Origin of the sequence: Rhodococcus yunnanensis NBRC 103083 (assembly GCF_001895005.1) — a bacterium.
Lineage (GTDB): Bacteria > Actinomycetota > Actinomycetes > Mycobacteriales > Mycobacteriaceae > Rhodococcoides > Rhodococcoides yunnanense.
This window is the reverse complement of record NZ_BCXH01000018.1, coordinates 1-57,312: the sequence shown is the minus strand read 5'-3', so window position 1 is coordinate 57,312 and position 57,312 is coordinate 1. Positions and strand designations below refer to the sequence as shown.

The following is a 57,312-nucleotide window of genomic DNA, read 5'->3' as shown; positions in this document are numbered from 1 at the left end:
GTGACGCACATACGCGAAAGCGGGAGAGCCCGGTCCACCGTTGAGATACTTGTAGGTACATCCGACCGCGAAATCCACTCCCCACGAATCGAGTTCGAGCGGAACCGAACCCACCGAGTGACACAGATCCAGCAGCAGAAGTCCGCCTGCCTCGTGAGTGATTCGAGCCGCCTCGGCTGCATCCAGCAGATATCCCGACCGGTACGCGACGTGGCTGAGCACGACGAGCGCGGTGTTCTCACCCACGGCATCGGCCAGCAGATCACCTGTCACTCCGCCGCGCCGATCGGTCTCGATCCACCTCAGGGTCAGATTCAGCTCTCCTGCAATGGCTTCGAGCAAGTATCGGTCGGTCGGGAAGTTGTCGCGGTCCAGTACGATCTCGGTGCGCTCCGGGTTCAGCGCAAGTGCGCCCCGCGCCAACTTGTAGAGCAACACCGTCGTGGAATCGCCGATCGTGGTCTGCCCCTCTGCCGCACCGAGCGCGGCCGCGGCCAACGCGTCGCCGATCGTGATGGGTAGGTCGAACCACTGCTCGTCCCATCCACGAATGAGCCGCCCTCCCCATGACTCGATCATGAAGGCATTGATGCGTTCGACGCTCGCCTTGGTCGGCCGACCCAACGAATTGCCGTCGAGGTAGGCGGAGACGGAGTCGTCGTCGGTACCGAGGAACAAGTCTCGACAGGACCGCAGCGGGTCTGCCGCGTCGAGTTCTGCTGACCTCTCCAGCGCGAGGGACTGCGTGTGCGTCATCATCGTCCGATCTCGGTGCGCACGGCGAGCAATTCAGGAAAGAAGGTCAACTCCAATGCCTTGTGCAAGAACCCGACACCACTCGACCCCCCTGTTCCGGCTTTCATCCCGATCGTGCGCATCACGGTACGCATGTGCCGGAATCGCCAGAGCTGAAAATTCTCCTCCAGATCGACGAACTCCTCGAAGGCTTCGTAGACGGCCCAGTGCTCGGTGTGGTTCTCGTAGACGAACTTGATCAGTGGCATCAGGTTGGCGTCGAAAGTGTATGCAGCACTGACATCGCGCTGCAGTACCGAATCGGGAACCTCGTACCCCTTTCGGGCCAGGCATCGCCAGAAAGCGTCGTACAGGCTCGGTTCGTGAAGCAGTCCCGACAGGAGCCGATGCGCCGCGGGGTCGGACTCGAAGACCGCCAACATGCCCTCGTTCTTGTTGCCGAGAACGAACTCCACCGCGCGGTACTGATAGGACTGAAAGCCCGAGGAGTTGCCCAGAAAGTCACGGAACTGCGAGTACTCGGTGGGCGTCAGGGTTGCCAGAACCGACCACTGCTCGGTCAGTGTCTTCTGAATGTGTTTGACCCGAGCCACGCACTTGAGTGCCGTCCCGATGTCGTCGGCGTCGAAAGCCCCTCGTGCCGCCAGAGTTTCGTGCAACACCAGCTTGAGCCACAGTTCTGTCGTCTGGTGCTGGATGATGAACAGCAGTTCGTCGTGATGCTCGGGGGTGCTGACGGGATTCTGCGCACTGAGCAGAGTATCCAGATCCAGGTACGACCCGTAGCTCATCCGCTTGCTGAAATCGGTGACGATGTCTTTCTCGATCGCCCGAGTATTGGATTCGACGCTCATGGATGGTCCTCGAGTCGATGGGTTGTTTCGACCAGCGTATTACAGTTTCCTGGCGGCCGCTCGGTAAGCGTAATTACGCTAGCCGCGAGGAAGGTCGACGAGCCCCTCCTGCGCAACGCTGGCCAGCAGAAGGCCGTCACGCGAATAGATCCGTCCGGTGGCAAGACCCAGACCCCCTGACGCGGCAGGCGAATCCTGGACCAGTGCGATCCAGTCGTCGACGCGGCCGTTGTTGTGCCACCACATCGCGTGGTCCAGGCTCGCCGTCATCAGACCGTCGTCGGACCACGCCACGCCGTTGTTGCGCAGCACCGGCTCGAGCAGCGTGTAATCGCACAGGTAGGCAAGGGTGGCTCGATGGATGTTCGGGTCGTCCGGCAGCCGGTCGTAGGCCTTGAGCCACACGACCTGACGCCTGGTCCGCTCTCCGTCAGCGGTGACGTACACCGGCGAGGGGCTGTGCCTGATGTCGAAGTTGCGCTCGTTTGCCCAGTAGCGTGCGTCGCGGACATCCGCATCCCCGAGCACCTCGGCAACCGTCGGAAGATCCTCGGGCTCGGGGAGATCGACGGGCATGGGCTCGTGGTGCGCCACCCCGGACGCCTCGACGTGGAACGATGCCTGACCTTGGAAGATCGACTTGCCGTTCTGTGATCCGGTCACTGCCCGCGCCGAGAAGCCGCGTCCGTCACGGACTCGGTCGACGGTCCACACCGTCTCGGTGTGCACGTCTCCCGGGCGAAGGAAATATCCGTGGAACGAGTGGATGGACCTGTCGTCCGCGACGGAGTTCATCGTTGCCACGACTGCCTGCGCGACCACTTCCCCGCCGTAGGCCCGCCCGGATGGGATCACCTGATGGCGGGCGATGAACGAGGAGTCGTCGCGGGCTCGGAGGTCGAGCGACTTCAACAGTTCGGCGCTACTGAGTGAGGTGGTCATCGGCGTGAGTACCCTTCCAGGATCGAGTCGTCGACGTCGGGGAGGTTGACGACGATGTTGTCGGGCGTGCGTGCGGTCAGCCACACCAACTCGTCGGTGGTGCTCATGTTGACCTCGACGTGCGGCATGAACGGCGGAACGAAGACGAAGTCGCCTTCGGCCATGTCGACGTAGTCGGAGTAGTTCTCGCCGAAATAGATTCGTGCGATTCCGGTCAGGACGTACCCGCCGGTCTCGGCTTCGCCGTGATGATGCGGCAGCGACCGGTATCCCGGTTCGTTGCTGACCTTCCCGAACCAGATCTTGGTGGCAGGGGTATGCGAGGCCCCGACTCCGGAGATCCGCACCGCCCCGCCCGACTGGCCGGTGTCGGCGGCCTCGCTTCCCTTCCGGGTCACAACCGGGACAACCTTGTCGGTACCGGTGGTCATGATGCATCCTTTCCAATGATGTTGATCAGCATGCCGATTCCTTCGACCGCTGTTTCCACGACGTCTCCTGCACCGAGAAATGTCGGCGGTGTCGCTGCCGCGCCGACTCCGCTCGGGGTACCGGTGAGCACGATGTCGCCGGGACGCAGCGCGGTGAACTCGCTGATGTACGAGAGCAGGTGCGCGGCGTCGAACACCAGGTCGTCGGTGGAACCACTCTGGCGCAGCACACCGTTGACCGAGCAGGTGATCCGTGCGCCCTCGGCCGGATCGAACTCGTCTGGGGTCACCATCACCGGACCCAGCGGCGTCGTCCCGTCGAATGCTTTGCCCTGCAACCACTGTGGAGTGCGGTTCTGCCAGTCCCGCGCCGATATGTCGTTCGCCACGGTGTAACCGGCGATGGCCGCGGCTGCCTCGTCGCGATCGGCATGCCGCACAGTCGATCCGACGACCACAGCGAGCTCGGCTTCCCAGTCCAGTGCGCTCACGCTCGGTGCGAGCGCTATGTCGTCGGCGGCTCCGACGAGTGTGTCGGCGAATTTTGCGAACAGTGTCGGGAATTCGGGTGCGTCTCGGCCCATCTCGGCAATGTGAGCCCGGTAGTTGTGCCCGCAGCACAGTATCTTTCGCGGCGCGATCACCACTGGGGCGAAGTCGGCTGCGCCGAGTGGCAACGATCCCGTGGGGCGCGCCAGGATCTCGTCCCGCTCAGGCGAGTTCAGCAGTGCCCCGACATCATCGGCCGCCACCAACTCCCACACGTCACCTCGCTGCACTGCCGCACTGGTGGCACCGTTTCCGGTACGCACGGTTGTCAGCTTCATCGATCGCCTCTCCTCGGTCGCCACGCGCGTCGAGCGCGCCCATCGGCTCGCCCGGTAGCTGTTTTGTAGCGTTTCGATTACGGTGGTGAATGTAGCACCATATATTCGAGATGTCAGGAAACATCGACCGAAGGGACTCCGGCGCACATGGCCATCGAGCGAATCAACCCGTCCACCCTCGGAAAGCCGTCCGGGTTCTCCCATGCGGTCCGCGCGGACAACGTCGTCTATCTGGCGGGACAGACCGCCTTGGACGCATCGGGCCACATCGTCGAGGGAGGAATTCTCACGCAGTTCCGTCAGGCGATGACCAACCTGCTCACCGCTCTCGAGGCCGCAGGCGGGTCACCGCAGAACCTCGTCGACGTCACGATCTACCTACTCGATATCCCCGATTACCAGGCGAACGGACGTGAGATCGGCAAGATCTGGCGCGAGCTCGCGGGGACGGAATATCCCGCGATGGCGGGCATCGGGGTCACGTCACTGTGGCAGCCCGAGGCATTGATCGAGATTCAGGCAGTCGCCCACCTCTGAATTCGATCGATCACCGATGAATGACCGACAGCGCATGTTCACGGGCCGGACCGCTCAATCGGCTGTTCAGGTCCGCGAACAACGCTTCGGCCGTGACCCCGGTCCACCCCTGAGGCAGCAACGTCAGCGGTAGGCCAGGATCGAGGTAGGGAAGCCGTCGCCATTCGGTCAACATCGGCACGTACTGCTCGAACGCGACCGAGGCCGTGACACCGTTGGCGTCGAGAGCCGACGACACACTGCGGTATCGCCGCACGAAATCGCCGTACAGCTCCGACAACTCGTTGAGGTTCCACCACGAGCGCACCTTGGACCGTAGGTCGCCGTATGCGAGATGTTCGGACCGAAAGATGTCGACGTACGCGGACAACGTCCGCTTGTCGAGTGTGTCGCGGGTCTCGCGCTCGAGATTCCCCGGAGCGATCCAGACGCCGGGGGCGGCCGTCCCGAATCCGAGGGTCGTCAGTGCGCTCCGAAGCGAATGCCGCTTTTCTCGCTCGGATTCGGGCACCGAGAAGACCACGAGAAGCCATCCGTCGTCGAGGGTGGCTCGGCGCCTGTCGAAGATGCGAGTGTCGCCCTCGTTCACCACATCCAGGCTTCGCTGAGACAGCGAATAGCCGGCTGCACCGTCGAATCGACTGCTGAGCAACACATCCCGACGCTTCAGCCGGGAAATCGACGATCGAACGGCCGGCCCGTCGATGTCGAGTTCTGCCATCAACTTCACCACCGACGCCACCGACAGCCAGTTGCTCTCGGCGCGCGCGTACAGACCGAAGATCGTGACGATCAGCTGACGTGGCTGGATTTCCGTCGCCACGGACGCATCCAACGGCTCCTGTTCGGTCTCACTCGACATATGCACACCGTAATCCAGCGATTCCCCTGCGGCGTATTGCAACCATCAGGTTAACTATCTATGTCGCCTAGCGTTTTGTCGTCACAGACTGTGCATACTGGTTTCACCGCACAGAACTCGAAAGGCACGGACATGCCCCTGTCACCGTCGGCGCACGTCGACACCTTCTGCCGAGACAATCTTCCCCCCGAGTCCTCGTGGCCGGAGTTCCAGTTCGAGCTGCCCTCGCTCCAGTATCCGGAACGCCTGAACTGCGCCGCCGTTCTGCTCGACGACATGGTCGCCATCGTCGGCTCCGACAAACCGTGCCTGCTCTCGCCGTCATCGGTGTGGACGTACGGCGAACTGCTGGCGCGATCGAATCAGGTCGCCCGTGTCCTTACCGAGGATCTCGGACTCGAGCCCGGCCAGCGCGTTCTGCTCCGCGGACCCAACAATCCCTGGCTCGTCGCATGTTGGTTCGCGGTAGTGAAGGCAGGCGGAGTCGTCGTCACCACCATGCCGATGCTTCGCGCACCCGAGATCACCAAGATCGTCGACATCACTTCGCCGTCGATCATGTTGTGCGATCACCGGTTCGCGGCGGAACTCACCGCGGTCGAGACCACCGCGACCACTCTCGTGTACGGCTCCGACACCGGCCAGGACCTGACGGTGCGCAGCGCGGGGAAGGCCACCGACTTCGCCAACGTCGACACCGCGGCCGACGACGTGGTGCTGCTGGCTCCGACATCCGGAACGACCGGAGTCCCCAAGGCCACCATGCACTTTCATCGCGACGTGCTCGCCAACGCCGACACGTTCTCCGAACACGTACTCAAACCGACGCGCGACGACGTCTTCACCGGCACTCCCCCACTCGCGTTCACGTTCGGCTTGGGCGGCCTCGTGGTGTTCCCGCTTCGAGTGGGGGCGACCACCTTGCTCGTCGAGCGGGCAACTCCGACCGAACTCGCCGAGCTGGTCCGCGATCATTCGGTGACGGTGTTGTTCACCGCACCCACCGCGTATCGCGCCATCATGGCTGCAGGCGCCGAATCCGACCTGGCTTCGCTGCGGCGCGGGGTCTCCGCCGGAGAGCATCTTCCGGTCGCGGTGTGGCAACAGTTCCACGAACGCACCGGACTCAAACTGATCGACGGAATCGGCGCCACCGAGATGCTGCACGTGTTCATCTCGGCCGCGGACGACGACATCAGGCCGGGCGCAACCGGACGAGCAGTCCCCGGATTCGTTGCCCGCATTCAGGACTCCGAGGGCAATCCGGTTCTGCCGGGAACGGCGGGGCTACTCGCAGTCAAGGGCCCCACCGGATGTCGTTATCTGGCCGACGAGCGGCAGGGGAAGTACGTGCGCGACGGCTGGAACATCACCGGGGACACGTTCGTCTGCGACGCCGACGGGTACTTCTGGTACCAGGCCCGCAGCGACGACATGATCGTCAGCTCGGGCTACAACATCGCCGCGCCCGAGGTCGAATTCGCGGTGGACCAGCACCCGTCCGTCGCCGAATCCGCCGTGATCGGCATCCCCGACGAAGCGCGAGGCATGATCGTACACGCCGCCATCGTTCTGAAGCCGGGCATGATCGGCGACGCCATGCTGATCGAGGACATACAGCGGTTCGTCAAATCCATTGCAGCGCCGTACAAGTACCCACGAAGTATCGAATTTCGCGACTCACTTCCGCGCACCGACAGCGGTAAGCTCCAGCGGTTCCGTCTGCACGAGAACGACCGAGCCAGCGCATGACGACCTCGATCGGCGCCACTCTCACCTCACGGGTGGAGTGGTCCGACACCGACGCCGCTGGGCACTACCATCACTCGACGGTCATCCGCTGGGTGGAGGCGGCCGAGGCGGAGCTGCTGCGCTCGATCGGACGGGCCGATCTGTTCGGGGTGATCCCACGGGTGAGCTACAGCGTCGACTATCGAGGCCGGGTGTGGTTCGGCGACGTCGTCACCGTTGTCCTCACGGTGGCTCGACTGGGAGCCAGCTCCCTGACCTACCGGTTCGTCGTCACCGGGCCGGAGGGGCCGGTCGCCGACGGAACCATGACCGTCGTACACACCAGCACATCCTCGGAAGGCGCGGCGCCGTGGCCGCCCGAGGTCCGTCGCGCACTGTCGATCGATATAGCGCAGAATTGACGTCCGTCGCATATACGCTATATTTGAACTAGAGCCACGACGTAGATCGATGCTGCCAAACCGTAAGGAACACAATGCGAATCGCAGTAGTAGGCGGCGGCCCCGGCGGGTTGTACTTCGCCGCCCTCGCCAAGCAACTCGACCCGGCACACGAGATCACCGTGTGGGAGCGCAACGCAGCCGATGACACCTTCGGCTTCGGTGTCGTCTTCAGCGACGAGACACTCGGAGCGATCGAGAACGCCGACCCCGTGATCTACGACCGCATGGCTCGCCACTTCGCGCGCTGGGACGACATCGACGTCCACTACCGCGGCACCGTCCACACCGCAGGCGGCCAGGGATTCGCCGCGATGTCGCGCGCTGTGCTGTTGCAGATCCTGCAGGAGCGTGCGGTCGAGCTGAACGTCGACGTGCACTTCAGCACGCTCGCACCCGACGTCGACGAACTACGCCGCAGCCACGACCTCGTGATCGCTGCAGACGGACTCAACTCCGCGGTGCGCACCCGCTACGCCGAGACCTTCGAACCCACACTCGATGTCCGGCGCAGCAAGTACATGTGGCTCGGCACCGACAAGATCTTCGAGGCCTTCAAGTTCTACATCGCCGAGACCCCGCACGGCGTCATGCAGATCCACGGTTACCCGTACGGCGACGACGGCAGCACGTTCATCGTCGAGATGCACGAAGATGTGTGGAAGCGTGCAGGATTCGACCGTAGCCGCGATCGAGACTTCCGACCCGGCGAGAGCGACGAGGACTCCATCGCCGTGGTGCGAGAGATGTTCGCGGACGTCCTCGGCGAGCACACGATCCTGACCAACAACTCACGGTGGATCAATTTCACCACCGTTCGAAACGAACGCTGGCACAGTGGCAACGTCGTCATCCTCGGCGACGCCGCCCACACCGCGCACTTCTCTATCGGCTCGGGCACCAAACTCGCCATGGAGGACGCACTCGCCCTGGCCGCCTGCCTGCAGGAGAACGGGAGCGTCGAGGCCGCACTCGGCGCGTACGAGTCCGAGCGCGCACCGGTCGTCGTCTCCGTGCAGCGCGCCGCGCAGGCCAGCCTCGAATGGTTCGAGAACATCGCCCAGTACGTGGACCAGGATCCGCGGCAGTTCACCTTCAACATCATGACGCGGAGTCGGCGGATCACCTACGACAACTTGAAGCTCCGCGACCCGGAGTTCGTCGCCGAGACCGACGCTTGGTTCGCCGGCACCGACGCAGTCTGCCCGCCGATGTTTCAGCCGTTTCGACTCGGTCCGCTCGAGCTGAACAACCGCATTGTCGTCTCCTCGATGGATATGTACTCCGCGGTCGACGGTGTCCCCGGTGACTTCCACCTGACCCATCTCGGCTCCAAGGCGATGGGCGGGCCCGCACTGGTCATGACCGAGATGGTCTGCGTCAGCCCGGCCGGACGCATCACTCCTGGTTGCACCGGGTTGTACACAGACGAGCAGGAGCAGTCCTGGACTCGCATCGTCGACTTCGTGCACGAGCACTCGTCGGCGAAGATCGGCGTGCAGCTCGGCCACTCGGGGCGCAAGGGCTCGACCAAGCTGATGTGGGACGGAATCGACGCACCGCTCGACGAGGACAACTGGGAGCTCGTCAGCGCGTCGCCGCTGCCCTACTCGGCACGAAACCAGACTCCGACAGCACTCGACGCCGCAGGCATGGCCGCTGTGGAAGCCGAGTTCGTCGCCGCCGCCGAAGCAGCCGCGCGGGCAGGTTTCGACATCCTCGAACTGCACTGCGCCCACGGCTATCTGCTGTCCTCGTTCCTGTCCCCACTGACCAACACCCGGGACGACGAGTACGGGGGGTCGTCCGAGAACCGGTTGCGCTTTCCGCTGCGGGTATTCGACGCGGTCCGTTCGGCGTGGCCCGCCGAACGCCCACTGTCCGTACGCATCTCCGCAACCGACTGGGCCGAGGGAGGCAACGACATCAACGACGCGGTCGCCATTGCCGCCGCATTCGCACAGCGCGGAGTCGACGTCGTCAACGTCTCCTCCGGCCAGGTCGTCAGCAGCGAGAAGCCGCAGTTCGGCCGCAGCTATCAGACACCGTTCGCCGATCGGATCCGCAACGAGGTGGGCACGAAATACGGAACCGCTGTCATCGCGGTCGGGGCGATATCCTCGCACGACGACGTCAACTCGGTCCTGCTCGCCGGAAGAGCCGATCTCGTTGCCATCGGGCGCACTCATCTGTACGACCCCCAGTGGACACTGCATGCGGCCGCCGAGCAGGGATACACCGGTCCGGGCGCCGTGTGGCCTGCTCAGTTCGCCGCGGGTAACCGTCGACCGCCGACCGGTCGCACCGACGGACCGCCTCCGCGCTTGAGTCTGGTCAGAGATGGTGAACAGGGCACCAGGCACGCGCGCTGGGCACCACGCTCGTCGGTGATCGTGTGATGCATCAAGTTACGAATATTTACACCAGCTACACATTTGTATGTCAGGGTTATACACATGCGTGAATCTCTACCCAGGTGGACGACATGGATTGGCTGATACACAACGGGACCATCGACACGTTCGACCCAGTACTCGGACGCGTCGATGCACTCGGAATCTCCGGAAACCGTGTGGTGGCAGCAAGTTCGGTCGCCGATGTCGAATCGATGGCCGGCCCGAACACCGAGCGAGTCGACCTACGCGGTCGGACAGTGTGGCCAGGGTTCATCGACACCCACATGCATCTCGAGAAGGCATCGCACGAGTTCACCATGCTGAGGCTCGAGCACGCCCGATCCGTCGCGGAGATCGTCGAGCAGGTCGCCGAACGTGCACCGAAGACCGCTCCCGGTGGTTGGATTCGGTGCTTCGCCGACAACGCGGCGTGGAACGAGAACAACCTGGCCGAGCAGAGGTTGCCGACTGCCGCGGAACTCGATGCCGTCAGCTCCGACGTACCGGTGTACCTGTATCGACGGCCCGACCGTGCGGTGATCAACTCTGCCGGTGCAGCGGCCATGTCCGACATTCTCCTCGGACTCGACGCCGACTCCTACGATCGAGTGTCCGGATACCTCCGTGGTCCCGCGGTGCGCGTGGTCAACGACGCCATCTACGTTCTCGGCATGAGCGATCAGAGATACCGTCTCGACATCCTGGCCGAGGCATGCCAGAAGCTGTTGACGATGGGCATCACCTCGGTCGCCGACCCCGGACTCGCGGGCGCCTTCGACTCCGCATGGCAGCTGTACACCGAGCTCCGAGCCGAAGGCCGTTTGCCGCAACGCATTCGCTTGATGAACCGCTTCGACTGGCGAGCTCCCTTCGCTGCCGAGATGAGCCGCGTACTGGGCAGTGCCGTGCTTCCCGGTGCCGGCGACGATCGGTTGCAGGCGTGGTCGCTGAAGATCCTGCTCGACGGCGAGTTCGTCAACGCCTGGATGCGCGAGGGCGAGGCGGAGCACGCTCATCCGCACTACAGCACCGACGAGCTCCGAGAGACACTGAAGCTGTGTGCGGATCGCGACTGGCCGATCTGCATTCACGCCATGGGCGGGGGCGCGATCGGCGCGATCATCGACGCGGTGCGCAGTCTCGGTGATCGCAGGCCACATCACATCAGCATCGCGCACGCGTTCCATCTGGACGTGCTCGACATCCAGGGGTGTGCCGAGCTCGGCATCCGGATCTCCGTCAATCCTCCGCTCGCCTTCGTCTACAGCGACGAGATGCGTTCGGCCTGGGGACCTCTCGCGGCACGAACGATGCCACTGGCGTCGATGGCCGCGCTCGGATTTCGGTTCGCCGCCGGTTCCGATACCCATCCTGCCGATCCGATGATCGGCGCACAGATAGCGGTGACCCGGCAAGCATGGGACGGTTCGAGCATCGGCGCGCACGAGGCCCTCGATCCCCGCACGGCATTCGAGATGTACACCCGCGACGCCGGCGATTATCTAGGCCTGCCCGATCTCGGGACGCTTGCCATCGATTCCATCGCCGATCTCGTCTGCTGGCCCACCGACCCGCTGTCGATCGCACCCGCCAGCTGGTCCGAGCTCTCACCCGAGTGGGTGGCCATCGACGGCCGGATCGTGCTGGACGACAACTCCGAAAACACAGTTCCCAGAGCACAAAGGACGCACTGATGACCACCGAACTACTGCTGCACAACTGCAGCGTCGTCGACGCTACCCGTACGGAGGCTCTGACCGGAGCTGCCGTGTGGATCAGCGGCAACACCATCGCCGCAGTCGGAACCGAACGCGAGGTTCGCGACGCCCTCGGGAACCGGCGTCACCGAGTCATGGATCTCGGTGGACGGTTCGTCTCCCCCGGTCTGATCAACATGCACACGCACTTGTCTCTTTCCCTCCCCGGCCCGCGCGGCGCCGAGGTCAAAGCGATGTCGGCGCCTCAGCTGGTGCTGCACATGGCCGACGGCGCAGCCCGCACCCTGCAGTGCGGGGTGACCACCATCAGGTGTGTCGGCGAGAAGGATCACGCCGATTTTCCGCTCAAGGCGTCGATCGAGTCCGGAAAGTTGCGCGGCCCTCGCATGTTCACCGCAGGCCGTCCGATCTGCTGCACCGGAGGCCACGGCCACGGTTCGTCCGGTGGTTTGGAATGCGACGGCGAAACCGGGTTCCGCCAGGGCGTGCGCCAGCAGATCCGAGCGGGCGCCGATTTCATCAAAGTCATGATTTCCGGTGGCATTTCGGGACAGCACGAGAAGATCGACACCCGGCAGGTCACACGCGGCGAACTCGAAGCGGCGATCAGCACAGCACACGAGTGGGGCCGCAAGATCACCGCACACGCCGGACCTGCGCCGGTCATCGCCGAGGCCGTCGAGCTGGGACTCGATTGTGTCGAGCACGGTTACGAGCTGACCGACGAGGTCACCGCAGCCATGGCCGAGAAGGGGTGTGCACTCGTACCCACTCTCGTCGTCACTCGGTGCAAGTCGTTCTTCGACGAACTCGGTGTGCCCGAGTGGATGCAGCAGCGATCGCTCGGTGCCGGTGAGCGTCACATGCAAAGCTTTCGGAGCGCAGTCGACGCAGGAGTGACGGTCATGCTCGGCAGCGACATGCCCCCGTTCTGGGATTTCGAGGGCACAAGCGCGGCCGTCCGCGAACTCGAGCACATGTCCGACGGAGCTCTCGGGCCCAAGGCCGCGTTGGCTGCCGCGACGATCGTTCCCGCACAGTGGCTCCGCGCGGACGACAAGCTGGGCACCGTCGAGACTGGCAAGTACGCCGATCTCATCGTGACCGAGGGCGACCCGTCGCTCGACACCGCGACGTATCGCAGCCTCTCGGTCGTGGTCAAGGACGGCGTCGTCGTGCGCGACGACCTGAGCGCGGTGTTCGAACCGCAGGACGCTCCAGCATGAACGCCGTTGCGAAAGAACAGATCCAGAGCGCGCTCGACGACATGTACGACGCGTTCCAGCATCGAGACTGGGTGCGGTTCAACGTCCATCTCGATCCGTCGGTGACCGCCTGGGAGTCGCATCTACCCGACATGATCCGCGGCACATCGGAACTGGACGCCCATCGGGCAAGCCGGGCGAGCCCGCCGTCGTTGTCGAGTTTCGGCGCAACCGATCTGGTGGTCGATGCGTGGGGCGACACGGCGTTGGCCCGCTACCTACTGGTCGGAATCGATGCGGAGACCGCGGCGGAACGCCGGTCACGTGTGACGGAGGCGTTCCGCTGGAACGGAACTCGATGGCGAATCGTCCACCGGCACTCGGAACGGCTTGCGCCCGTTCCGAGTACCTGAGGGTCGGTCGCTCAGGGGTTCGGCGGGGTGACCGACAGCAGGAATTCTGCGGGAGCACCGGAATCGTTGAAGTAACGATGCGGCAGGCGCGAGTCGAACGTGACACTCTCACCGATCACCAATTCGTATCGCACCCCGCCGATCTCTGCCGTCATCGAACCCACCACCACGACAGCGCATTCGGTCGACGGATGACACCATGGCTCGTCGGATGTGCTCTCGCCCGGCTCCATCCGTCCGTGCAGTACCTCGAGATCGGTTCGACCCGGGGTGAGCCGCTCGTAGGCGATGTCTCCGTCGGCGCCGGAAAGCTTGGGTCGCTTACCCGGACTGCTCACGTGCACGGCGGGAGGCGCACCCTCGGCGAACAGCGTCGACAGATCCGCCCCGAACACCGTCGCGAGCTTGCGAATGGTGCTGAGACTCGGGTCGGTGTTGCCACGCTCGATCTGGCTGAGCAGACCTGCGGATACGCCCGCAGCGTCCGCAAGCTGCCGGAGCGACATCCCACGCTCCTTGCGCAGCCTCCGAACTTGTTCTTGCAACACGTTTTTGCTCCTTTGATCGATGCCGGACCCAAGTTTCACCCGTGATCGTGTCGAAAAGATAGAGCGTTTACACAGATTAAACAGACATGCACTGCTACTTTACAAACGATCCGTAGATTGATGTCATCGACCTTCGACATTTCCGTCGGGTTTCCCCTTCAAGCACTTCCGCAAGGAGAGTCATGTTCGCGCATCCATCGTCCAGGCGTCGAGGCAGCGTGACGGCGTCACGTGTCGGCCGCGGCACCAAGACCGCCGTCGCCCTTGCTGCGGTGGCACTCACCGCGGCCGCAGGCTGTTCCGCCGGAGGCTCTTCGAGCGGCGCCGACGACACCCTCGTCGTCAACACATCGTTCGTGTACAAGACACTCGACCCGGCCAGGGCGTACGAGCAGACCGGGTACCTCAGCGTTCATTCGCTGTACTCGACACTGCTGACGTTCGAGGGCTCGGACATCACCACTCCCGTACCCGACCTCGCGGAGAGCTTCGAGGCCAACGAGGACAACTCCGCCTTCACGTTCACGCTGCGCGAGAACGCCGTGTTCTCCGACGGCTCTCCTGTCACATCCGAGGACGTGCTGTTCTCCTTCAACCGGATGCTGAACATCAAGGGAAGCGCATCCGGCTTCTTCGCCGGTCTCACCTTCGCAGCGCCGGACGAGCGCACCGTGACCATCACCAGCGAAATCCCCCGCCCGACGCTCGTGACCCTGCTCGCCATGCCCGCGGCATCCATCGTCAATTCCGAGGTGGCGCAGGCCAACGGCGCAAGCGATGCAGCCGACGCCTCGACCGCGGACACCGCGCAGACGTTCCTGGATCAGGAATCCGCAGGTAGCGGGCCGTACGTCGTCGACCGCAACGATCCGGGCAACGAGATCGTCCTGACCGCGAACGAGAACTACTGGGGCGACAAGCCCGAGTACACGCGAGTGGTCATCCGCAACAGCGACATTCAGAATCAGAAGCTCACGATGACACGGTCGACCTCGCCCGAGCTGTCGCTGGACCTCACCGGCAACCTCCTCGAGGGCCTTCCGGACACGCTGACCGTGTCCGAGCTCCAGGACACCATGTACTACGCGTACGCCAACACCAATCCCGCCGTGTCCGAGGTGACGAGCAACCCGGCGTTCGCCACCGCGTTCAAGGCAGCGCTCGACTACCAGGGAATCGCCGACCTGTACGGCCGAGGCGGCGACACTCTCGGTGGATTCATCGCGCCGGCATATCCCGGATCACTTCCGAAGGAAGACGGGCCGGTGCAGGATCTCGAACGTGCGTCCGCACTGGTCGAGCAGGCCGGACTGTCCGGCAAGCCTGTCGAGTACATCTATCCCGCCATCACCTACCGCGGCGTCGATCTCGGTACCGTCGCCACCAAGATCCAGGGTGATGTCGCCAAGGCCGGAATCGATCTGCAGCTCACTCCGCTCCCACTTGCCGCCTTCCTCGAACGCAACCGCGCCGGTGAAGCGCCGATGGGCATGAGCCCCCAGGCGTTGACCTACCCACGCGCCGAGAATCTGGTTCAGCTCATGAAGCCCGGCGGCGTCAACTCCGCCCGCGCCGGATGGACCGATGCCAACGCGAGTCCCGCTGCCATTGCGACCGCACAGGCCTTCCTCGACGACTACTCCGACGAGGGACGTGCCGAGAAAGTGCAGGACTGGCAGCGCGTCATGGCGACGGACTCACCGTTCATTCCGCTCGCGGTCAACTCCGGTTGCGTCGTCTCCACTTCGGCGGTCACCGGCGCCGACTACACCCCCGCTGCGTGGATCGTCGATCTCGCCTCCGTGAAAGCCGCCTGATCATGTCCACTCCACAACTGTCCGCTTCGACGGCGACGGATGCCGAAGTCTCGGCCGATGTCGCGGATCGGAAGCAACGCAAGAATCGGCCGCTTCTGCGGTATCTGCTACGACGACTGCTGACCACGATCGGGCTGTTGTGGGGTGCGACGGTGGTCGGGTTCATCCTGGTCCAAGCCGTACCAGGAGATCCGGTCTCCGCCAATCTTTCCGACGCGGCACTCGGAAACCCCGAAGCGGTCGCCGCGTTCGAGGCCAAGTGGGGCTTGGATCGGCCACTGATCGTGCAGTACTTCACCTATCTCGGAAATCTCCTGCAGGGTGACCTCGGTACCTCGCAGCAGACAGGACGGCCGGTACTGACCGATCTGCTCGACTACGTCCCCACGACCCTCGAGATCGCCATTCCGACATTGTTTCTCTCGATCCTGATCGGCGGCGCACTCGGCCTGCTGGCCGCGGTCCGGCACGGCAAGACGGCCGATCAGGCGGTCCGTGTCGTCTCGCTCCTCGGTCTGTCGACTCCGCCGTTCTGGCTCGCCATCCTCGCGCTGTATCTGTTCTTCTTCGTCCTCGGTGTATCCCCCAACGGCGGACGGCTCAGCCCTCAGTTCTCGCCGCCCGACCACGTCACGGGGATGTACACCGTCGACGCGCTGATCGGCGGCCAGTTCGACGTCGCCTGGGACGCAGCACAACACACCATCCTGCCGATCCTGGTTCTGACGTCGGTGACCGTCGCGATGCTGACCCGCTTCGTGCGGTCGGCGCTGCTCGAGGTGCTGCGCAAGGACTACATCTCCGCGGCGTACGCCAAGGGCTTGTCCACTCGGACGGTGTTGATCAAACACCTGATGCGTGCGGGCATCGTCCCGATCATCACGGTCATCGGAATCAGCTTCGCAACCTTGTTGTCGGGCACGGTACTCGTGGAGAGCATCTTCTCGTGGCCGGGACTCGGTCAATACGCGTACCAGAGCGCCTCCGCCCTCGACCGTCCCGCGATCCTCGGTGTCACCTTGTTCGTCGCGGCGGTGTACCTACTCCTCAACCTGGTTGTCGACCTGCTGTACGGGTTGGCCGATCCGAGAGTGCGACTGACATGACACTGACAGACACCAGAGCCGACGCCGGCACGCCTTCGGTGCGTATCCGCAAGGGCCGCACACCACGTCGGTGGTGGCCGAAGAAGACCGAGGCCAGCAAGATCTGGCGGCAGCCGGTGGTCGTCGCTGCGCTGGTCATCGCCGCCGGATGGGCGTTCATCGCAGCGTTCGCACCGCTGTTGGCGCCGTACGGCCCCCTCGAGCAGACCTCGAACATCTACGCGAGCCCCAGCGGGGAGCATCTCTTCGGGACCGACGAGCTCGGTCGCGACGTGCTCTCACGTGTCATCTTCGGTGCACGACTGTCCATTCCGCTCGCGTTGTCGATCGTCGCGGCCTCGCTGGTGGTCGGTGGTCTTCTGGGCATGATCGCGGGATACATCGGACGGTTCGTCGACGAGTCGATCATGCGACTCACCGATCTCGTGTTCGCCTTTCCCCAGATCATTCTGGCGATGGCAGTGACCGCGGCGTTCGGCCCGAGTACCCAGAACGCGGTGCTGGCGCTGGTCATCGTGTCGTGGCCGGTGTATGCCCGCGTCATCCGCGGCGCCGTACTGAGCACCCGAAGCGAGGATTACCTCAACGTCTCGCGCATGCTCGGCGTCGGGCCCGTCACGGCACTGCGCCGCGACGTCCTGCCCAACAGTGTCGGGCCTGCCATCGTGCTCGCCACTCTCGAGGTCGGCAACGCCATCCTGTTGCTCGCCGCGCTGTCGTTCCTGGGGCTCGGTCCGAGACCGCCAGCACCGGAGTGGGGCGCGATGATCGCTCTCGGCACGAACGACATCAGCCGGTGGTGGGTCAGCGTGTTCCCCGGCCTGGCAATTCTGACGGTCGTTCTCGCGTGCAACGTCATCGGAGACGCACTTCGTGACCGACTCGATCCGCATTCTCTCGGAGGTCGCTGACATGATCGGCTCCACATTCGCCACACCGACACCGACGGACACACCTGTTGTGCAATCACCACTGCTGACACTCGACGGACTCGGCGTGAGCCTGCCCAGCGTCGACGGTCCGTTCGACGTACTCGCCGATGTCGATCTCACCGTCGGTCGCGGTGAGATCATCGGTATCGCAGGCGAGTCCGGCTCGGGCAAGAGCATGACCGGACGCGCTCTGCTCAACCTTCTCCCCGACGGCGCATCCACCCGCGGCACCATCGAGTTCGACGGAACCACGCTGTCCTCCCTCGACCGGAAAGGGTGGCAGAAGCTGCGCGGCGGCGAGATCGCGATGGTGTTCCAGGATCCCACTGCGGCACTGCACCCGATGCTCACCGTCGGCTCGCAACTGACCGAACACATGCGCGTACATCTGGGTCTGAGCAAGTCCGCTGCGAAAGCCCGCGCGGTCGAGCTGCTCGACCAGGTACGCATCCCAGACCCGAAGAACGCGCTGAAGAACTATCCTCACCAGTTCTCCGGCGGCATGCGTCAACGTATCGCCATCGCGATCGCCCTCGCCGCGGAACCCAAACTGGTCATCGCCGACGAGCCGACCACCGCTCTGGATGTCACCGTCCAGGCCGGGATCCTGCAACTGTTCCACCGGTTGAGCAGCGAGATGGACCTCAGCGTCATGTTCATCACGCACGATCTGGGAGTGCTTGCCGCACTGGCAGAGCGGACCTACGTGTTCTATGCGGGCCGGGTGCTCGAAACGGCGCCCACCGAGGAACTGCTGCGCAACCCGCGGCATCCGTACACCAGCGCGCTGCTCAAGGCACGACCGGAAACCTCGGACGTCGACGGCGTGCGGTCGGAACTGACGCCGATCAAGGGACAACCCGTCACCGCATCGACTGCGCCCGAAGGCTGCCCGTTCGCTCCCCGGTGCGACGACGCCCAGGACGCGTGCACCGGGCTCGTCCCAGCACTCGTTCGGGTACCGATAATCGAGGACCTCGACATGCCGAGTACTCGTCATCTCGCCGCATGCGTGGTGCACAGTCCGGCCGGCGCTGTTTCGAAGGAGTCGTAAGTGACCGCATTGCAGATGAACGACGTCGCCGTCGAGTACAAGTCGAACTCGGGCACCGTCGTCCGCGCGGTCGACGGTGTCTCGTTGACCGTCGAACCCGGTCAGATCGTCGGACTCGTCGGCGAATCCGGTTGTGGCAAATCATCGTTGGCGCGAGTGGCGTCCGGGCTGATCGAGCCTGCCGCCGGGACGGTGACCCTGTCGGGAGATCGCGTCCGCCCGCTCGGGTGGCGCCGGCGGTCCGCTGCGCAGCTCGGACTGCAGATGGTGTTCCAGAATCCGTACTCCTCGCTCAACCCGCGGCGACGCGTCGGCGAGCAGTTGATGGACGGAGTGCCCGCCGACGTACGCGGCAGTGCACGCCGTGATCGTGCTGTGGCGCAACTGAACCGAGTCGGAATGCCGAGCTCGGCGGTGAGCCGCTACCCACATCAGTTCTCGGGCGGGCAACTGCAGCGAATCGCGATCGCACGGGCACTCGTCGCCGAGCCGTCGGTTCTCATCGCCGACGAGCCCGTCACCGCGCTGGATGCGTCGTCCCAGGTGCAGGTGGTCAACACGCTGACCGAGTTGGTCAAGGAACTGGGCGTCGGGATGTTGTTCATCTCGCACGACCTGTCCCTCGTTCGGCACATCGCCGATGTCACGGCCGTCATGTACCTCGGCAAAGTCGTGGAAGCTGCACCGACGGAACGGCTCTGGACCGATCCCAAGCACCCCTACACCCGGGCACTGATCGCAGCCATTCCCCGCGTCGAGGCAGGCGTCGGGCTACCGCAGACACTCGCGGGCGAGGTCCCCGACCCCAGCAATCGACCCAGCGGATGCAGTTTCGCACCGCGGTGCTCGCACGCGTTCTCCTCGTGCACCACCGAACCGAGCTTGTTGATCGACGGCCCCGGCCAGGTGGCCTGCTGGCTCACCGATCGACCCGCGCTCGCTACCACCCACTGACGTTCCGGCTACCGAATTCGAGGAATCAACGCCTATGACCACCGTGAACAACGAGCCTGGCCCCGCCTCGGAACCGGGCACGGACATGGAGCTCTACGACCTGCGCATCCATGTGGACCGGATCGAAGGACGATCGGTCTGCGGAATGATGGTCGACGACTACATCGACATCGTCCGCTCCAACGAGATGCGACTGCCCGAGGGCAAGCACTTCTGCATGTACGCCTTTGCTGCCGTCCTGCCGATGCTGTCGGCCAAACAACGTGACCTCCCCGCAGACGACTGGATGAACAAGGATTCGCTCGTCGCCTGCCCCGATCCAGAAGAACGGTTGATCATGCGTATCGAACGCACCGGCAAGTGCCAGTTGCGGTCGGAGGACCTGACATGAGTCTTCCCCCAGTCGAATTCGGCCTCGGCATCCAGGGCGACAAACCGGCCGGTGAATACGGTCGACTCGCATCCATTGCCGAACGCTACGACTTCGACGTCGTCAGCGTCTTCTCCGACCTGATGTTCTCGCCGCCCATCTTCCCGTTGCTGGAAATGGCTGCAGCGACCACACGGGTCAGGCTCGGTCCTGCGTGTTGGAACCCGTACTCCATGCACCCGTACGAAATCGCCGGTCAGCTCGCTGCGCTCGATCTCGCCTCGCACGGCCGTGCGTACTTCGGCCTCGCCCGTGGCACCTGGCTCGGCGACGTCGGATTGGCGCAGCCTGCCCCACTCGGATATCTGTCCGAGGTGGTCGAGTACGTCTACCGCCTGCTCGCCGCCGACGGCCGCGGATTCGAAGGCAAGCACTTCCGCCTCGCGCCAGGGGTCGTTCCTCGTTTCCCGATCGAACGCGCACGTCCTCCCCTGCTCATGGGCGTGTGGGGTCCGAAGGCATCGGCGTTGGCGGGCAGTATCGCCGACGAGATCAAGATCGGAGGCACGGCGAATCCGGCCATGGTGTCGGTGATGCGTGAACGCCTCGCGCCCGGTGAACTCCGAGCGGGCCGGGAACCGGGTGCCACGCGCATCGTGCTCGGTGCCGTCACCGTCGTCGATCTCGATGGACCGGCGGCACGGTCGAAGGCACGTCGCGAGGTCGCCATGTACCTGGCCGTCGTAGCCGAACTCGACCCCACCGTCGAGATTCCGACCGATCTGCTCGACCGTGTGAAAGCGCTTGTCGCCGACGGTGATCACGACGCAGCAGGCAGGTTGATCCCGGACGACCTCCTCGATCTGTTCGCCTTCTCCGGCAACCCCGAACAGGTGGCTGCACAGGCGCAGAAGCTGATCGACGCAGGCGTGCACCGCATCGACTTCGGAACTCCGCAGGGACTGACGGACGACCGTGGCATCGAGGTTCTCGGTGAACACGTCCTGCCGCTGCTTGCGCCCGCGAGACGAGCGGTAACACTGTGACGGAGCGCTCGACCCACGTCGACATCCTGGTCGGACCGAATGTGTTCGCGGACAGAACGACTGCCGACGAGCTGATCGCCGCAGCCCTGTCGGCCCGAGGCCTCACCGGCGGCATCGTCGATGCTCCGACCGGTCCCGGTGAGGTCATCGTGGTCCCCGGCACCGGAGCCGAATTCGACGCGGCCGGGTACGACGGTGTCGTCCGTGTCGACCTCGGGCAATGCCCGCCGGACCGTTCGAGCGGTATTCGCACGCACATCCGTGGCCGTGGGCTCGACGGGCTCCGATTCGCGATCGACAGCGTCTACTTCCACCGCTTTCACCCCGGCACCATCGTCGAATACGGAGAGCACCGCGAGCAGCGCGTGGAACTGCGGCTGCCCGACGGCGACGGCCCGTTCCCCGTCGCAGTTCTCGTGCACGGCGGATACTGGCGCTCGCGTTGGGAATTCGACCTGATGGACGCGATGGCCGTCGATCTCACGAAGCGCGGTTACGCAACATGGAACGTCGAGTACCGGCGCCCGGACGAGCACGGCTGGGATGTCATGACGAGCGACGTCGCCTCCGCACTCGCGGCACTGGGGACTGCGAACGCGAATCTGGATCTGGATCTGGGACGCGTCGTCGTACTCGGTCATTCCGCCGGAGGCCAGCTCGCGCTTCGACTCGCGGCCGATTCGGTCGGGAAGACCGTGTGCCCCGCCGTCGCCGTCAGCCTCGCCGGAGTTCTGAACCTCCAACTCGGCGACGAACGTTGGCTCGGCGAGGGTGCCGTATCGGCCGCGATCGGTGGCCGATATCTCGACATGCATGCCGCGTACGACGAATCCTCGCCCATCGCACGGCTTCCCATCGGCGTTCCGCACGTGGTGGCCTGCGCGGTGTCCGACGACCCCAATCTTCTCGAGATCAGCCGTGAGTACTACGCCGCTGCTTCCGGTGGACCCGATTCGGTCAGCATGGTCGAAGGACCGGGCGGGCACTTCCACGTCATCGATCCGACGTCCGAGATCTGGGGCGACATTCTCGCAGCGGTCGAGACCGCACTCGGTTGAGCTGCGGGTATCTCGCGTAGAACACACCGACGGTTGTGCCGCCTGGGCCCTATGCCGATTCTGCAGCGGTGATCGCACAGGCGGCACCGACCAAGGTGAGATGGCTGAACGCCTGCGGGAAGTTGCCGACCTGTCGCTGATGCGCGACGTCGTACTCCTCGGCGAGCAATCCGAGATCGTTGGTCAAACCGAGTAGCCGCTCGAAGAGCGTGCGTGCCTCGCCGACACGGCCGTTCAGGGCCAACGCGCTCACGAGCCAGAACGAGCACGCGAGGAACTGGCCCTCGTCGCCGGGGAGACCGTCGTCGGTGAGCGCTGTGGAGTATCGAGACACGAAGCCGTCGCGGCCCAGTTCGCGGCGAATGGCGTCGATCGTGGAGGTGACCCGGTCGTCGGACGGCGGAAGGAATCCGACGATCGGGATCAGGAGCACGCTGGAGTCCAGCTCGGCAGATCCGTAGTACTGCGTGAAAGTCCCCCTCTCCGAGTCGTATCCACGCTCGCAGACTTCACGGTGGATGAGATCACGCGTTTGCCGCCACCGCTCGACGGGAGCATCGAGATCGAACTGCTCGGCGAGCCGGATCGCCCGATCGAACACCACCCACGCCATCACTTTCGACTGCGTGAAATGTTGTCTCGGACCCCGTGTTTCCCAGATCCCGTCGTCGGGCGAGCTCCAGATGGTCTCGGTATGTTCGATGACGGCTCGCCAGCGCGGCCACAGGTGCTTGTCGATCTTCCCGACGGCTTCGGCACCCTTGTGCGCGACACCGAGAACCTCACCGTAGACGTCGAGTTGGAACTGTTCCGACGCAGCGTTACCCACACGTACCGGGCGCGATCCCTCGTAACCGGGCAGGTGTCCCAGCTCGAACTCGGTGAGCCTGCGCTCACCGCGGATGCCGTACATGATCTGCAGCTTCGCGGGATCGCCGGTGCCGACACGAAGCATGAAGTCCCGGAAGGCGATTGCCTCCTCGGTGTAGCCGCCCGCGAGCAAAGCCTCGAGTGCGAGCACCGAATCACGCAACCAACAGTAACGATAGTCCCAGTTCCGGACGCCTCCGAGCGCTTCGGGTAGCGAGGTCGTCGGCGCGGCGACGATGGCACCCGTCGTCTCGTCGGTCATCGCTTTGAGCACCGTGAGCGACGTGGTGACCTCGTCTCGAAATGCGCCCTCGTAGGTGCACCGGCCGGTCCAGTCGCGCCACCACTTGACCGTCCTGGCCAGCGCGGACTCGGCGTCCTCGACGAGCGGAGCATGCTCGAACGACGCGTGCCAGCCGAGTGTGAAATGGTGCCTGCCACCCGGCTCGGTGGTGAAGTCCGCTTCGATCGTTCCCGACTCGACATGCAGCGGGAGCATCGTGCAGAAGTGGAACGACGACGGGCCTGCAGTGGCGAGTGCGCCGTCGGGAACGATGTCGATCCACGGTGTGATCGAGGCATAGTCGGGCCGCACCGACAGGCTCGAGCGCATCGGAACGCGTCCACGCAGACCTTCGACGATCCGGACCAGACGCGGCGGGCCCGATCCGCGTCGGGGCATGAAATCGATCAGGCGAACTGAGCCGTCGGCGGTGTCGATGTCCGTCTCCAGCACCAGCGTCCCCGGTTGATACCGACGCGTGACGCCGGTGATGTCCGCGGCGGGCGCGAGCAGCCAACGGCCGTGTTCGGAGTCGCCCAGCAATGCAGCGAAGCACGACGCGGAATCGAAACTCGGCAGGCACAGCCAGTCGACCGAACCGTCGCGCCCGACCAACGCGGATGTCTGCAGATCACCGATGAAGCCGTAGTCCTCGATACGCATGGCCGCGACACCCCCGTGCATCGGTGCGGTTTTCATCGATGGTGCTCCCCATCGCCCTGAGAGGTCAAGGCCCAGGATTCGGCCCATCGAGCACACGTCCGGGAGCACAATGGTCCACAGTGCAGATGACAGGAACACTCGTCTGGGGGCGAGATGACAGACAGACCCGGCTCGTCACGGCCGGCCGCCGCGGTTCGGCGGATGCTGATTCCGCTCGCTCTAGCGCAGTTCATCTGCAGCTTCGCGGGCTCGAACATGAATGTGATGATCACCGACATCAGCATCGACCTGGATACGACAGTGCAGGGAGTCCAGACCGTCATCACCGCGTTTCTGCTGGTGATGGCCGCGCTGATGATTCCGGGAGGCAAGCTGACCGACCTGTGGGGCCGCAAGCGATGCTTCGTTCTCGGCCTGGTGATCTACGGCATCGGCACGCTGGCGAGCGCCCTCGCGCCGAATCTCGGAATTCTCCTTCTCGGCAACTCGATCCTCCAGGGTGTCGGCACCGCGTTGCTCATCCCGCCGGTGTACATCCTCACCACCATGCTGTTCAGCGACATGACTTCGCGCGCCCGCGCCTTCGGATTGATCACCGGGATGGGTGGCATCGGCGCCGCCGCAGGCCCACTGATCGGCGGGCTGATCACAACTGCGATCGATTGGCGTGCAGCCTTCGTGTTCCAGACGCTGATCGTCGCTGCCATCGTGGTGCTCAGCAGACGGATCGAGGACCCGGTGCCGGCCGATCCCTCCATCCCGTTCGACTGGGTCGGCGCGTTGTTGTCCGCCGCGGGGCTCGTCTGCTTGGTCATGGGAATTCTGCAGGCGGACAACAACATCAAGACGACTGTGGTGCTGATCATCGGTGGAGCGATGTTTCTTGCCAGCTTCTTTCTGTACGCGCGCGCACGAGAGCACGGCGGCGACGAGCCCCTTCTCTCGGTCGGATTGTTCGCCGATCGCACGTCCAATCTCGCCTTGGTCACACAGAACATCCAGTGGCTGCTGCTGATGGGTGTCGCATTCGTGGTCTCGGCTTTCCTCCAGGTCGTGCGAGGCTACAACGCGATCCAGACCGGGGTGGTCTTCACTGCCGCCACCGCAGGGATTCTGGGGGCATCTCTGATCGCCGAGCGGTTGACCGCTCGCTTCGCCCAGCGTTCGTTGATCATGGCGGGGTTCGCCACCACGTTCGCCGGCATCGTGATCCTTCTCGTCCTGGTGCCGAAGTGGACGAGCGCGTGGGCATTCGTGCCAGGGTTGCTGCTCGTCGGTGTCGGTCTCGGCGCGATGCTGACTCCGTCGGTCAACGTCGTGCAATCGGCGTTCCCGGAAGACAAGCAGGGCGAAATCTCCGGATTGTCGCGGTGCGTATCGAACCTCGGCTCGTCCCTGGGTACTGCCGTTGCAGGCACCTTGCTCGTCGCCGGGTTGGCGACACCCGACCGCTCGTACGCGTTGGCGCTCACCGTTCTTGCTGTCATCGGCTTGATCGGGCTCGTGGCGGCCCTGTTTCTCCCCGAGGGAGACACGTCGTACGCACGGTGAACGAGTCCCTCGATCGGCCTCATATTATGATCCGCAGCATAGCTTTGGCCGGATACCGCGGGGAGAGACATGACCGAATCCACGACCACGACCCACCCGTTCGACGATGCACTCGAACTCGAACGTCTGAGCGCCGGAAGCTACGTGGGCCGGACGTCCGCGGCGTACAACAACATGGTCGGCCCGTTCGGCGGACTCACTGCCGCGACGCTCGTGCGCGCCGTCCAGCTTCACCCCGAGCGCCTCGGGGATCCGATCTCGCTGACGATCAATTTCGCCGGACCGGTGGCCGAGGGTGAATTCGAGGTCGTTGCCCGCCCGGTACGGACCAACCGCTCCAACCAGCACTGGTACCTCGAACTGAGCCAGAACGGCGAGATCGTCACCACAGCAACCGCACTGTTCGGCACGCGGCGTCGGACCTGGGACGACGACGAAGCATCACCCCCGGCGGTGCCGTCGCCCACCGATCTCGACGCCGGTGGTTTCCCCGAGTTCATCGCGTGGGCGCGCAATTACGACATGCGATTCGCCTCGGGCCAACTCAGCGAGACCGAATCACCGAATTCGGCTACGGCACTGTGGATTCGAGACACGCCCCCGCGTCCCCTCGACTTCGCGTCGTTGACGTCGATGTGCGACGCGTTCTACCCGCGCGTGTTCCAACGCCGCGGCAAGTACGTGCCCGCAGGGACCGTCACCATGACGATTCACTACTTCGCCACCGCCGACGACCTCGCGACCCAGTCCGAGGATTTCCTTCTCGGCACGGCGCAGGCCCGACGCTTTCACCGTGGTTACTTCGACCAGTCGGCGGAACTGTGGGGCACCGACGGAGTCTTGTTGGCCACGAGTCACCAGGTGGTCTATTACAAGGACTGACCGGACGCATCACGCCATCTGTACTCCGGCGATCTGCTCGACACCGCCCTTGCCGTCGAAGGACAGCTGCCGGAACGCGACCTTCTCGACGAAGAATCTGTCGTGGCTCACCAGAATCACCGCTCCGGGGAACGCCATGAGTGCACGTTCGAGGACCTGGGTGCTCTGCAGGTCGAGGTGGTTGGTCGGCTCGTCGAGCACGATGACGCCTGCACCGAACAACAGGCACTGCGCCAACGCAACTCGCGCCTTCTGTCCACCGGACAGCACGCCGATCTTCGTCTTGAGGTCCAGTTCGGAGAACTGGAGCAGGGTCAGGAAGCGGTTGACTTCCTTCTTCGTCGCCGTCAACGCAAGGCTGTCCGGCATGGCATTCACCGAATGGGTGACGGTATCGTCCGGATCGAGATCGGCGAGCACCTGGTTGTAGCAGATGAAGGACGGTGCCTTCGTCTTCCATTTGATTTTCCCGCTGTCCGGCTGTTCCGAGCCGGTGAGAATGTCGACCAACGTCGTCTTGCCGCAACCGTTGGGGCCGGTGATGGCGATCCGATCACCTCGATGGACCGTGAACGATACGTCGTCGAAAAGCTGTTGACTGCCATAGGATTTGGAGAGTCCGGAGATCTCGGCCAAGTTGTCGTGCACATGCAGGCCGCCGTAGATCGCCGTGACGACGGTGTCCACGGGCCGAGGGTTCTTCGCCTTCTTGATGTTCGCGAGCCGGCGCTTGAGAACTCCGCTCGGGTTCTTGATCGCTTCGGTGCGGTCGCTGATCGCCTCCTGCTCGTACGCCAGCAGCTGCTGCTCGTTGCTGAACTCGCGTTCGAGATTCTTGAGTCGAAACTGCTTCTGCTGCACGTAATCCGAGTAGCTGCCGTCGTACGTCTGAAGGTGGTGATTCTCGATCTCGACGATGCTGGTGACGACCTGCTCGAGAAACGCGCGATCGTGGGAGACGACGAGCAGGGCGCCGCGGAAGTCTCGCAGCCACCGCTCGAGCCAGGCGATGCCGGCGACGTCGAGGAAGTTCGTCGGCTCGTCGAGCAGCAGCACATCGGGAGCTTCGAGGAGAATCTTGGCCAGCGCCGCGCGGTTACGCCAACCACCGGACAATCGGTCCACCGGTAGCTCGCGTCGTTCGTCGTTGAAACCGAGCATCGAGAGCACGGTGTCGATCTGTTGGTGGTAGGTCCACCCCCCACTGTTCTCCATCGCATCGAGCAGTTCCGCCTGCCGATCGACGAGCTTGTACATCTGCTTCTCGTCGAGATCACCGCCGAGGGCCGCCTCGACCTCGGCGAGTTCGAGCTCGATCGCATGCACTGCCCCGAACAGCGATTCCAACTCTCCCTGGATACTGCGATCGCCGTCGAGCTCGGAGAACTGCGAGAAGTAACCGATCCGTGCGCCCTCGGTGACGTCGACGGTTCCTGTGTCCGGTGCCTCGCGCCCCAGCAACAGCTGCAGCAGCGTGGTCTTGCCGGTGCCGTTCCGGCCGATGAGACCGATGCGATCGCCGTCGGCGAGCCGGAAGAACACCTCCCGCAGCATCACCTTCCCGTCGTATCCCTTGGCGACGTCGTTCAAGCGGATCCAACTCAAGGAAATACTCCTGGGATGTGGTCGGGTGTGAACGTCCACTGTATGCGGCGCGGCCGCGCAGTGAAGACCGGTGGCATCGCCGGAGAGGTTCGGTAGATTTCTTTTCGCCGGGTGTCGATCCGCGCGAGGCCCGTTCGACGAGTATGCAGAGGGACGGACCAGGAAGTCCCGAGACGGAGGGAAACCCCATGAAGTACATGCTGATCATGCGCACCACCGACGAGGCCATCGAGGCATCGAAGGATCTGAACTTCGACGACATCATCGCCGCGATGGGCCAGTACAACGAAAGCCTCATCAAGGCAGGCGTTCTTCTCGCCGGCGACGGACTTGCCGGGCCGGAGGAAGGCTTCATCGTCGACTTCGACGCCGAGACCCCGATCGTGTCCGACGGCCCGTACGGGGAGACGAAGGAGCTGTTCTCCGGCTTCTGGATCATCCAGACGAAGTCGAAGGACGAGGCCGTGGAGTGGGCCAAGCGCTGCCCGCTCGGCCCGGGCACCAAGCTGGAGGTCCGGCGCGTCACCGAGCTGGAAGACTTCGATCAGAGCAACGAGTGGATCCAGAAGGAAGCGGGCTGGCGCGAGGACGCGGGCGCGGATCGCCCGGTCACCTCGTAGATCATGTCCGAGGACGTCCGACGGGCGGTCGATCTGGTGTGGCGGATGGAGTCCGCCAAGATCATCGCGACGATTGCCCGCACCGTCGGCGATCTCGATCTGGCCGAGGATCTGGCCAGTGGGGCATTGCTCGAAGCCGTCGCGCAGTGGCCCGATTCCGGCATACCCCGAAATCCTGCCGCATGGTTGACGTCGGTGGCACGCAAGCGTGCGATCGACGGCTGGCGTCGCAGCGAACGACTCGACGAGCGGTACGCGCACATCGCTCGTGACATGGCGTCGAACCCGTCGAACTTCGAGGACGAGAGCTGGGATCCCGACCATATCGACGACGACGTCCTACGGCTGATCTTCGTCGCGTGCCATCCGGTACTGAATCGACGAAGCCAGGTGGCGTTGACCCTTCGAGTGGTCGGCGGCCTGAGCAGTGAGCAGATTGCCGCGGCGTTCCTGACTCCGGTCGCCACCGTGCAACAACGTGTGGTGCGAGCGAAGAAGTCGCTCACGGCCGCACACGTGCCGTTCGTGGTTCCCGGACGCGAGGAGTTCGCGTCCCGGCTCGGCGGAGTGCTCAGCGTGCTGTATCTCATCTTCAACGAGGGATACTCGGCGAGTTCGGGCACTGAGTGGATGCGCGCAGATCTCAGCGCCGAAGCGCTGCGGCTCGGCAGAATCCTCGCCGAACTGGTCCCGCAGGAGCCCGAGGTGCACGGCCTCGTCGCGCTGATGGAGTTGAACGCGTCGAGATTCGGGGCCCGTACCGATGCGTCGGGTACTCCCATTCTGCTGCCGGAGCAGGACCGAACGCGGTGGGATCGTGGACAGATCACGCGCGGTCTCGCGGCCCTCGACCGCGCCGACCGGATCGGCCGAGGGCGAGGTCCGTACGGCCTGCAGGCGGCCATCGCCGAATGTCATGCCAGGGCAGCGGTGTTCGCCGATACGGACTGGAAGCGAATAGTGCTGCTGTACGAGGCTTTACAGGAGCTCGCACCGTCCGATGTGGTTGCACTCAACCATGCCGCGGCGGTATCGATGGCCTATGGTCCCGCCAAGGGCCTGGAGTTCGTGGACCGTCTGGTCGCCGCCGGAACACTGTCGAACTATCATCTGCTCCCCAGCGTGCGAGGAAACCTCCTTGCACAGCTCGGCCGCGTCGACGAGGCGCGAGCGGAGCTTCTCGACGCGGCACGATTGGCAGGTAACGAACGCGAGCGGGCATTCCTCGAGGCCAAGGCTGCCGCACTGTGAGAGCGCACGTGCACGCGCAGTGACAGCTGGACGTCACTGCGCGCGGACGGGCAGGCGCACCTACCCGGTGACGCCTGTGAGCTCGTTGGGCGTCTGCGGGAGTTCAGCGGACGCAGTCACCGCCCCGGTGGACAGATCGACAGCATGAATCTCGCGGGTAGCCGGTTCCGAGACGTACGCGGTGCCGTCCTGCACGAACAACGCCGGACGCGGCTCCTGCCACTCGACCGGCTCCTCCCACGCGCCGACGACGGGGATGGTCTGCGTGACGGCCTTGGTGTCGACGTCGATGACATGAAGTGCGCCATCGGTACCGAGCACGATGGCCTCACCATCGGGTCCCCGGCCGAGCGAACGGAAGGTGTAGCTGGTGCCGAGATCGACGAGTGAAAGTTGACCGGAGACCGTGTCGGTGAGCGACACACGCGTCGGACGCTCGAGTTCGGCGTCGGGATCGACTTTGTAGTCACCGAGGAGAATCGTCGAGTTCTCGTCGCCCGCCTGATTACCGATGCGCCCGTACGCATCCGGGCTCTGTACCTTGGTGATCGTACCGCCGCGATAGAGGAGAAGACCGTCCTGGCAACCGACGACCACCGTCTCGTTCGCAGCCACCGCTTCGCCGTGCACGCCCGGGCACTCCTCGTTTCGAACGATCTCGTTGCGTTCGGCGTCGAGCACGACGATACCGGTGCGCTCGTCCTCGTTGCCGATGGTCGTCAGCAGCGATCCATCGGAGAGTTCCACTGCGACACCGTGATGTGCTTCCGGCGTCGTATAGGTCTCGGTTTCCGGTGTGCTGCCGCCTAGAAGCGCGGCCGACTCGAAGATCTGAACCAGACCTGTCCCGTCGTCGAACAACACGGTCTTACCGTCGTGGCGGACTACATGACCGGGGGTGGTGGCGTCGAAGGCGATGTTCGTCAGAGCGGGAGTCGACGTGTAGTGCTCGGCACCCTCGGTCCAGGTTCCGACATCCAATGCCGTGAATGCCCCTGTACCGCTGACGAAGACGTGCCGCCCATCCCCTGCCGGGTTGAGGCGCGTGAAGCCCTTGATGCCGGAGATGTCGTCGACGGTGTCGAGAGTGTCGGCGTCGAGAATCAGGGCACCGCCGTCGTAACTGACGGCCAAGCGTGACGTTGCGGACGGATTGGTCTGCGCAGCTGCACCTTCGGCCTCGGCCTCGGTCTCGGCGGAGCATGAGGCCAGTAGTACAACCGAAGTGCCAAGCGCGAGAGCAGCGCCGAGCCTTCTGGACGATCGAATCGATTTCATGCACAAAGAAGTACAGGTAGCGGCAAACGTCTGTCAAAGCTTGTAGTGCGTACAAATGCATGTGAGACAGCGGATTTGGCGCTGTACGGCCTGTGGATGATCACCGCACCAAGCCCGCCGCAATGGCCTTCGAGTTGAACTCCATCATGTCCAGGTACGTCGAAGCCTCGGAATTCTCGTCACCGAGCGATTCGGTGAACAGTTTCACCACGTCGATGCTCACACCCGCTTCCGACGCCATGACCTGGGCCAAGCGGTCGGGTTGCGAGGAGTCGACGAAGATCGTTCGGACCCCCGCGTCCCGGACCGTGCTCGCCAGATCCGCGAGGTCCGAGGCACTGGGCGACGCCAACGTGGTCCCGCTCGGAATCACCGCACCGACCACCTCGAAGCCATAGCGGTCGGCGAGGTAGCCGAAGACGTGATGATTGGTCACCAACTTTCGATTCTCGATCGGCGCGAACCTCTCCCGCAGGCGCCCGTCGAGCGCAACGAGCTTCGAATCGTATTCGGCTGCAGCGGCATCCACATCCATCGAATCGAGTGCATTGCGGATCATCAGGGCCGCAGTGCGCATTCGTTGCGGATCCGTCCAGATGTGCGGATCGTCCGCACCGCTCGATTGCCCGCCCTCGTACCGAATCGGATCCACCCCGGGACCTATCTCGAGAATCTCGGTTCCGTTCGACCTAGCCGCCTCGATGGTCTTGGTCACACCCTCCTCCAGCCCGAGTCCGTTGGCGATCAACAGGTCGGCGGACTCGACTCGCGCCGCCTCGGAAGCCGAGATCTCGAACGAGTGCGGGTCGGAATTCGGCGGCATCAGGACCACGACGTCCGCCTTGTCGCCGACGATGTTCGACGCGATGTCGCCGAGGATGTTCGTCGTCACCACGATCGTGGGCTTGCCCGATGCGCCGGCGTCGGCGCATCCCGCAAGAACGGCCAGTAACGGAAGTATCAGCAGGACAGTTCTTTTCATGCTCCTACCACTGCTATCGACGCCGGGGAGAAGTCGAAGTCGAAGGTACGCGCGACGCGGCCACCGTCCCGGTAGTCGATCTCGGTGACCGTCTTCGCCGCCGGGTCGCTCACGTACGCGCGGGTACCGCCGACCACTATCGCGGGCACGACGTCATTACGTCCGTCGAGCACAGGCGTCGACGACAGTTCTGCTCCCGTCGCCGCGTCGAAGGTCCGAAAGGTTCCATCGGCCTGCACCGAGAACACCGTCTTGCCATCGCGGGAGACGCCCGAGGCCAACGATTCGTCAGCGGTGTTCGCGCGCACCCACTCCCCCGACCGGCTGTCGAGGACGAGCACACCGCGCTCGGTCGACGAGGCGACGAGAGCACCCTTGGGTGCCTGCTCGAAGGCCCACGCACGTTTACCGGGCGTCGGGTACGGCCAGATGGTCGTCGAAAAATTTTGTGCAGCATCTACTTTCAACACTCCGTCGCGGCAGGCGACGAGAAAGTAGTTCGAGAACACCGCTTCACCGTGCATCTCGGGGCACTGCACGTCGAGAGCGCGAACGAGTTCTCCTGCGCCGTCACGTAGTTCGAGTCCGTCGGGCAGACCCTCCTCAGTACCACCGGTGGATACGACGAAGTGATCCGACAACGGCACTGCAATCCCGTGGTGCGGATCGGCGTCGAACGTGGTGGCAATCGCGGACTCACCCTTGCTCAGCGAATCGAAGTCGACAACATCGACGGTACCTGTGCCATCGAAGAACACGGCCACTTTCCGGTCACCTGCGATGACGTGAGCAGGCTCGTCGCCGTCGAGTGTCCCGATCGCGACAGGATCCTTGACATAGGAGTGGGAGTGGTCACCGTGGTCGATGGTCCAGGACCCAGGATCGACGACATGCGCCTGGTGGGCGCCCGTGGCTATGACGTATCGGCCGTTGATCGTCGTGATGCGCGACGCCTCGTCGAACTCGAACGATGCCAGCGTTCCCTCCGTCGCGAGATCGAGGACCTCGATGCGGCCGGAGTCTGCGTCGGCGACGACAAGCCGGGGCTCAGGCCCTTCGACCTCGGTGGATCCGTCCTCGGCAGCCAGGTCACTACCGGGCCTGGCGGTACCCGAGCCCTCGACCACCGGGCCGTCAGCGGTCTCCGCGCTGCTACACCCTGCGACCACCAGGGCAATCACACCGACCACCAGAACACTCTTGCACGCGAACACGAAACTCCACTCTCAAATGACAACGATTGTCGTTCACATTAGCCTATGGTCGAGTGGGTGTGGGTTCGCTGGGGTGGGTGGGGTGACCGAATGTCACATTCGGTCACCTTTCGCTGAGCGAATGTCACATTCAGTCACTTCACGGTGAGCGAGGGCGACATTCAGTCACTCAGAGTGAGCGAAGACGACATTCAGTCACCTTTCGCTGAGCGAAGGCGACATTCGGTCACCTTTCGCTGAGCGAATGTCACATTCAGTCACTTCACGGTGAGCGAATGTCACATTCAGTCACTTCACGGTGAGCGAATGTCACATTCAGTCACTTCACGGTGAGCGAAGGCGACATCCAGTAACTTCACGGTGAGCGAAGGCGACATTCGGTCACCTTTCGCTGAGCGAATGTCACATTCGGTCACCCCAGAGTGAGCGAAGGCGACATTCGGTCACCCCAGAGTGAGCGAAGGCGACATTCGCTCACCCCGAACACCCCGAACCCCGCGAACCCACCTGCCGCACAGGGATTTCACGCCCGCGACGACGAAGAACTGAAGGACCGCGAGCCCGGCGATGGTGGCACCGGCGGCGGTGTTTGCATGCCAGGACACGAGGAGACCGACGACGGTTGCCGACCAACCACATGCCGTGGCGATGATCATCGAGACCACGATCGATCGGCCGAACAGATAGGCCGTGGCCGATGGCGCGACGAGCAGTCCGAACACCAGCAGTGTCCCGACGATCCGGAACGACGCCACGACCGCGAGGACCACCAGGGCCAACAGCACCACGTGCGCGAGTCGCGGTCGAAAACCGAAGGTGTGGGCCTTGCGTTCGTCGAAGATCAATGCGACGAACGGACGGTACGCGAGCACCGACACCACGAGCGAGAGCACAGTCGCCACACCGAGAAACACCAGGTCCGAGTACGTCGCGGACAATACGTCTCCGAACAGAAATGCCGTCAGATCGACGGCGAACGAGCGTGCCCGTGAGACGATCACGACGCCGAGTGCGAGCATGCCGACGAACAGCAAACCGATGCCGGTGTCCTCCGACAATCGAGAGTGTCGCGATACCCAGGCCACTCCCCCGATCATGATCACCGCGCTGACGGCCGCGCCGATGAGCAGGTTGACGCTCGTCAGGTAGGCGATCGCGACTCCGGGGAGCATGCCGTGAGAGATGGCGTCGCTCAGAAATGCCATGCCGCGCAGCACCACCCATGTTCCGACGAGGGCGCACAGTATCGATACGAGCATGCCCGCCCACAGGGCGCGTTGCACGAACGATACGGCGAAGGGGTCGAGTAGCCAGTCCACAGCTGAGAACCCTATGCGATAATGATTGTCGTGAGCGAATCGGTGATCGTCAAGTCCTTGTCCGTCCGGTACGGATCGACCGTCGCACTCCACGAAGTATCGGCGCACTTCGAGCCCGGCACCGTCACAGCGCTCGTCGGGCACAACGGTTCGGGAAAATCCACACTGCTGCAAGCACTTGCAGGCGTCGTCGAACCCAGCTCGGGTGCACTCGACACGCATGCCCGACGCGTCAGTTACGTCCCGCAGCGCAGTGATGTCAATGCTCGCATGACGCTGACCGTCGGCGAGGTCGTCGCGATGGGCACCTGGCCCAGGCGCGGGATCCTCGGCCGCGCCACGCGGGAGGACCGCGGCGCCATCGCCGATGCGATCGACCGCATGCAGCTCACCGAGCTGACCTCCCGAAAACTGTCCGCACTGTCCGGTGGCCAACGTCAGCGTGCCCTATTGGCCCAAGCGCTCGTCGAGAACGGTGATCTGGTTCTGCTCGACGAGCCCACCACCGGCCTCGACGCCGAAGCGCGCGCGATCATCGGCACGGTCGTCGACGAGGAGGCAGCCCGTGGAGCCGTCGTCGTGCTCGCCACGCATGACGCCGACGACGCACGCAGGGCGCATTCGACCATCACCCTCGGGCGCGGCGAGATCATGACGGTTCACCGTGCAATGCCGCTCCCGGATCCGACCGACTGGGTACAGTCGCCGCTGTGACGTGCGGCACAGGTCGCGTCGAGATTCGAGGAGTGGGACGTTCATGAAGAGCACCATGCAGGACACCCCGTTGTCGATCGGCCAGCTCGTTCGGTTCGGGACCACGATTCACCCCACTGCCGAGGTCATCACATGGGGACAGTCCGGTCCCTCGACCGTCACTTTCGCCGACTTGGGGAGACGAGCGGCCCAACTCGCGCACGGACTTCGATCCCTCGGTATCGACGGTGATCAACGAGTTGCCACGTTCATGTGGAACAACGCCGCGCACATGGAGGCCTACATGGCAGTGCCGGCCATGGGAGCTGTGCTGCACACCCTCAACATCAGGCTGTTCCCCGAGCAACTCACCTACATCGCCGAGCATGCCGAGGATCGGGTGATCCTCGCCGACGCGAGCCTGCTGCCCCTGCTCGCACCGCTGCTTCCTGCGATGACCACGGTGCGTCACCTGGTGGTGGTCGGCGCGCATCCGTCGGACGTGCAGGCACCGGCAGGCATCGAGGTGCACGACTACGAGGAGCTGCTGGCGGGCAAGCCGCAGGAGTTCGACTGGCCCGAGCTCGACGAACGATCAGCCGCCGCAATGTGTTACACGTCCGGCACGACGGGCGACCCGAAAGGCGTCGTGTACTCGCATCGTTCGATCTGGTTGCACTCGATGCAGGCGTGCATGACGGACGCCATGGCGCTGGCTCAGTCGGACACGGTCCTCGCGATCGTTCCGATGTTCCACGCTATGTCGTGGGGTCTGCCGTATGCGGCGCTGATGGTCGGCGCGTCGCTGATCATGCCGGACAGGTATCTTCAGCCTGCACCTCTTGCCGAGATGATCGCGACGCTGCGCCCCACGGCCGCCGCGGCAGTGCCGACGATCTGGCAGGCCCTGCACGCGCATCTCGCCGAGCATCCGGTGGATCTGTCGTGTCTACGCGATGTGCTGGTCGGGGGAAGCGCCTGTCCGCCGAGTCTGATGCGCGCATTCCACAACGACTACGGCGTCCACATCTCCCAGGCGTGGGGAATGACCGAGACCTCGCCGCTGGGCACCTCGGGTCGTCCGGACGTCGGACTTTCAGCCGAGGAGGAGTTCGATCTTCGGTGCACGCAGGGCCGGTTCGTCGCCGGGGTTCGGGCCCGACTCGTCGACGACGACGGCAAGGAGTTGCCCTGGGACGGGGAGCACGTCGGTGAGGTCGAGGTTCGCGGTCCATGGATCACCGGTAGCTATTACCGCAACGATGCACCGGACAAGTTCGACGACGGGTGGCTCAGGACCGGCGATGTGGGCACCATCTCGTCCGGCGGGTATCTGCGGCTGACCGATCGCGCGAAGGACATCATCAAGTCCGGCGGCGAATGGATTTCGTCGGTGGAACTGGAGAACCACATGATGGAGCATCCTGCTGTCCGTGAGGCAGCGGTCATCGGTGTTCCCGATGCGAAGTGGGACGAACGGCCGCTGGTCGCCGTGGTCGTCCGCGACGGCGCCACGGTGTCCGCTGCTGAGCTACGCGGCTTCCTCGAGCCCCGAATCGCGCACTGGCAGCTACCCGAACGATGGACGTTCATCGACGAGGTGCCCAAGACCAGCGTCGGCAAGTACGACAAGAAACGCCTGCGCAGCTCGCATGCCGCCGGCGAATTGGACGTCGTCGAGTTGTGATGCGGCTGCGCCGCCCGCGCGCGAGCAGATACGTTCCTGTGCCACCTCGCGCGCACCGGGCGCCATCACCCGCCCTCGGTGGCAGCAGTGAGCGCGCCGTCCACCTCGCTGACGACAGCAGGTGGCCGCCCCGACATCAGGTCCAGTACCGCTTTGGGCCGGGCCAACCACTCCCGACCGAAGTTCCGCACCACGGCCAACCAGTTGCATTCGCATTCGGCGTCCACACCGTGGGCGTCGATGCCTGCGTCGCGGCACAGAGCAACCGCCCGCGACACGTGCAATCCCTGACTCACCACGAGCGCCTTGGTGACCCCGAACGTGGTCGCCGCCCGGGCGCACGTGTCGTAGGTGTCGAGTCCGTAGTCGTCGCCGACGATCCTGCTTCGGTCGATGCCTGCGTCGACCAGGTAGTCGGTCATCGCGGCAATTTCGTTGCCGGAGTTGCCGTTCGCGTCCCCGGACACCAGAATCGCATGCGCGCGACCGGATTCGATCAGTGCGATCGCGGCATCCAGCCGTCCGGAGAGAAATTTCATCGGCTTGCCCTCGCGCACCTGCGATCCGAGCACGACGACGACCGGCGCTTCGGGTGCGTCTGCGACGTCGTGTACGCGGCCGTAGGACATTGCCGCAATCCAGGCCGCAGATCCGAGCACGACTGCGAGTACGACACCGAGAAGGGCACCGACCACACGGAAGAACGTGCGACGTCGGGTGTGCTTCACGCTAGATGCCGGCGAGCCGCAGAATCACCCGTGGCTTCTTGCGCCGCGCGAGCAGCAGTTCGACGAACATGACGACTCGGAACTCGGCGCCGTACTTCTTCTTGATCACACCGGTAGCGCGGGCCGCGGAGTCGCCGGCGTCGATGCTCGCCCGAGCCGATACCACCGGTGCACCGTCGGGCACCTGCCCTCGCCTCGAGCACGGCCGGAGCTCGACGCGGCTCGAATTGCGGATGCGCTTGACCTTCCCGCTCTCGGTCGGAGTGATCACAACGAGATCCTCGCCGTCGCGCGCAATCCACACGGGTGTCGAAACCGGCTCGCCCGATCGGCGGAAAGTGGTGAGCGAGACGAAAGCCTCGTCGCCCAGCCGTTGCAGCGCTGTATCCGATCGTGTCATGCCATCAAACGTACGTCACGCGAGCAGGCGGTCACTGCGGTCGGCGTCGTCACCGAGGCCTGGGGTGTTGGTTCCGAGCCGCCGACGCAATGTCGTCGGCTGATCGGATCCGGCCTCTCGGAAGATTCCGCGGTCTCGGAGCAGCGGGATCAAGTCGTGTTGAATTCGGTCGAAGCTCGACCCACCGAGCAGGATGAAGCCGTCCGACGCTTTCTCCTCGATCCACGTCTCGATGATCCGTGCTGCCGACTCCGCGGTTCCGACGATCTGAAAATGCCCGAACGACGTCGCCTGTCGCAGCAGGAAGTCCCGAACGGTGGCGTACTCACCCGATACCACCCAGTCCCGGTAGATCAGGGCCCGGCTGATGCGTCGACCGTTCTTCTCGATCTCGGCCTGAGTCGGAAACCGTTCCGGCGGAATGAGATCGTCGAGGCCGAGATCGGACAGATCGAGATCCGGCACCTCGTAGCGGATCGCCTCGCGTGCCCGGTCGAGATCGAGATCGGTCAGTTCGCCGCGATACTGCTCGCGCGCATGCTCTTCGGTGTCACCGAGGTAGATGCGTATGCCGGGGAGCACCTTTAGATCGTCGGCGTTGCGGCCGTTGGCGACGACGGCAGCTTTGAGCTGCTGGTAGTACGCACGTCCGGCGCCGATGTCGGGTGTCGCGACGAACACGACCTCGGCCGACTCGGCGGCGAATTCGATACCGATGTCGGATGCACCCGCCTGCGCCAACACCGGGAAGGTCTGCGGCGAAGGTGGCAGGTCGAGCGCTTGGTGCACCGAGAAGAACTCACCGCGCCACTCGATGTCGACGACTTTGTCGATGTCGACGTTGATCTCCGCTTCGCGATCCTTGACGATCGCATCCGGCTTCCACGAATGCCACAGCGCCCTGGTGACATTCAGGAATTCACGCGCTCGCCGATAGCGGTCCTGCGGGGGCGGGATCCTGTCGTAGCCGTAGTTGGTCTCCCCGTTGAAGGAGGTGACGACGTTCCACCCTGCTCGCCCGTCGGACAGGCGGTCCAACGAGGTCAATTCCCTTGCCACCGTGTACGGCTCACTGAACTGCGTGGACAGCGTGATGACCAATCCGATGCGTTCGGTGTGCGCGGCCAGGAACGCGGCCTGTGTCACCGGTTCGAACGACCGAGATCCGCGGTACTTGATCTGCGTCCGATTCAACCCGGCGAAGTCGGCGATGAAGATGGCGTCGAACCCGATGTGCTCCAGCTCCCGCGCGAATGCCGCCTTGTTACTTCTCTGCTCGCCGGTGTCGGAGACGTACCCGTCCTGTTTCCATCGTGGGAAACGGTCCGCGAAGTAGAACTCGGACGAGACGAAGAAGACGGACGGATCGGGACGGGGCATTCGGTTCCTGGTTCTGTGCGCAATCGGGTGACTGCCACACGGTAGAACCATTCTCGTCCTCCGCGAAGGGTTGCGATCACGGTGATGCGAACACCTCGCGCACTACCGGTAGCGGACCGGGAATAATTCTCGTCGATCGTAAACATTGCGAGTGACCCTGATACGGATCACGATTGGCGTATGACTCTCGAACTGGACGGCAAGCGCGCGATCGTCACCGGTGGTGGCACGGGTATCGGCTACGCGATCGCACTGGAGCTCGCGCGCAACGGCGTATCCGTTGCCATCACATCGCGTCGACAGGACGTGCTCGAGGCCGCGGCCGAGCGCATCTCCGCGGACTCCGGTAGCAAGGTCCTCGCCGTCACCGCCGACACCGGGGACGACGCATCCGTGCAGTCGCTCGTCGAACGGGTGGTGGCGGAGTTCGGTGGCATCGACATTCTCGTCAACAACGCAGCCGAGCAACCGGCACAGCACGGATCCAGTTATCTCGACGCCGACGACGACTGGTTCCAGCGGCAGATCAACGTCAAGGTCATCGGATATCTACGCACCATCCGGGCGGTTGCACCGCATCTCATCGAGAACAAGTGGGGACGCATCGTCAACATCGGTGGCACCGCATCGCGTCGGACGGCATCGGTCATCGGTTCGGTACGCAATGCGTCGGTCACGGCACTGACCAAGAACATCGCCGACGAGCTCGGCCCACACGGCATCAACGTCACCGTCGTCAATCCCGGCCCGACGCGCACCGAGCGCTACATCGAGCTCGAGAAGCGCGGCGACGTCACGCCGTCGAACATCCTGGGGCGGGTCATCGAACCCGAGGAGGTGGCGTGGGTCGTCGCATTCCTGGCGTCACCTCGCAGTGTGGCGATCACCGGTGACGGGATCTTCGCAGGCGGCGGCGTGCCCGACTCGATCTACTACTGACCACTACCTTTCGCACGCGAGCCAAGGAGCTTGTCGCATGACTGCACTTCTGCCCGGCGCCGGGATCGATTCGAGCTTCGATGGCCCTGTCTCTGCTGGATCACCCGAATTGGCAGCGCTTCTCGCGCATATCGATGCCGGGGTGATCGACCGGGACGACGCACACCGGCATCCGTTTCAGGAGTTCGAGGCTGTGCGGAGCTCACGCCTCGGTGCGCTACGGCTGCCCGGCGGAAGGGGCGGTGGGGCAACCCTGACCGAGCTGTTCGAGGTAGTCATCGACATCGGGGAGGTGGATCCCAATGTCGCGCACAGTCTTCGGAACCATTTCAGCTTTGTCGAGACACTGCTGAAGCGACACATCGACGCCGACGAGCAGTGGTTTGCGCATATCGAGGCCGGGCAGCTGTTCGGATTGGCGTCGACCGAACTGAACCGCGCGTTCGCCGGTGGCCGTGACCAGCCGTACGAGACAGCGATCACCGACGGTCCCGAGGGTTTGCGTTTGAACGGAACCAAGTTCTACAGCACCGGGAATCTGTATGCGGACTTCCTACTCGTGCGAGCGCAGGGGCCCGGCAGCGGATCGGTCCGCGTCATCGTTCCCGCGGACCGCGACGGGGTGTCCATCGAGCACGACTGGGACGGCATCGGTCAACGCTTCACCGGAAGTGGCACAACCCGGTTCGACAATGTGGCGGTCGAGCTCCCGGAGTTCTTCGGCACTGGCGCCTACGGCGAGACCTCCTATGCTGCAACATTTCCGCAGCTCTACCTCACGGCCGTGATCGCCGGAATTCTGCGGCGCGTCACCCGCGATGCCGCCGAACTGGTCCGAACCAAACAGCGCACGTTCTACCACGCTGCGTCGGAATCGCCGGTGGAGGATCCGATTCTGCAACAATCGGTCGGACTGCTCGCCAGCCAGGCGTACGCGGCCGAGGCTCTGGTCCTGCATGCCGCAGATGCATTGGCCGACGCCTACGCCGCGCACGGCACCGACCGAGAGCTCGAGCTGTCGCAGCGCGCCGCGCTACGTGCGGCGAAGGCAAAGGTAGTCGTCGACGAGATCGCGTTGAAGGCGGCAAGTGATCTCTTCGACGTCGGAGGCGGTACTGCGGCCCGGCAGAGCTCTCACCTCGATCGGCACTGGCGCAACATCCGCACCCTGGCCGCACACAACCCGCGGACGTACAAGGCCAAGGCCATCGGCGCCTACGAGATCAGCGGGGAGGCACTGCCGAACGGCGCGTTCTTCTGAAGGCTCGTCCGTTCGCCGCCGAACGACCTCGGGGGCGCCTAGTTCGGCCCATTCTGTCCAATTGCCGCAGCATTCTCCTGGTCGTCGGCCACTGTCGTCTCGAAGAACTTGTCGAACACGACCTGCATCTTCCGGACCACATCGATGCGGCTCTGCAGCACGTCGACAAGGTTGTTCGGACCTCCAGCAGCTTTGGCCGAGAAAATCTCCCGAAGAGCCTTGCCGGACTCGAACTCGCCGAGGCCGTTCGCGGTAGTCAACAGTTTGGCCGCGTCCTGATGGGCGATGAGCTTGTCGATGTAGGTGTCGCAAGCACGACTGCACGCTGCGGCAGCTTCGGAGTTCAAGAACAAATGCCCTTGGTCGGCGGCCTGCGCAAGTGACTGCCAATATGTCGTCGGATTCTCGGGCTCGCTCATCGTCTCTCCTACCTCTCGGATGGTGGTAGCAGCGGCTCCAAGTCGATTGCGTGGGCCTGCGCCAACTCGCACGGATCCGAGGCGGGGTCGGTCCCTCCCACAAAATCGACGGTGAAGACAACAATGCCGCCCGTGACCTCGGTTGCAACATTGCAGTCTGTTACCGCCCGCGAGACGCTGGTTTCGTATTGATACGCATCACGCCCTCCGATCGTCGAATCGACTGCGTGCAGGTTGGAGTCGTCCTGTCGAAGCGTCGCCAGAGTGTGCACGTCCGACGACAGGACATTCAAAAAGTAGGACTGATCCTCCGGCGTCGCTCGAAATTTGCACAGAGACCAATCATCGACCACGATCCCCGACGGCCAACCAATTTGCCGGTACGTGGGATCGAGGCCCGTCGCCTCGATTGCCTCGGCACTGATGCTGCAGGGGTCCCATCGTGGTGGTGCAGGTGTTGCGACTCCGATCTCGTCGCCTGATCCGCTGCACCCTCCGAGAAGAGCGGTACCGACGATCACGACCGCCACACTCGTGCGCACACATCCCCCTCGGTAGCGTCCTTCGATGGATTGGACGCACCAGAGTACGATCCGGTTCCCCGGATCGCCTGACTATTCGTCGACCTCGACGCCGTAGCGCTCTGCCAGCTCCACCAAACCGTCGTCGTAACCTTGCCCGACCGCGCGGAAACGCCGCCCACTCCCCCTGCGGTAGATCTCCACCAGGATCACCGAACGCCCCACGGTCGCTGCGTCCAGTACAGCCGTCGCCACTGACGACTCGACGCCGCCGAGCCACAGGGCCGCAGCCCGTCCGATATCAGCGGGGAGGCACCGCCGGGACGGCGCGTTCTTCTGAAGGCTCGTCCGTTCACATCGGTGAGCTCCTGCGCGCGTGTTTGATGAACCAACGGTCCGGCGACGAACTGCTCACACGCTTGGATACAAGCAGCCGCTGCGCCAGGCTCGAAAAAAAATCAGCCCTGGTCTGCAGCAAGCGCGAGAGCCTGCCAGTAACCGATCGAGCTCTCAGAATCGGACATGAAGTGGATTCCTTACTTCTCGACCGGTGGTAACAGAAGAACCAGATCCGCTGTATGCGAGATCACGATGTCGCATGGATCCCCGGCTATCGCATCGGTTCCCATGGAGTTCACCGTGAAGACAACCACTCCCGATGCCGCACTCACGGCGACGTTGCAGTCCGTGATGGACCGAGACTTGGCGGTGTTGAACTGGTACGCATTTCGGCCGCCGACCTGCAATTCGACGGCTGCGAGATTGGATTGATTTTCGCGAGCATCCTCGATCGTATGTATATCGGAGGACTTGACGTTGAGAAAGTACGACGGTTTCGCATCGGGCCCACGGAAGATGCACAACGACCAATCGGGAACTGTGATGCCTTCACCCCAACCAATTTGCCTGTACGTGGGATCGAGGCCCGTCGCCTCGATTGCCTCGGCACTGATGCTGCAGGGGTCCCATCGTGGTGGTGCAGGTGTTGCGACTCCGATCTCGTCGCCTGATCCGCTGCACCCTCCGAGAAGAGCGGTACCGACGATCACAACCGTCACACTCGTGCGCACACATCCCCCTCGGTAGCGTCCTTCGATGGATTGGACGCACCAGAGTACGATCCGGTTCCCCAGATCGCCTGACTATTCGTCGACCTCGACGCCGTAGCGCTCTGCCAGCTCCGCCCAACCGTCGTCGTAGCCTTGCCCGACCGCACGGAAACGCCGCCCACTCCCACTGCGGTAGATCTCCACCAGGATCACCGAACGCCCCACGGTCGCTGCGTCCAGTACAGCCGTCGCCACTGACGACTCGACGCCGCCGAGCCACAGGGCCGCAGCCCGTCCGATGTCATCGGTGCGCTGACGACGGGCTGACGAGACTTCGGTAGGGACATGCGCGATGACATCCTCGGATATTCTGGGGAATTACTGGCAATACATCATTGAATGCGCATCAGCGTTCCAACGAACTGCCGTGACCTAATGACCGGAGTTCGATCCATCTCCCCTCTCGCTCTATGCGGCGGCAATCCTGACGGCACCACACGCAAGCGTTGGTCGGCCGGTGCCGCCTACGTACGATTCGCCTTGTACCGCTCGAATAATTCGAATTGGCGGCGAGATAAGCAAAGTTGTTCAAAGTCGGATACTCAACCGATCACCGAGAACAATCACGAACAGACCGAGGCGCCAGCCGGACATTTCGGGAACCTGCAAGCCGTTCTTCATTGTCGAACCGAAGCAGCCGGCTTCAGCTGATTGCCCAAAGAGCCTTGCCTGTACCGCCCTCGATGGGACGGCGTCCATGCAACTTCAGGATGTAATTGCTGCACGCGTCGCTACACTCTTGTGCGGCTGCAGGATTCAGACTGGTGCTGGCAGCGAGTCTTCTAGATCCTGGGTGTGCCGCAGAACCATTTCACACAATTCTGCGTCCGCCAGGTCATCCATATCGATCACCGAGAACACCACGACACCCGGTTCTACCTCAACGGCAATGTCGCAGGTCCGGCCCGTCTTCCCAACACGAGTCTTGTACTCGAACGCGTCGCGATCCCCGATTGTGATGTCCTGTCCATCGATCCTCGACTGATCTGCACGAGTTTCTGCGAGAGTGTGAGAAAGCGACACCTCGACACTGAGGAAGTACTTGACATCCAACCCAGGAGGTTTGAAGGAACAGCGACCCCAATCCGGTACGACGATGCCATCGCCCCACCCTTCGTCTCGGTAACCAGGGTCCAACCCGGTCGCCCCGATTGCCTCTGGCGTGATGCTGCACGGATCCCATCTGGTCGGCTCACCGACGGCATGAGGCTCCACACCGTCGCCACACCCGCTGAGCAGGGCGACCACGGCCACACATGCAGGTACCCACTTCCGCACCCGATCCCCCTCGCCGCCGTCCGTCGTCAACTTAGACGCACAGGCAACGCGGCTGGTTCCGTCTCCTGCCCTGAAATCGACAACGATCTCGCGACGTCACTGAAGGCGCCGAGAACCTAGGCCGACGAACCGCGGGACGTCCTCACCACACAACCGCGATGCAATTCAGCCCAGCGGGCACGCAGTTCACTTCGGCCCCGCGAGGCCAAGACCAGCAGCGTTCTCGCGATCCTGACCCTCGGTGTCCACGATGAGCTTCCGAAAGACGATCTTCATCTTCTCGACGACGTCGATGTGGCTCTGCAACACGTCGACCAGGTTGTTCTCACCGCCAACAGCCTTCTCGGAGAATATTCGTCGCAGATCCTTGCCGGAGTCGAACTCACCGAGGCCTGTGACGTCGGCCAAAACGTAAGCGTTCGTGCGATGCTCGATCAACTTCGAGATGTAGTCACTGCACGCATCGCTACATGCTTGTGCAGCTGCAGGATTCAGATACAGGTCACCCTGATCCACCGCGAAGGCCAGCGATTGCCAATACGTGACTGGTTCACCATCGGTACTCACCACAGACCTCCTACTTCATTGCATTTGGTAGTGAATCCTGTAGATCATGCGCATGTTGCTCGACCAGCCCGCACAGTCTGTCGTCCGTCAGACGGTCCATATCGATCACCGAGAACACCACGATTCCAGGTGGTACGTCTACCGCGATTTCACAAGACCGGCCGGTCTTCCCGACATGAAGTTTGTACTCGAACGCGCCGTGGTCACCGAGTGCAATGTCGCGTCCATCGATATTCCGTGTGTCTGCGCGAGCTTCGCCCACAGTGTGGGTCAGCGACGACTTCACAACGAGAACGTACGGGATATCGACACCAGAAATTCGGAACGAACAAATCGCCCAATCCGGTACGACGATGCCATCGCCCCACCCTTCGTCTCGGTAACCAGGGTCCAACCCGGTCGCCCCGATTGCCTCTGGCGTGATGCTGCACGGATCCCATCTGGTCGGCTCACCGACGGCATGAGGCTCCACACCGTCGCCACATCCGCTGAGCAGGGCGACCACGGCCACACATGCAGGTACCCACTTCCGCACCCGATCCCCCTCGTCGCCGTCCGTCGTCAACTTAGACGCACAGGCAACGCGGCTGGTTCCGTCTCCTGCCCTGAAATCGACAACGATCTCGCGACGTCACTGAAGGCGCCGAGAACCTAGGCCGACGAACCGCGGGACGTCCTCACCACACAACCGCGATGCAATTCAGCCCAGCGGGCACGCAGTTCACTTCGGCCCCGCGAGGCCAAGACCAGCAGCGTTCTCGCGATCCTGACCCTCGGTGTCCACGATGAGCTTCTGAAAGACGATCTTCATCTTCTCGACGACGTCGATGTGGCTCTGCAACACGTCGACCAGGTTGTTCTCACCGCCAACGGCCTTCTCGGAGAATATTCGTCGCAGGTCCTTGCCGGAGTCGAACTCACCGAGGCCTCTTACGTTGGCTAACTCCTTGGCTTTGGACCTGTGCACCTCGAGTTTTGCGAGGTAGACATCGCAAGCATTACTGCACGCACGCGCAACAGCCGAATCGAGATACAAGTTTCCCTCGTCCACTGCGAGTGCGAGCGACTGCCAGTACGTGAGCGGTTCGCCAGGGTCAGCCATCACGAGCTCCCAACTTCATCAAGGCAAAGCAGATTTGAGATCGGCGAGGTGTCCAAGCAGGAGTCCACAAGGATCGACACCATCGCCGACATCCATGTAGTTCACCGTGAAGACCGCGACGCCGTGTGGCAGGCCGACAGCGACATTGCAGTCGTCGATCGATCTCGCGATCTCGGTCTCGAACTGGAACGCGTCACGACCGTCCAAGACGAAACCACGTCCCGAAACGTTCAACGGGTCCTGACGAGCTTCTTCGATCGTATGAGTCGACGACGACTTCACAACGAGGAAGTAAGAAATATCGACGCCTGGCGACTTGAACGAACAAATCGCCCAATCCGGTACGACGATGCCATCGCCCCACCCTTCGTCTCGGTAACCAGGGTCCAACCCGGTCGCCCCGATTGCCTCTGGCGTGATGCTGCACGGATCCCATCTGGTCGGCTCACCGACGGCATGAGGCTCCACACCGTCGCCACATCCGCTGAGCAGGGCGACCACGGCCACACATGCAGGTACCCACTTCCGCACCCGATCCCCCTCGTCGCCGTCCGTCGTCAACTTAGACGCACAGGCAACGCGGCTGGTTCCGTCTCCTGCCCTGAAATCGACAACGATCTCGCGAAGTCACTGAAGGCGCCGAGAACCTAGGCCGACGAACCGCGGGACGTCCTCACCACACAACCGCGATGCAATTCAGCCCAGCGGGCACGCAGTTCACTTCGGCCCCGCGAGGCCAAGACCAACGGCGTTCTCGCGATCCTGACCCTCGGTGTCCACGATGAGCTTCTGAAAGACGATCTTCATCTTCTCGACGACGTCGATGTGGCTCTGCAACACGTCGACCAGGTTGTTCTCACCGCCAACGGCCTTCTCGGAGAATATTCGTCGCAGATCCTTGCCGGAGTCGAACTCACCAAGACCCGTGACGCGGCCCAACATTTTCGCCGCGGATTGGTGAGCGCGCAGTTTGACTAGGTACTCGTCGCATGCGGTACTGCACGCCTGCGCCACGGTCGCGTCGAGGTACAAGTCGCCATGGTCCACTGCCAACGACAAAGACTGCCAGTACGTGAGCGGTTCGCCAAAGTTGGTCACTATTATCTCCAAATCTCACTGGGGCAAGGCGAATTCGAGGTCGGCGAGGTGCCCGAGCACCAGTTCGCAAGGATCGACGCCATCGCCGACATTCATATAGTTGACCGTGAATACAGCGATGCCGCGTGCAAGACCGACTGCGATGTTACAGTCGTCGATCGACCTCGTCGCCTCTGTCTCGTACAGAAACAGATCGCGGCCGTCCAGGTCGAGATCCCGTCCATTGATATTCGACGTGTCTCGGCGGAGGTCTTCGACAGTGTGGGTGACCGATGACATCACTACGAAAAAGTAGGCAATATCGACGCCTGGCGACTTGAACGAACAAATCGCCCAATCCGGTACGACGATGCCATCGCCCCACCCTTCGTCTCGGTAACCAGGGTCCAACCCGGTCGCCCCGATTGCCTCTGGCGTGATGCTGCACGGATCCCATCTGGTCGGCTCACCGACGGCATGAGGCTCCACACCGTCGGCACACCCGCTGAGCAGGGCGATCGCGGCCACACATGCAGGTACCCACTTCCGCACCCGATCCCCCCGTCGCCGTCCGTCGTAGATTTAGACGCAACGCCGAGTCGATTGGTTCCGATCAGTCGCTGACCAGCTCTTGCCGCACTCGGCAACACGGGTTCCTTCAAACTTTTCGGACCCGCACCGCGGCCGAGTGCGATCACCAACACTGCACACCCGATGCCGGATAGAACAAGCGCTGAGCCGAACATCACCGAGTATCCGAAGAGGTCTCCGACAATCCCTGCGGTGATGCCCGCGGCACCCTGCGCAAAAACTACTGCGCACGCGAGCAACGTGTAATCTGCTCCGGCGAAACGTTTCTCGGCGGCATCCATCATCAGCGCAAACACCGCAACTGTTGCCGCGCCGCCGAGGACGTGCTCGGTCACCGTTGCCGTCACCAGTAGCGGAAAGCCGCCTATTCCGAACGAGGCCACCAAGTACAAACCGAGACTGAGGGTTTGACTGATGCCGCCGAAGAGCAGCGCTCGCATTCGGCCGAATCGGAAAGAAAGCCATGCGCCCAGTGCCGCTCCCCCGAGTGCAGAAACCGAGGACACACCGCCTTCCACCAACGCGATCTGGCTCAGAGTCAGGCCCTCGTCGGACATGAAGGGGCCGACGAGCGCTGAGCCCATCGAGTTACCGAACTTGAAACCGGCTATCAGCAGAATCAGCGTGACAATCCCGGGGCGACGCAGCCGAGACCACCAGCCGAGCGCAAGGCGCACAGGCGAATCCGGCTCGCCGCCACGTCCATCACCGCCACCTTCACCGCCGCCACGTCCATCGTCCGCGGCGTTCAACTGATCACGCATCAGCAGCACCGGAAGAGTCGTCAGCAACAGCAGGGCCGCCATCGCGACGAACAGCGCTCGCCACCCCGCGAACGTGAAGAACCACAGCAGAAGCCCGCCGCCACACACCATTCCGATTCGGTAGGCGCCGACCTGAATTCCGTTACCCGGCCCGAGCAGTCGAGGCGTCAGCAGCCGCACGGCGATGCCGTCGGTAGCGATATCCTGCGTCGCGGAGAACACATTGACGACGAAGATGCCGACGAACAACCAGCGAAGTGTCGAGGACAGATCGAGCGCGGACAATCCGAGGGCCACCGCGGCAGCCCCGCACTGCAAGCCGAGCAACCATCGCCGCCGCGTCCCGTAGCGATCGACGTAGGGCGCCCACAGAAATTTCAGAGCCCACGGGAGAAACAGAACCCCGGTTGCGCTGATCTGCACCAACGAGTATCCCGACTCACGCAGAACCACCGGCAGTGCCTGAGTGAAGAACCCGAAGGGCAGTCCTTGGGCAAAATACAATGCACCCAGCAGCGTGAGAGTCCCGGCGGTGAACGACGCTGGGCGCAGCGCGATCGTCATGCCCGACATAGTGTCAGAGAGGCGGGCTCGTCAGGGATCGTAACTCTTCGAAGATTTCGTGCGCGATGTCTCCGAACGACCGCTGTTCACCGTCTTCGATCCATTGCACGAACGCGACGCCGAACACTGTCACTGCGGTGTGTGCGGCCAGAGTCGCCTGGGGCTCGGGCACACCACGCTCACCGACCGCAACTGCGATGCTCTGTGTGAGCGACGCCAATTTGAGCAATTCGCGTTCCTGCAAACCCGGATTCGCGTCGATGACGGTTTGTCGTGTGCGTGAGCTCTGCCGTCGTTCATCGGGAAAATACGATGCAGCGGCCTGAAGTGCATTGGCGACGACGTCGACCGCCGGGGCGGGCTCCGGTGCCGCGGCCACGCCGTCCACGAAGACTTGCCGAAGTTGATCCTGGCCGCCGAAGAGGACCTCACGCTTATCGGTGAAGTGACGGAAGAACGTGCGCTCTGTCAGCCCGGCAGCCTGGGCGATGTCGGTCACCGTCGTCTGTTCGAAGCCGCGCTCGGCGTACAGCTCCAACGCTGCTGCATGCAGTCGATCTTTCGCGCCCGGCTTCCATCTGGCCATGCGGCCATCTTAGTGATGACAGTTCCTGACGTCGGGCGTACCCTGATGTCAGGAGCTGTCATCACCCGACAGCCATCGAAGAAGGGGAAATAGCATGAGCATTTTTGTCACCGGCGCCTCCGGTTGGATCGGCTCGGCCACCGTCGACACTCTGCTCGCCGCTGGGTACGAGGTCACCGGCCTCGCCAGGTCCGATGCGTCGGCGAAAGCCCTACAAGCCAAGGGTGCCACCGTTCTACGCGGAGGCCTCGACGATCTCGATAGCCTGCGCGAGGGCTCGTCCGATGCCGAGGCCGTCATCCACCTCGCGAACAAACACGACTGGAGCAACCCCGCCGAGTCCAATCGCGCCGAGCGCACTGCCGTCGAGACGATCTGTGAGGTGTTGAGCGGCTCGAACCGGCCGTTCCTGTTCGCGTCCGGCGTCGCCGGTTTGGCGCAGGGACGCCCGAGCACCGAGGACGACGCGTCGCCGTTCATCGGTCCCGACGCACCGCGCGGCGGAGCGGAGAATCTCGCCCTCGGATATGCGGACAAGGGCGTCAAGCCGATCGCGTTGCGCTTCTCGCCGACGACCCACGGCGATGGTGACCACGGCTTCATCTCCCTCATCGTTGCCGCGGCCCGCGCCAAGGGGGTCTCAGGGTACGTAGGAGACGGTTCGACAGGATGGGCCGCGGTTCACCGTTCGGACGCGGCCGAGATGATCCGGCTCGGGCTGGAAACGGCTCCGGCGGGAGCTCGGTTACACGCCGTCGGCGAGGAAAGCGTGTCGTCCAAGGAGATCGCCGAATCCATCGGGCGCGGACTCGGATTGCCTACCGCGTCCATTCCGGCGGAGGAGGCTTTCGACCACTTCGGATTCATCGGCAACTTCTTCGCAATGGATCTGTCGTCGTCCAGCACCATGACGCAGAAGCTCCTCGAATGGACGCCGACGGGACCGACCCTGGCCGACGACCTGGCCAGTGGTTCCTACTTCCGCTGAACCCGTTCGCCTGTCCGGTCGTTAACAAGACGAATGGTACTAATGGTGCATGGACGAGCATGCACCGCCGCGGTCGCACGACACGCTGATGACGGTGTTCGTCATCACCTCGATCGTTGCGGCCGGAATCGTGGTCGCCGGTCTCACCGCCACCCCGGAAGAACCCGAGCTGACAGTGCAGCCGGCGACCTCGACCGAAGCTCCTCCCCCTGCGCAGGAGGAGTACGTCGTCGTGACCCCGGAGGTCGACTATCCCAGCACCATCCCCGGGTGCGATTCCGTCGAGGAACCGATCGAAGACCGATACTTCTCCTTCATCGGAGACGGTTCGGCCAGTTACGACAATCCTGCCGCTCCGTGGTTCAGCGGTCCCAAGGCCCAGCTCATGTCGACGGCGTTGTCCGCGGCGCTCCCCTCGGACGTCGAGTTCGAGGATGGGCAGATTCCGTACTTCGACCCCATCCCCGTCTACGACGACACAGCCGGGCAGCCGTCGATCGAATCGACGAGCGCGTTGGCCACCCTCTCGCGGGAAGGGAAATCGGGATTTGTCAGCCTCGGCGTTTCCCAGCGAGACGAAGGTGTTCCCAGCTGTGTCGCCGGCACACTCGACGAGAGAACCACTCTGCCCGACGGTACCGTCGTCGACACGGACGATTCGTGGCGGGAAGTGAACGACGAACGTACCTCGACTCGAAGCGCAACGGCATACCGAACGGACGGGTCGTGGGTATCGGCGTACAGTTCCGCTCCCGGCGACGAGGATGCCCTGCCGTTGACCCTGGATGAACTCGTCCGGGTCGTCACAGATCCGGCGTTGGCGACCTCGGTGGCGCCGCCGCCGGGGACACCGGGAAACTCGGCGGAATGCGGCTCTGCATCGGCGTTCTCGAGTAGCCAGTCATCGGGAGAGACACAGCCTTTCACCGTCGCCGAGATCGAAGCTCTCGATTCTGCTTTGTTACGCGCAGATACCGGCGCGCTACTGCCCTCACCCCCGCTCGGTGCACTGCGCACGAGCACATGGGGAGGTGGCCTGTGCCAGGTGGTGAACAGCGCTGCAGGGCCGTTGACGATCGCCATCGATCGCGGTGCCGCGTCCGATCCTGGCCTGTTTGGGTCGGGCGGCTTCGCGTCCGTCGCCACTCCATCGGGTCTTGGTATCACGATCGTCACTGAAAACCCCTGGGATCCCGCCGCCTTGGAGCGTGTGGCCCTGACGCCGGGATTGGATCTGCCGTGAAAACTCAGCTCGTGATCGCAGGCGTCGTTGCCGTTGTCACGGTGTCAGCAGCTGCCGTCGTACTCGCGCAGGACCGTACGACCACGATCAAACGGATCACCGACGCGTCCCCCGGCGCCCCGGGGTTGGCCTGGGCCACTGAGGCTTCCGCGAGCGGGCTCGACGGTGCGACGTTCTCCGACCCCCGAACCGGGTCGATCTACCCGTGGGGCGTCGGCGTCATTCGCGTCGAAGACGTACTTCTGACGCTCGCCGTCGTCCCTGACGGCGACGGTCCCAACTCCGATGCAGTGATGCTCGGAATCGACTCCGATACCGGCGAAGTGAAGTGGACTTCGCCTGCGGGCGATTTCGACGCATGCTCCGAGCAAACCCTGGACGGTAACCTGGTCTGCTCGGTACCGTCGTACGGCGAGAATCCAGGGTTGGTCACGTTCGACGTCGAGACCGGTCAATCGCGCCATTTCGACACTGCGCCATACATGTTCGCCGCAACGGTTGCGAACGAGCGCCTCTACGTGGCCGAAGGCGACCTCGAAGATGCGGACGTGCAACTTCATCGCGGAACCCTGGATGATTACGACGCAGACTGGAGCACCTCGCTGCCCGTCTCGGCCGGCTGGGAAGATCAGTATGCAGATCAGCTGAAGGTCGGATCCGACGTCGGCTACTTCGACCTCGGTGGTGACTTCGCCACCTTCCACGCGCAATCGGGTGCCGAAATATGGACAACGGATATTCTCGACGACTGCCTGATCTCGCAGTATCGAACAGCCGGAGATCTCGCCGTCGGCTCCACCTTCGATTGCGATGCGAGCTCGTCCGATGTCACCGGAACCATTGCGTTCACCCGGGACGGCGACGTACTCGCCACCTCGTCGAGCCCGGCACAGCACTATCTGTCCATCGACGAACCAACCGACGTAACCGTGCCGATCGTCTTGGGCGACAAAGCATTCGACCGCACAACCGGCGACGAGCTCTGGCGCAGCGGCCTACTGGTACTCGATCAGGAGGCCGACGAGTGGAACGAAGCGCGCACGCGCGGCACTCTGGTGGCCGTGGTGGGAGACATCGGTCTGCTGCAACTCGATGAGCGCACAGTCGCGATCGATCTTCGCTCCGGCGAGCAGCGGTGGCAGGCCGACGAAGTGTGGTCGACCATCGCCCGCGATGGTGATGCGGTCCTGACCACGAGCGGCGGGAGCCTGATTGCCGTCGACGTCCGCACCGGCGAGAAACTTTGGTCGGCCGAGTACAGCAAGATGCTGCCCGAGGAGTCGTCGTCGGTGGACACCTACGTCGGCGGGGGCGATGGGACCTTCTTACTGCAGTCCGGATCGACACTCGCGCAGCTGGCGCCGCTGCCGAACTGAGAGATCCGCGCACGGCTTCGTTTTGCACTACGCCACCTATGTTGGTTAGGTTTACCTCACCATATCTACTAGGTCGGAGAAGGCAGTGCGAGTTCGTTCATGGAAATTGGGAGCACTTCTGCTCAGTGTGATGCTGGCGGCAGGGTGCTCGGGTTCGGACACAGATTCGTCGGAGGAGTCCGAATCGTCGGGCGCCTTCCCGGTCACAATCGAGCACGCGTACGGCAGCACCACGGTGTCGGCCAAGCCCGAACGCATCGTCACGCTCGGCGTGACCGATGCCGACGTCGTCCTCGCCCTCGGCCAGGTACCCGTCGGAAACACCGGATTCGCCTTCTACGAAACAGGATTGGGACCGTGGACCGAGGAGCAGGTCGGGGACGCCGATCTCACTCTCATCGAGTCGGATTCCGAACCGAATTTCGAGCAGATCGCAGGTCTTGCTCCTGATCTGATTCTCGGGGTGACCGCAGGATTCGACGTGGCGACGTACACCAAGCTCAGCGAGATCGCGCCCACCATTGCCCGGCCAGCGGGCACCGCTGCCTATGCGGTTCCTCGCGCCCAGGTGACGGAGACCATCGCCACCGCCCTCGGTGTCCCCGGCGAAGGGGACGAACTGAATACGAAGACCGATCAACTGATCGCGGACACCGTCGCGAAGTATCCGCAGTTCGCAGACAAGACGGGAGTCGCAATCCTGTCCTACAGCGGTGTCTTCGCTGGCTTCCTACCGGGAGACGGCCGCGGACAGTTCCTGACCTCGCTCGGCTTCCAGATCCCCGAGGAGATCACCAGCAGGGACACCGGCGACACCTTCTACGTCGAGGTCTCCGCGGAGAATGTGAACCTCCTCGACGCCGACGTCATGCTCGTACTCGGGCCGGACGAGAACTTCGACATCGTCGCGCTGAACCCAGCTTTCGCGAACACGACCGCCGGACGCAACGGCGCGATCATCGCAGCGAGCCTCGACCAGCGCGGCGCGATCACCTACAACTCGGTCCTCTCGATCCCCTACGCACTCGACAACCTCGCACCGAGAATCGCCGACGCACTCAACTGACGCACTCAACTAGGGGCTCGCTCCACCACCCGCCGAGCGGTTCGGGCCACGGCCTCGTCGATCAGGAACCCCTTGCTGTCGACCGCTACGCCCGAGCTCGCTCGACCCAGATCGGCCAACAGTTCCTCGGCCTCGCGCACAGCGGCGTCCGACGGCACGAACACCGCCCGTGCCGGCTCCAACTTTGCTGTCCGATAGCGTTCTCGTGATGAGCGCGCGGCCAGGCCGTTTCCTCCACGAGGTGGACATCGATCCACCGCGTCCGCGTTCCGAGGACGTGCTGGCCAGTCCCACGGCCGCACTTCATCTCGCTCGCTACGACGGATTCGACATAGCCGACATGTACGCCGGCATCCTCATCGTGGCGGCCATCGCCCTGGACTCGACCTCCCTGATTTCTTTCGCGCTCAACCGATTCGATTGGAGACGCCGCTGATGAGCAGCACCATGGACAGAGTTGTCACCGCTCCTCGCCCGAAGGTGGTCTCGTCTGAGCGAAAAAGCACTGTCCGACGGTTCGTGCCACCGTTGGTGGTTGCTGTCGTCCGATAGAGTCCTGTGTCCCTTGCTTGTTTCGACCGGCGAGGATGCTGCGGGGTGGTCATCCGCACGTCCCGTAAGGGAGAGAATCAGTATTTCTACCCAGCATCTCGGCTATTGCGTCGAGCATGACGGTTCCGTCGTAGAACGATCCGGAATCGGGTTCTGCAGCGACGGCTACCGCGGTGAACCCGTCGGCGACCTCGATGATCCCGAGTTGACGCACCAGATAACCACCATTCTCGTCGGGTCCCCATCCACCTTTGAAAGCGGAATCAGGTATGCGGCCGAGACCCCAGGACTGGTCCGAAGAAATCTGGCGCATCAGATCCACTACGGCGGAGCCGGTGTCCACACACTGCAGCTCGGAAGAAAATTGTGCTTGCTGAGCCAGTGACCACTCTGTTTGACCGAATGGTGTGTAGCCGGGGCGGATTCGCTCAGGCTGAACGTTCGTGGAAGTATCCCCGCCGTCGAGCAGAACCTGCTCGACGGCTGCCGCCGCGGCTGATGGATCACCGAGACCAGCCCACAGTTCTTCGGCTGCTCCGTTATCCGAGTTGATGATTGCCGAAGTTGCCGAGGGCAATTCGGCTGATCCGGTGGCTCTCATTGCTGCGACAGCGAGCGGCACCTTGATGGTGGACCACGCAACTCCAGTCGACCAATCGCCGAGAACCTGAACCTGCCCTCCCCCGACCGGCATGTACGCCAGACCGAGCTGTCCAGCATAGGACTCTGCCAGGGAGGCGAATCCCTCACGGACTGTATTCGCGCCGCTAGGAGGAAGAGGAGCCTCGACGCTGGGATCGACCGGAACCACAGGGGGTAGCGGTTCGAGAGTCGATTCCGTTGCGCTCTCTGCGACGGCGTTGCCGTCTTCCCTGTCGGTTGGGATTGTGCACCCAGACAGCGATATCACAACGACGGTTGCAAGAACGCCTAGCAGAGGCCGACGGCTAGTAGACATAGACGACCGCGTTGTCCCCGCCGGTGCACGTCACCAGACCTCCTACCGCAGAACAGTTCATCGCATACGACTTACCGGTGACCGGACTTGTCGCATTGACGACTCGAGCCGCACCGGCTTGTCCGCTGCCCGCGTACGCAACTCGGACTGCCTCTGCGAACGGGCAGGACGTGATCGTCGTTCCCGCCGCGGACGATACGTATTCGCCCGCCGGCCCGAACGCGGCTGGGCATGCCTGCGCGTTCGGGGGCAACGTCACGACGGCGGGCCTTGACGCCCCGGACGGTGCCGCCGCACTCGGGGTCGATTGGGCAGAAGGTTCGCGTGTCCGACTCGCCATTGTCGAAGTCTGTGTCGCCTCGTCGGACGAATTGTTCTGAAGTAGGAACCAGCCGCCGACGCCGAGAGCACCGAGCACAAGTATCACTGCGGCGACGATCGCGATGATCACTGCCGCATTCCTGCCTCCGCCTGGTGCGGGTGGACGAGGAATGTTCGAAGGTGGTCCGCTGTGTTGGTGAAATGCATTCGGCGGGTAGCCGGTATTCGCGGGGTACTGAGGACCCGGAGGAATCGGACGTCCCGGTGCAGGTGGAATATTCGGTACGACAGGCGGCCGATAGGGGTATTGGCCGTACGGTCCGGGTGCGTTCATGAAATCTCCCTACTCTCACCAGATGCGCTTCGACGAGAGCACCGGACAACGGTGCCACCCCGAAGACCCTGCCGCTATCGGTCGAACAACCGACAACACTGTCGGGCGACGCGTTTGCACTCTGTCCGAACGACTGTCCTCGCGACACCGCCATGCCACTATCGTTCGATGTTTGCAGGGGTCATACGTCGTTCGCGGCCGCCCCTCCGGCATGCCCACTTCTCCCCACGCGCGATCACGGCCACTAGCGGAAACAAGGACCGCCCCGAACT

Annotated in this window: 60 protein-coding genes and 1 pseudogene (1 of these 61 only partly in view); 28 read left to right on the top strand and 33 right to left on the bottom strand. The window is 63.5% G+C overall.

What is annotated here, in order from left to right; genetic code table 11:
- The 5 genes from kynU to RY1_RS23525 all read right to left on the bottom strand — a co-directional run.
- Positions 1-756: the 5' portion of a kynureninase gene (kynU, locus tag RY1_RS23545; RefSeq protein ID WP_139279970.1), read on the bottom strand. 477 nt of this gene lie to the left of the window's left edge; only the first 756 of its 1,233 coding nucleotides appear in the window; the start codon lies at positions 754-756; the stop codon falls past the left edge of the window.
- Positions 756-1,610, bottom strand: coding sequence for a tryptophan 2,3-dioxygenase (locus RY1_RS23540; RefSeq protein WP_072806476.1), 855 nt, complete (start codon positions 1,608-1,610; stop codon positions 756-758). The genes kynU and RY1_RS23540 overlap by 1 nt, the downstream gene beginning before the upstream one ends.
- Before the next feature lie 78 nt (positions 1,611-1,688).
- Positions 1,689-2,552 (bottom strand): acyl-CoA thioesterase, encoded by an 864-nt coding sequence (locus RY1_RS23535; RefSeq protein ID WP_072806475.1) that lies wholly within the window; start codon positions 2,550-2,552, stop codon positions 1,689-1,691.
- Positions 2,549-2,983, bottom strand: a complete 435-nt coding sequence (locus tag RY1_RS23530) for a cupin domain-containing protein (RefSeq protein WP_072806474.1) — start codon at positions 2,981-2,983, stop codon at positions 2,549-2,551. Before RY1_RS23530 ends, RY1_RS23535 begins: the two co-directional genes overlap by 4 nt.
- Positions 2,980-3,810, bottom strand: coding sequence for a fumarylacetoacetate hydrolase family protein (locus tag RY1_RS23525; protein WP_072806539.1), 831 nt, complete (start codon positions 3,808-3,810; stop codon positions 2,980-2,982). Before RY1_RS23525 ends, RY1_RS23530 begins: the two co-directional genes overlap by 4 nt.
- Positions 3,811-3,957: 147 nt before the next feature.
- Between RY1_RS23525 and RY1_RS23520 the strand changes: the two genes are divergently transcribed.
- Positions 3,958-4,347 carry a RidA family protein gene (locus tag RY1_RS23520; protein WP_072806473.1) on the top strand — a complete coding sequence of 130 codons (390 nt, stop codon included), beginning with the start codon at positions 3,958-3,960 and terminating at the stop codon, positions 4,345-4,347.
- Positions 4,348-4,357: 10 nt separating this feature from the next.
- On the opposite strand, the gene RY1_RS23515 is transcribed toward RY1_RS23520, so the two are convergent.
- Entirely contained in the window at positions 4,358-5,209 is an 852-nt protein-coding gene (locus RY1_RS23515; protein WP_072806472.1) for a PaaX family transcriptional regulator, read from the bottom strand.
- 132 nt (positions 5,210-5,341) lie between these two features.
- On the opposite strand from RY1_RS23515, the gene RY1_RS23510 reads away from it, so the two are divergent.
- The 6 genes from RY1_RS23510 to RY1_RS23485 all read left to right on the top strand — a co-directional run bounded on the left by RY1_RS23510 (position 5,342) and on the right by RY1_RS23485 (position 13,133).
- Positions 5,342-6,961: an AMP-binding protein gene (locus tag RY1_RS23510; protein ID WP_072806471.1), complete on the top strand. Its 1,620-nt coding sequence runs from the start codon at positions 5,342-5,344 to the stop codon at positions 6,959-6,961.
- Positions 6,958-7,362 carry an acyl-CoA thioesterase gene (locus RY1_RS23505; RefSeq protein WP_072806470.1) on the top strand — a complete coding sequence of 135 codons (405 nt, stop codon included), beginning with the start codon at positions 6,958-6,960 and terminating at the stop codon, positions 7,360-7,362. Before RY1_RS23510 ends, RY1_RS23505 begins: the two co-directional genes overlap by 4 nt.
- A 74-nt stretch (positions 7,363-7,436) precedes the next feature.
- Complete coding sequence (locus RY1_RS23500; protein WP_072806469.1) at positions 7,437-9,800, top strand: bifunctional salicylyl-CoA 5-hydroxylase/oxidoreductase; 2,364 nt, start codon at positions 7,437-7,439, stop codon at positions 9,798-9,800.
- Positions 9,801-9,886: 86 nt separating this feature from the next.
- The gene (locus RY1_RS23495; protein WP_072806468.1) at positions 9,887-11,491 is read left to right on the top strand and encodes an amidohydrolase; all 1,605 of its coding nucleotides are present in this window, start codon (positions 9,887-9,889) and stop codon (positions 11,489-11,491) included.
- Positions 11,491-12,741, top strand: coding sequence for an amidohydrolase family protein (locus tag RY1_RS23490; protein ID WP_072806467.1), 1,251 nt, complete (start codon positions 11,491-11,493; stop codon positions 12,739-12,741). The genes RY1_RS23495 and RY1_RS23490 overlap by 1 nt, the downstream gene beginning before the upstream one ends.
- Entirely contained in the window at positions 12,738-13,133 is a 396-nt protein-coding gene (locus tag RY1_RS23485) for a nuclear transport factor 2 family protein (protein ID WP_072806466.1), read from the top strand. Before RY1_RS23490 ends, RY1_RS23485 begins: the two co-directional genes overlap by 4 nt.
- An 11-nt stretch (positions 13,134-13,144) precedes the next feature.
- Here RY1_RS23485 and RY1_RS23480 read toward each other — a convergent pair whose 3' ends face one another.
- A complete protein-coding gene (locus RY1_RS23480; RefSeq protein ID WP_072806465.1) occupies positions 13,145-13,681 on the bottom strand; it encodes a helix-turn-helix domain-containing protein in 537 nt (178 codons plus the stop codon).
- A 182-nt stretch (positions 13,682-13,863) separates the two neighbouring features.
- Here RY1_RS23480 and RY1_RS23475 point away from each other — a divergent pair, with 182 nt between their 5' ends.
- From RY1_RS23475 to RY1_RS23440, 8 genes are read left to right on the top strand one after another with little or no spacing between them, the layout of a single operon-like run.
- Positions 13,864-15,498, top strand: a complete 1,635-nt coding sequence (locus tag RY1_RS23475; RefSeq protein WP_072806464.1) for an ABC transporter substrate-binding protein — start codon at positions 13,864-13,866, stop codon at positions 15,496-15,498.
- A gap of 2 nt (positions 15,499-15,500) precedes the next feature.
- Positions 15,501-16,604: an ABC transporter permease gene (locus RY1_RS23470; RefSeq protein ID WP_084727783.1), complete on the top strand. Its 1,104-nt coding sequence runs from the start codon at positions 15,501-15,503 to the stop codon at positions 16,602-16,604.
- Entirely contained in the window at positions 16,601-17,515 is a 915-nt protein-coding gene (locus RY1_RS23465) for an ABC transporter permease (protein WP_084727782.1), read from the top strand. The genes RY1_RS23470 and RY1_RS23465 overlap by 4 nt, the downstream gene beginning before the upstream one ends.
- The gene (locus RY1_RS23460) at positions 17,478-18,590 is read left to right on the top strand and encodes an ABC transporter ATP-binding protein (protein WP_218019853.1); all 1,113 of its coding nucleotides are present in this window, start codon (positions 17,478-17,480) and stop codon (positions 18,588-18,590) included. Before RY1_RS23465 ends, RY1_RS23460 begins: the two co-directional genes overlap by 38 nt.
- Positions 18,591-19,544, top strand: a complete 954-nt coding sequence (locus RY1_RS23455) for an ABC transporter ATP-binding protein (protein WP_218019852.1) — start codon at positions 18,591-18,593, stop codon at positions 19,542-19,544.
- A gap of 34 nt (positions 19,545-19,578) precedes the next feature.
- Positions 19,579-19,935 carry a TIGR04076 family protein gene (locus RY1_RS23450; protein WP_072806463.1) on the top strand — a complete coding sequence of 119 codons (357 nt, stop codon included), beginning with the start codon at positions 19,579-19,581 and terminating at the stop codon, positions 19,933-19,935.
- The gene (locus RY1_RS23445) at positions 19,932-20,960 is read left to right on the top strand and encodes an LLM class flavin-dependent oxidoreductase (RefSeq protein ID WP_072806462.1); all 1,029 of its coding nucleotides are present in this window, start codon (positions 19,932-19,934) and stop codon (positions 20,958-20,960) included. Before RY1_RS23450 ends, RY1_RS23445 begins: the two co-directional genes overlap by 4 nt.
- On the top strand, positions 20,957-22,018 hold the full coding sequence (locus RY1_RS23440; protein WP_072806461.1) for an alpha/beta hydrolase: 1,062 nt from the start codon (positions 20,957-20,959) through the stop codon (positions 22,016-22,018). Before RY1_RS23445 ends, RY1_RS23440 begins: the two co-directional genes overlap by 4 nt.
- Before the next feature lie 49 nt (positions 22,019-22,067).
- Here the strand turns inward: RY1_RS23440 and RY1_RS23435 are convergent, their stop codons facing one another.
- Entirely contained in the window at positions 22,068-23,834 is a 1,767-nt protein-coding gene (locus RY1_RS23435) for a glycoside hydrolase family 15 protein (protein WP_072806534.1), read from the bottom strand.
- Between the two features lie 153 nt (positions 23,835-23,987).
- On the opposite strand from RY1_RS23435, the gene RY1_RS23430 reads away from it, so the two are divergent.
- Both RY1_RS23430 and RY1_RS23425 read left to right on the top strand, forming a co-directional pair.
- Positions 23,988-25,385, top strand: coding sequence for an MFS transporter (locus tag RY1_RS23430; protein ID WP_072806460.1), 1,398 nt, complete (start codon positions 23,988-23,990; stop codon positions 25,383-25,385).
- 69 nt (positions 25,386-25,454) lie between these two features.
- Positions 25,455-26,267 (top strand): acyl-CoA thioesterase, encoded by an 813-nt coding sequence (locus RY1_RS23425; RefSeq protein WP_072806459.1) that lies wholly within the window; start codon positions 25,455-25,457, stop codon positions 26,265-26,267.
- A 9-nt stretch (positions 26,268-26,276) separates the two neighbouring features.
- On the opposite strand, the gene RY1_RS23420 is transcribed toward RY1_RS23425, so the two are convergent.
- Positions 26,277-27,872: an ABC-F family ATP-binding cassette domain-containing protein gene (locus RY1_RS23420; protein ID WP_072806458.1), complete on the bottom strand. Its 1,596-nt coding sequence runs from the start codon at positions 27,870-27,872 to the stop codon at positions 26,277-26,279.
- Positions 27,873-28,060: 188 nt separating this feature from the next.
- Here RY1_RS23420 and RY1_RS23415 point away from each other — a divergent pair, with 188 nt between their 5' ends.
- A complete protein-coding gene (locus RY1_RS23415) occupies positions 28,061-28,492 on the top strand; it encodes a YciI family protein (protein WP_072806533.1) in 432 nt (143 codons plus the stop codon).
- Between the two features lie 3 nt (positions 28,493-28,495).
- Positions 28,496-29,743, top strand: coding sequence for an RNA polymerase sigma factor (locus tag RY1_RS23410; RefSeq protein WP_072806457.1), 1,248 nt, complete (start codon positions 28,496-28,498; stop codon positions 29,741-29,743).
- 60 nt (positions 29,744-29,803) lie between these two features.
- Here RY1_RS23410 and aztD read toward each other — a convergent pair whose 3' ends face one another.
- From aztD to aztB, 4 genes are all read right to left on the bottom strand, one after another.
- Complete coding sequence (gene aztD / locus RY1_RS23405; RefSeq protein ID WP_072806456.1) at positions 29,804-31,021, bottom strand: zinc metallochaperone AztD; 1,218 nt, start codon at positions 31,019-31,021, stop codon at positions 29,804-29,806.
- Between the two features lie 100 nt (positions 31,022-31,121).
- Positions 31,122-32,003, bottom strand: coding sequence for a metal ABC transporter substrate-binding protein (locus RY1_RS23400; protein WP_072806455.1), 882 nt, complete (start codon positions 32,001-32,003; stop codon positions 31,122-31,124).
- On the bottom strand, positions 32,000-33,193 hold the full coding sequence (locus RY1_RS23395; RefSeq protein ID WP_245819902.1) for a PQQ-binding-like beta-propeller repeat protein: 1,194 nt from the start codon (positions 33,191-33,193) through the stop codon (positions 32,000-32,002). The genes RY1_RS23400 and RY1_RS23395 overlap by 4 nt, the downstream gene beginning before the upstream one ends.
- Before the next feature lie 467 nt (positions 33,194-33,660).
- Complete coding sequence (aztB, locus tag RY1_RS23390; RefSeq protein WP_072806454.1) at positions 33,661-34,536, bottom strand: zinc ABC transporter permease AztB; 876 nt, start codon at positions 34,534-34,536, stop codon at positions 33,661-33,663.
- Between the two features lie 21 nt (positions 34,537-34,557).
- Here aztB and aztA point away from each other — a divergent pair, with 21 nt between their 5' ends.
- Both aztA and RY1_RS23380 read left to right on the top strand, forming a co-directional pair.
- The gene (gene aztA / locus RY1_RS23385) at positions 34,558-35,250 is read left to right on the top strand and encodes a zinc ABC transporter ATP-binding protein AztA (protein WP_072806453.1); all 693 of its coding nucleotides are present in this window, start codon (positions 34,558-34,560) and stop codon (positions 35,248-35,250) included.
- A 43-nt stretch (positions 35,251-35,293) separates the two neighbouring features.
- Positions 35,294-36,916 carry a long-chain fatty acid--CoA ligase gene (locus RY1_RS23380; RefSeq protein WP_072806452.1) on the top strand — a complete coding sequence of 541 codons (1,623 nt, stop codon included), beginning with the start codon at positions 35,294-35,296 and terminating at the stop codon, positions 36,914-36,916.
- Positions 36,917-36,981: 65 nt separating this feature from the next.
- On the opposite strand, the gene RY1_RS23375 is transcribed toward RY1_RS23380, so the two are convergent.
- The 3 genes from RY1_RS23375 to RY1_RS23365 are packed head-to-tail and all read right to left on the bottom strand — an operon-like array spanning position 36,982 to position 39,424.
- The gene (locus tag RY1_RS23375; RefSeq protein WP_072806451.1) at positions 36,982-37,644 is read right to left on the bottom strand and encodes a SanA/YdcF family protein; all 663 of its coding nucleotides are present in this window, start codon (positions 37,642-37,644) and stop codon (positions 36,982-36,984) included.
- Position 37,645: 1 nt separating this feature from the next.
- Positions 37,646-38,044, bottom strand: a complete 399-nt coding sequence (locus tag RY1_RS23370) for a PPOX class F420-dependent oxidoreductase (protein WP_072806450.1) — start codon at positions 38,042-38,044, stop codon at positions 37,646-37,648.
- Between the two features lie 15 nt (positions 38,045-38,059).
- Positions 38,060-39,424 (bottom strand): NtaA/DmoA family FMN-dependent monooxygenase, encoded by a 1,365-nt coding sequence (locus RY1_RS23365; protein ID WP_072806449.1) that lies wholly within the window; start codon positions 39,422-39,424, stop codon positions 38,060-38,062.
- A 180-nt stretch (positions 39,425-39,604) separates the two neighbouring features.
- Between RY1_RS23365 and RY1_RS23360 the strand changes: the two genes are divergently transcribed.
- Together RY1_RS23360 and RY1_RS23355 are read left to right on the top strand one after the other, a co-directional pair.
- Positions 39,605-40,363, top strand: coding sequence for an SDR family NAD(P)-dependent oxidoreductase (locus RY1_RS23360; protein WP_072806448.1), 759 nt, complete (start codon positions 39,605-39,607; stop codon positions 40,361-40,363).
- A gap of 37 nt (positions 40,364-40,400) precedes the next feature.
- On the top strand, positions 40,401-41,624 hold the full coding sequence (locus RY1_RS23355; protein ID WP_072806447.1) for an acyl-CoA dehydrogenase family protein: 1,224 nt from the start codon (positions 40,401-40,403) through the stop codon (positions 41,622-41,624).
- Positions 41,625-41,662: 38 nt separating this feature from the next.
- On the opposite strand, the gene RY1_RS23350 is transcribed toward RY1_RS23355, so the two are convergent.
- The 14 genes and pseudogenes from RY1_RS23350 to RY1_RS23285 form a co-directional block, all read right to left on the bottom strand.
- Positions 41,663-42,043, bottom strand: coding sequence for a hypothetical protein (locus RY1_RS23350; RefSeq protein ID WP_072806446.1), 381 nt, complete (start codon positions 42,041-42,043; stop codon positions 41,663-41,665).
- A gap of 8 nt (positions 42,044-42,051) precedes the next feature.
- Positions 42,052-42,585, bottom strand: coding sequence for a DUF3558 family protein (locus RY1_RS23345; RefSeq protein WP_169914814.1), 534 nt, complete (start codon positions 42,583-42,585; stop codon positions 42,052-42,054).
- 72 nt (positions 42,586-42,657) lie between these two features.
- Complete coding sequence (locus RY1_RS23340; RefSeq protein ID WP_306305358.1) at positions 42,658-42,819, bottom strand: TerD family protein; 162 nt, start codon at positions 42,817-42,819, stop codon at positions 42,658-42,660.
- A gap of 281 nt (positions 42,820-43,100) precedes the next feature.
- Entirely contained in the window at positions 43,101-43,634 is a 534-nt protein-coding gene (locus RY1_RS23335; RefSeq protein WP_169914812.1) for a DUF3558 family protein, read from the bottom strand.
- 72 nt (positions 43,635-43,706) lie between these two features.
- Entirely contained in the window at positions 43,707-43,868 is a 162-nt protein-coding gene (locus tag RY1_RS30770) for a TerD family protein (RefSeq protein WP_245819901.1), read from the bottom strand.
- Positions 43,869-44,429: 561 nt separating this feature from the next.
- Positions 44,430-44,888: a DUF3558 family protein gene (locus tag RY1_RS23325; RefSeq protein ID WP_245819911.1), complete on the bottom strand. Its 459-nt coding sequence runs from the start codon at positions 44,886-44,888 to the stop codon at positions 44,430-44,432.
- Between the two features lie 249 nt (positions 44,889-45,137).
- Positions 45,138-45,518, bottom strand: a complete 381-nt coding sequence (locus tag RY1_RS23320; protein ID WP_072806444.1) for a hypothetical protein — start codon at positions 45,516-45,518, stop codon at positions 45,138-45,140.
- Positions 45,519-45,528: 10 nt separating this feature from the next.
- Positions 45,529-45,990, bottom strand: a complete 462-nt coding sequence (locus RY1_RS23315; RefSeq protein ID WP_245819910.1) for a DUF3558 family protein — start codon at positions 45,988-45,990, stop codon at positions 45,529-45,531.
- Between the two features lie 249 nt (positions 45,991-46,239).
- On the bottom strand, positions 46,240-46,620 hold the full coding sequence (locus RY1_RS23310) for a hypothetical protein (RefSeq protein ID WP_072806442.1): 381 nt from the start codon (positions 46,618-46,620) through the stop codon (positions 46,240-46,242).
- Positions 46,621-46,638: 18 nt separating this feature from the next.
- Positions 46,639-47,151, bottom strand: a complete 513-nt coding sequence (locus RY1_RS29465) for a DUF3558 family protein (RefSeq protein WP_245819899.1) — start codon at positions 47,149-47,151, stop codon at positions 46,639-46,641.
- A 186-nt stretch (positions 47,152-47,337) separates the two neighbouring features.
- On the bottom strand, positions 47,338-47,718 hold the full coding sequence (locus RY1_RS23300) for a hypothetical protein (RefSeq protein WP_072806441.1): 381 nt from the start codon (positions 47,716-47,718) through the stop codon (positions 47,338-47,340).
- A 15-nt stretch (positions 47,719-47,733) separates the two neighbouring features.
- On the bottom strand, positions 47,734-48,186 hold the full coding sequence (locus RY1_RS23295; protein ID WP_245819898.1) for a DUF3558 family protein: 453 nt from the start codon (positions 48,184-48,186) through the stop codon (positions 47,734-47,736).
- 137 nt (positions 48,187-48,323) lie between these two features.
- Positions 48,324-49,616, bottom strand: a pseudogene (locus RY1_RS23290) (MFS transporter); the annotation flags it as partial.
- A gap of 13 nt (positions 49,617-49,629) precedes the next feature.
- On the bottom strand, positions 49,630-50,202 hold the full coding sequence (locus tag RY1_RS23285) for a TetR family transcriptional regulator (RefSeq protein ID WP_072806440.1): 573 nt from the start codon (positions 50,200-50,202) through the stop codon (positions 49,630-49,632).
- Between the two features lie 94 nt (positions 50,203-50,296).
- Here RY1_RS23285 and RY1_RS23280 point away from each other — a divergent pair, with 94 nt between their 5' ends.
- The 4 genes from RY1_RS23280 (at position 50,297) to RY1_RS23265 (ending at position 54,875) form a co-directional block, all read left to right on the top strand.
- The gene (locus tag RY1_RS23280) at positions 50,297-51,190 is read left to right on the top strand and encodes an SDR family oxidoreductase (RefSeq protein WP_072806439.1); all 894 of its coding nucleotides are present in this window, start codon (positions 50,297-50,299) and stop codon (positions 51,188-51,190) included.
- Positions 51,191-51,239: 49 nt separating this feature from the next.
- Positions 51,240-52,433 carry a hypothetical protein gene (locus RY1_RS23275; RefSeq protein WP_072806438.1) on the top strand — a complete coding sequence of 398 codons (1,194 nt, stop codon included), beginning with the start codon at positions 51,240-51,242 and terminating at the stop codon, positions 52,431-52,433.
- Entirely contained in the window at positions 52,430-53,809 is a 1,380-nt protein-coding gene (locus tag RY1_RS23270; protein ID WP_072806437.1) for an outer membrane protein assembly factor BamB family protein, read from the top strand. Before RY1_RS23275 ends, RY1_RS23270 begins: the two co-directional genes overlap by 4 nt.
- Before the next feature lie 85 nt (positions 53,810-53,894).
- Positions 53,895-54,875 (top strand): iron-siderophore ABC transporter substrate-binding protein, encoded by a 981-nt coding sequence (locus RY1_RS23265; protein WP_245819897.1) that lies wholly within the window; start codon positions 53,895-53,897, stop codon positions 54,873-54,875.
- Between the two features lie 5 nt (positions 54,876-54,880).
- Here the strand turns inward: RY1_RS23265 and RY1_RS30020 are convergent, their stop codons facing one another.
- Positions 54,881-55,057, bottom strand: a complete 177-nt coding sequence (locus RY1_RS30020) for a hypothetical protein (RefSeq protein WP_156376403.1) — start codon at positions 55,055-55,057, stop codon at positions 54,881-54,883.
- A 26-nt stretch (positions 55,058-55,083) separates the two neighbouring features.
- On the opposite strand from RY1_RS30020, the gene RY1_RS30765 reads away from it, so the two are divergent.
- Positions 55,084-55,311: a hypothetical protein gene (locus RY1_RS30765; RefSeq protein ID WP_245819895.1), complete on the top strand. Its 228-nt coding sequence runs from the start codon at positions 55,084-55,086 to the stop codon at positions 55,309-55,311.
- A gap of 165 nt (positions 55,312-55,476) precedes the next feature.
- On the opposite strand, the gene RY1_RS23255 is transcribed toward RY1_RS30765, so the two are convergent.
- Complete coding sequence (locus tag RY1_RS23255) at positions 55,477-56,121, bottom strand: hypothetical protein (RefSeq protein ID WP_139279964.1); 645 nt, start codon at positions 56,119-56,121, stop codon at positions 55,477-55,479.
- A gap of 253 nt (positions 56,122-56,374) precedes the next feature.
- Positions 56,375-56,836 carry a hypothetical protein gene (locus RY1_RS23250; protein WP_072806433.1) on the bottom strand — a complete coding sequence of 154 codons (462 nt, stop codon included), beginning with the start codon at positions 56,834-56,836 and terminating at the stop codon, positions 56,375-56,377.
- Positions 56,837-57,312 lie beyond the last annotated feature (476 nt).

What these genes read in the sequence shown, in the direction of transcription:
- RY1_RS23500 (WP_072806469.1), top strand. Translation starts at nt 7,437, where the DNA reads ATGCGAATCGCAGTAGTAGGCGGCGGCCCCGGCGGGTTGTACTTCGCC.
- RY1_RS23350 (WP_072806446.1), bottom strand. Translation starts at nt 42,043, where the DNA reads ATGAGCGAGCCCGAGAATCCGACGACATATTGGCAGTCACTTGCGCAG.
- RY1_RS23450 (WP_072806463.1), top strand. Translation starts at nt 19,579, where the DNA reads ATGACCACCGTGAACAACGAGCCTGGCCCCGCCTCGGAACCGGGCACG.
- RY1_RS23435 (WP_072806534.1), bottom strand. Translation starts at nt 23,834, where the DNA reads ATGCGTATCGAGGACTACGGCTTCATCGGTGATCTGCAGACATCCGCG.
- RY1_RS23445 (WP_072806462.1), top strand. Translation starts at nt 19,932, where the DNA reads ATGAGTCTTCCCCCAGTCGAATTCGGCCTCGGCATCCAGGGCGACAAA.
- RY1_RS23285 (WP_072806440.1), bottom strand. Translation starts at nt 50,202, where the DNA reads ATGGCCAGATGGAAGCCGGGCGCGAAAGATCGACTGCATGCAGCAGCG.
- RY1_RS23380 (WP_072806452.1), top strand. Translation starts at nt 35,294, where the DNA reads ATGAAGAGCACCATGCAGGACACCCCGTTGTCGATCGGCCAGCTCGTT.
- RY1_RS23355 (WP_072806447.1), top strand. Translation starts at nt 40,401, where the DNA reads ATGACTGCACTTCTGCCCGGCGCCGGGATCGATTCGAGCTTCGATGGC.
- RY1_RS23505 (WP_072806470.1), top strand. Translation starts at nt 6,958, where the DNA reads ATGACGACCTCGATCGGCGCCACTCTCACCTCACGGGTGGAGTGGTCC.
- RY1_RS23425 (WP_072806459.1), top strand. Translation starts at nt 25,455, where the DNA reads ATGACCGAATCCACGACCACGACCCACCCGTTCGACGATGCACTCGAA.
- RY1_RS23280 (WP_072806439.1), top strand. Translation starts at nt 50,297, where the DNA reads ATGAGCATTTTTGTCACCGGCGCCTCCGGTTGGATCGGCTCGGCCACC.
- RY1_RS23530 (WP_072806474.1), bottom strand. Translation starts at nt 2,983, where the DNA reads ATGACCACCGGTACCGACAAGGTTGTCCCGGTTGTGACCCGGAAGGGA.
- RY1_RS23255 (WP_139279964.1), bottom strand. Translation starts at nt 56,121, where the DNA reads ATGCCGGTCGGGGGAGGGCAGGTTCAGGTTCTCGGCGATTGGTCGACT.
- RY1_RS23485 (WP_072806466.1), top strand. Translation starts at nt 12,738, where the DNA reads ATGAACGCCGTTGCGAAAGAACAGATCCAGAGCGCGCTCGACGACATG.
- RY1_RS23430 (WP_072806460.1), top strand. Translation starts at nt 23,988, where the DNA reads ATGACAGACAGACCCGGCTCGTCACGGCCGGCCGCCGCGGTTCGGCGG.
- RY1_RS23535 (WP_072806475.1), bottom strand. Translation starts at nt 2,552, where the DNA reads ATGACCACCTCACTCAGTAGCGCCGAACTGTTGAAGTCGCTCGACCTC.
- RY1_RS23475 (WP_072806464.1), top strand. Translation starts at nt 13,864, where the DNA reads ATGTTCGCGCATCCATCGTCCAGGCGTCGAGGCAGCGTGACGGCGTCA.
- aztA (WP_072806453.1), top strand. Translation starts at nt 34,558, where the DNA reads ATGATTGTCGTGAGCGAATCGGTGATCGTCAAGTCCTTGTCCGTCCGG.
- RY1_RS23490 (WP_072806467.1), top strand. Translation starts at nt 11,491, where the DNA reads ATGACCACCGAACTACTGCTGCACAACTGCAGCGTCGTCGACGCTACC.
- RY1_RS23400 (WP_072806455.1), bottom strand. Translation starts at nt 32,003, where the DNA reads ATGAAAAGAACTGTCCTGCTGATACTTCCGTTACTGGCCGTTCTTGCG.
- RY1_RS23540 (WP_072806476.1), bottom strand. Translation starts at nt 1,610, where the DNA reads ATGAGCGTCGAATCCAATACTCGGGCGATCGAGAAAGACATCGTCACC.
- RY1_RS23415 (WP_072806533.1), top strand. Translation starts at nt 28,061, where the DNA reads ATGAAGTACATGCTGATCATGCGCACCACCGACGAGGCCATCGAGGCA.
- RY1_RS23410 (WP_072806457.1), top strand. Translation starts at nt 28,496, where the DNA reads ATGTCCGAGGACGTCCGACGGGCGGTCGATCTGGTGTGGCGGATGGAG.
- RY1_RS23370 (WP_072806450.1), bottom strand. Translation starts at nt 38,044, where the DNA reads ATGACACGATCGGATACAGCGCTGCAACGGCTGGGCGACGAGGCTTTC.
- RY1_RS23360 (WP_072806448.1), top strand. Translation starts at nt 39,605, where the DNA reads ATGACTCTCGAACTGGACGGCAAGCGCGCGATCGTCACCGGTGGTGGC.
- RY1_RS23465 (WP_084727782.1), top strand. Translation starts at nt 16,601, where the DNA reads ATGACACTGACAGACACCAGAGCCGACGCCGGCACGCCTTCGGTGCGT.
- RY1_RS23520 (WP_072806473.1), top strand. Translation starts at nt 3,958, where the DNA reads ATGGCCATCGAGCGAATCAACCCGTCCACCCTCGGAAAGCCGTCCGGG.
- RY1_RS23470 (WP_084727783.1), top strand. Translation starts at nt 15,501, where the DNA reads ATGTCCACTCCACAACTGTCCGCTTCGACGGCGACGGATGCCGAAGTC.
- aztD (WP_072806456.1), bottom strand. Translation starts at nt 31,021, where the DNA reads ATGAAATCGATTCGATCGTCCAGAAGGCTCGGCGCTGCTCTCGCGCTT.
- RY1_RS23275 (WP_072806438.1), top strand. Translation starts at nt 51,240, where the DNA reads ATGGACGAGCATGCACCGCCGCGGTCGCACGACACGCTGATGACGGTG.
- RY1_RS23365 (WP_072806449.1), bottom strand. Translation starts at nt 39,424, where the DNA reads ATGCCCCGTCCCGATCCGTCCGTCTTCTTCGTCTCGTCCGAGTTCTAC.
- RY1_RS23310 (WP_072806442.1), bottom strand. Translation starts at nt 46,620, where the DNA reads ATGGCTGACCCTGGCGAACCGCTCACGTACTGGCAGTCGCTCGCACTC.
- RY1_RS23515 (WP_072806472.1), bottom strand. Translation starts at nt 5,209, where the DNA reads ATGTCGAGTGAGACCGAACAGGAGCCGTTGGATGCGTCCGTGGCGACG.
- RY1_RS30765 (WP_245819895.1), top strand. Translation starts at nt 55,084, where the DNA reads ATGAGCGCGCGGCCAGGCCGTTTCCTCCACGAGGTGGACATCGATCCA.
- RY1_RS23495 (WP_072806468.1), top strand. Translation starts at nt 9,887, where the DNA reads ATGGATTGGCTGATACACAACGGGACCATCGACACGTTCGACCCAGTA.
- RY1_RS23525 (WP_072806539.1), bottom strand. Translation starts at nt 3,810, where the DNA reads ATGAAGCTGACAACCGTGCGTACCGGAAACGGTGCCACCAGTGCGGCA.
- RY1_RS23510 (WP_072806471.1), top strand. Translation starts at nt 5,342, where the DNA reads ATGCCCCTGTCACCGTCGGCGCACGTCGACACCTTCTGCCGAGACAAT.